General features: G+C 74.5%; 45 protein-coding genes and 2 pseudogenes (1 of these 47 running past the window's edge). 30 read left to right on the plus strand and 17 right to left on the minus strand.

From position 1 onward, the window contains the following. The 4 genes from ACIP5O_RS17600 to ACIP5O_RS17615 all read right to left on the minus strand — a co-directional run. Positions 1-929, minus strand: a 929-nt coding sequence (locus ACIP5O_RS17600; RefSeq protein ID WP_401294202.1) for a nicotinate phosphoribosyltransferase, incomplete at its 3' end; no start/stop codon positions are given. Positions 930-997: 68 nt separating this feature from the next. Beyond that, positions 998-1,573 (minus strand): rhodanese-like domain-containing protein, encoded by a 576-nt coding sequence (locus ACIP5O_RS17605; RefSeq protein WP_401294695.1) that lies wholly within the window; start codon positions 1,571-1,573, stop codon positions 998-1,000. Between the two features lie 772 nt (positions 1,574-2,345). After that, positions 2,346-4,757, minus strand: a complete 2,412-nt coding sequence (locus ACIP5O_RS17610) for a phosphoketolase (RefSeq protein ID WP_401294205.1) — start codon at positions 4,755-4,757, stop codon at positions 2,346-2,348. 311 nt (positions 4,758-5,068) lie between these two features. Beyond that, positions 5,069-6,337: an MFS transporter gene (locus tag ACIP5O_RS17615; protein WP_401294208.1), complete on the minus strand. Its 1,269-nt coding sequence runs from the start codon at positions 6,335-6,337 to the stop codon at positions 5,069-5,071. 122 nt (positions 6,338-6,459) lie between these two features. On the opposite strand from ACIP5O_RS17615, the gene ACIP5O_RS17620 reads away from it, so the two are divergent. From ACIP5O_RS17620 to ACIP5O_RS17650, 7 genes are all read left to right on the plus strand, one after another. Next, a complete protein-coding gene (locus ACIP5O_RS17620) occupies positions 6,460-6,999 on the plus strand; it encodes a CGNR zinc finger domain-containing protein (RefSeq protein ID WP_401294210.1) in 540 nt (179 codons plus the stop codon). Between the two features lie 147 nt (positions 7,000-7,146). Next, complete coding sequence (locus tag ACIP5O_RS17625) at positions 7,147-8,061, plus strand: oxygenase MpaB family protein (protein WP_401294211.1); 915 nt, start codon at positions 7,147-7,149, stop codon at positions 8,059-8,061. Next, positions 8,043-10,337: a tetratricopeptide repeat protein gene (locus ACIP5O_RS17630; RefSeq protein ID WP_401294213.1), complete on the plus strand. Its 2,295-nt coding sequence runs from the start codon at positions 8,043-8,045 to the stop codon at positions 10,335-10,337. The genes ACIP5O_RS17625 and ACIP5O_RS17630 overlap by 19 nt, the downstream gene beginning before the upstream one ends. Positions 10,338-10,444: 107 nt before the next feature. After that, positions 10,445-12,028, plus strand: a complete 1,584-nt coding sequence (locus tag ACIP5O_RS17635) for a phytoene desaturase family protein (protein WP_401294215.1) — start codon at positions 10,445-10,447, stop codon at positions 12,026-12,028. A 204-nt stretch (positions 12,029-12,232) separates the two neighbouring features. Then, entirely contained in the window at positions 12,233-13,267 is a 1,035-nt protein-coding gene (gene tdh, locus ACIP5O_RS17640) for an L-threonine 3-dehydrogenase (protein WP_356548938.1), read from the plus strand. A 3-nt stretch (positions 13,268-13,270) separates the two neighbouring features. Continuing rightward, the gene (locus tag ACIP5O_RS17645; RefSeq protein WP_401294217.1) at positions 13,271-14,470 is read left to right on the plus strand and encodes a glycine C-acetyltransferase; all 1,200 of its coding nucleotides are present in this window, start codon (positions 13,271-13,273) and stop codon (positions 14,468-14,470) included. A gap of 86 nt (positions 14,471-14,556) precedes the next feature. Further along, entirely contained in the window at positions 14,557-15,459 is a 903-nt protein-coding gene (locus ACIP5O_RS17650) for a LysR family transcriptional regulator (protein WP_356548940.1), read from the plus strand. A 21-nt stretch (positions 15,460-15,480) separates the two neighbouring features. Here the strand turns inward: ACIP5O_RS17650 and ACIP5O_RS17655 are convergent, their stop codons facing one another. Beyond that, on the minus strand, positions 15,481-17,313 hold the full coding sequence (locus ACIP5O_RS17655) for a serine hydrolase (RefSeq protein WP_401294220.1): 1,833 nt from the start codon (positions 17,311-17,313) through the stop codon (positions 15,481-15,483). Positions 17,314-17,456: 143 nt separating this feature from the next. Between ACIP5O_RS17655 and ACIP5O_RS17660 the strand changes: the two genes are divergently transcribed. The 3 genes from ACIP5O_RS17660 (at position 17,457) to ACIP5O_RS17670 (ending at position 20,780) form a co-directional block, all read left to right on the plus strand. Beyond that, the gene (locus ACIP5O_RS17660; protein ID WP_401294222.1) at positions 17,457-17,933 is read left to right on the plus strand and encodes a MarR family winged helix-turn-helix transcriptional regulator; all 477 of its coding nucleotides are present in this window, start codon (positions 17,457-17,459) and stop codon (positions 17,931-17,933) included. Positions 17,934-17,978: 45 nt separating this feature from the next. Next, positions 17,979-19,076, plus strand: a complete 1,098-nt coding sequence (locus ACIP5O_RS17665) for a calcium:proton antiporter (protein WP_401294224.1) — start codon at positions 17,979-17,981, stop codon at positions 19,074-19,076. 171 nt (positions 19,077-19,247) lie between these two features. Continuing rightward, positions 19,248-20,780 carry a fatty acyl-CoA synthetase gene (locus ACIP5O_RS17670; protein WP_401294226.1) on the plus strand — a complete coding sequence of 511 codons (1,533 nt, stop codon included), beginning with the start codon at positions 19,248-19,250 and terminating at the stop codon, positions 20,778-20,780. On the opposite strand, the gene ACIP5O_RS17675 is transcribed toward ACIP5O_RS17670, so the two are convergent. After that, entirely contained in the window at positions 20,777-21,211 is a 435-nt protein-coding gene (locus tag ACIP5O_RS17675; RefSeq protein WP_401294696.1) for a MarR family winged helix-turn-helix transcriptional regulator, read from the minus strand. The genes ACIP5O_RS17670 and ACIP5O_RS17675 overlap by 4 nt on opposite strands. A 96-nt stretch (positions 21,212-21,307) precedes the next feature. On the opposite strand from ACIP5O_RS17675, the gene ACIP5O_RS17680 reads away from it, so the two are divergent. Beyond that, the gene (locus ACIP5O_RS17680; RefSeq protein ID WP_401294228.1) at positions 21,308-22,147 is read left to right on the plus strand and encodes an alpha/beta fold hydrolase; all 840 of its coding nucleotides are present in this window, start codon (positions 21,308-21,310) and stop codon (positions 22,145-22,147) included. A gap of 40 nt (positions 22,148-22,187) precedes the next feature. Here ACIP5O_RS17680 and paaK read toward each other — a convergent pair whose 3' ends face one another. After that, complete coding sequence (gene paaK, locus ACIP5O_RS17685) at positions 22,188-23,480, minus strand: phenylacetate--CoA ligase PaaK (RefSeq protein WP_401294230.1); 1,293 nt, start codon at positions 23,478-23,480, stop codon at positions 22,188-22,190. A gap of 272 nt (positions 23,481-23,752) precedes the next feature. Between paaK and ACIP5O_RS17690 the strand changes: the two genes are divergently transcribed. Continuing rightward, positions 23,753-24,556, plus strand: a complete 804-nt coding sequence (locus ACIP5O_RS17690) for a GNAT family N-acetyltransferase (RefSeq protein WP_401294232.1) — start codon at positions 23,753-23,755, stop codon at positions 24,554-24,556. 15 nt (positions 24,557-24,571) lie between these two features. Here the strand turns inward: ACIP5O_RS17690 and ACIP5O_RS17695 are convergent, their stop codons facing one another. Next, a complete protein-coding gene (locus ACIP5O_RS17695; RefSeq protein ID WP_401294234.1) occupies positions 24,572-25,387 on the minus strand; it encodes a pentapeptide repeat-containing protein in 816 nt (271 codons plus the stop codon). Between the two features lie 128 nt (positions 25,388-25,515). Between ACIP5O_RS17695 and ACIP5O_RS17700 the strand changes: the two genes are divergently transcribed. Further along, positions 25,516-27,039 carry an alpha/beta fold hydrolase gene (locus tag ACIP5O_RS17700; RefSeq protein ID WP_401294236.1) on the plus strand — a complete coding sequence of 508 codons (1,524 nt, stop codon included), beginning with the start codon at positions 25,516-25,518 and terminating at the stop codon, positions 27,037-27,039. Between the two features lie 15 nt (positions 27,040-27,054). On the opposite strand, the gene ACIP5O_RS17705 is transcribed toward ACIP5O_RS17700, so the two are convergent. Further along, a complete protein-coding gene (locus tag ACIP5O_RS17705; protein ID WP_401294238.1) occupies positions 27,055-27,405 on the minus strand; it encodes a winged helix-turn-helix transcriptional regulator in 351 nt (116 codons plus the stop codon). Between the two features lie 108 nt (positions 27,406-27,513). Here ACIP5O_RS17705 and ACIP5O_RS17710 point away from each other — a divergent pair. The 3 genes and pseudogenes from ACIP5O_RS17710 to ACIP5O_RS17720 all read left to right on the plus strand — a co-directional run. Then, positions 27,514-28,142: pseudogene (locus ACIP5O_RS17710) on the plus strand (NADPH-dependent F420 reductase); the annotation flags it as partial. Positions 28,143-28,237: 95 nt separating this feature from the next. Continuing rightward, a complete protein-coding gene (locus ACIP5O_RS17715) occupies positions 28,238-28,738 on the plus strand; it encodes a hypothetical protein (RefSeq protein WP_024757478.1) in 501 nt (166 codons plus the stop codon). 17 nt (positions 28,739-28,755) lie between these two features. After that, positions 28,756-29,121: an RNA-binding S4 domain-containing protein gene (locus tag ACIP5O_RS17720; protein WP_030208147.1), complete on the plus strand. Its 366-nt coding sequence runs from the start codon at positions 28,756-28,758 to the stop codon at positions 29,119-29,121. A 44-nt stretch (positions 29,122-29,165) separates the two neighbouring features. Here ACIP5O_RS17720 and ACIP5O_RS17725 read toward each other — a convergent pair whose 3' ends face one another. From ACIP5O_RS17725 to ACIP5O_RS17735, 3 genes are all read right to left on the minus strand, one after another. Further along, entirely contained in the window at positions 29,166-31,361 is a 2,196-nt protein-coding gene (locus ACIP5O_RS17725; RefSeq protein WP_401294240.1) for a germacradienol/geosmin synthase, read from the minus strand. 162 nt (positions 31,362-31,523) lie between these two features. Further along, entirely contained in the window at positions 31,524-33,476 is a 1,953-nt protein-coding gene (locus ACIP5O_RS17730; protein ID WP_401294242.1) for an N-acetylmuramoyl-L-alanine amidase, read from the minus strand. Between the two features lie 307 nt (positions 33,477-33,783). Then, on the minus strand, positions 33,784-34,911 hold the full coding sequence (locus ACIP5O_RS17735; protein ID WP_401294244.1) for an aminoglycoside phosphotransferase family protein: 1,128 nt from the start codon (positions 34,909-34,911) through the stop codon (positions 33,784-33,786). A 233-nt stretch (positions 34,912-35,144) separates the two neighbouring features. Between ACIP5O_RS17735 and ACIP5O_RS17740 the strand changes: the two genes are divergently transcribed. After that, positions 35,145-36,638, plus strand: coding sequence for a hypothetical protein (locus ACIP5O_RS17740; RefSeq protein WP_401294246.1), 1,494 nt, complete (start codon positions 35,145-35,147; stop codon positions 36,636-36,638). 80 nt (positions 36,639-36,718) lie between these two features. Here ACIP5O_RS17740 and ACIP5O_RS17745 read toward each other — a convergent pair whose 3' ends face one another. Then, positions 36,719-38,194 carry a PP2C family protein-serine/threonine phosphatase gene (locus tag ACIP5O_RS17745; protein ID WP_401294248.1) on the minus strand — a complete coding sequence of 492 codons (1,476 nt, stop codon included), beginning with the start codon at positions 38,192-38,194 and terminating at the stop codon, positions 36,719-36,721. 297 nt (positions 38,195-38,491) lie between these two features. Here ACIP5O_RS17745 and ACIP5O_RS17750 point away from each other — a divergent pair, with 297 nt between their 5' ends. Together ACIP5O_RS17750 and ACIP5O_RS17755 are read left to right on the plus strand one after the other, a co-directional pair. Next, on the plus strand, positions 38,492-39,028 hold the full coding sequence (locus tag ACIP5O_RS17750; RefSeq protein ID WP_401294250.1) for a GNAT family N-acetyltransferase: 537 nt from the start codon (positions 38,492-38,494) through the stop codon (positions 39,026-39,028). A gap of 126 nt (positions 39,029-39,154) precedes the next feature. Then, complete coding sequence (locus ACIP5O_RS17755; protein ID WP_401294252.1) at positions 39,155-40,069, plus strand: carbohydrate kinase; 915 nt, start codon at positions 39,155-39,157, stop codon at positions 40,067-40,069. Between the two features lie 69 nt (positions 40,070-40,138). Here ACIP5O_RS17755 and ACIP5O_RS17760 read toward each other — a convergent pair whose 3' ends face one another. Beyond that, positions 40,139-40,495, minus strand: a complete 357-nt coding sequence (locus ACIP5O_RS17760; RefSeq protein ID WP_401294254.1) for a DUF805 domain-containing protein — start codon at positions 40,493-40,495, stop codon at positions 40,139-40,141. A 345-nt stretch (positions 40,496-40,840) separates the two neighbouring features. Between ACIP5O_RS17760 and ACIP5O_RS17765 the strand changes: the two are divergent. Further along, positions 40,841-41,002 (plus strand): annotated as a pseudogene (locus ACIP5O_RS17765) (cupin); the annotation flags it as partial. Here ACIP5O_RS17765 and ACIP5O_RS17770 read toward each other — a convergent pair. Then, a complete protein-coding gene (locus tag ACIP5O_RS17770) occupies positions 40,984-42,453 on the minus strand; it encodes a sulfatase-like hydrolase/transferase (protein ID WP_401294256.1) in 1,470 nt (489 codons plus the stop codon). The pseudogene ACIP5O_RS17765 and the gene ACIP5O_RS17770 overlap by 19 nt on opposite strands. After that, complete coding sequence (locus ACIP5O_RS17775; protein WP_401294258.1) at positions 42,450-43,454, minus strand: TauD/TfdA dioxygenase family protein; 1,005 nt, start codon at positions 43,452-43,454, stop codon at positions 42,450-42,452. The genes ACIP5O_RS17770 and ACIP5O_RS17775 overlap by 4 nt, the downstream gene beginning before the upstream one ends. Before the next feature lie 566 nt (positions 43,455-44,020). Here ACIP5O_RS17775 and ACIP5O_RS17780 point away from each other — a divergent pair. The 9 genes from ACIP5O_RS17780 (at position 44,021) to ACIP5O_RS17820 (ending at position 54,917) form a co-directional block, all read left to right on the plus strand. Continuing rightward, positions 44,021-45,253, plus strand: a complete 1,233-nt coding sequence (locus ACIP5O_RS17780; protein ID WP_401294260.1) for an ROK family protein — start codon at positions 44,021-44,023, stop codon at positions 45,251-45,253. Positions 45,254-45,329: 76 nt separating this feature from the next. Beyond that, complete coding sequence (locus ACIP5O_RS17785; protein WP_401294698.1) at positions 45,330-45,401, plus strand: putative leader peptide; 72 nt, start codon at positions 45,330-45,332, stop codon at positions 45,399-45,401. Positions 45,402-45,753: 352 nt separating this feature from the next. Further along, entirely contained in the window at positions 45,754-47,352 is a 1,599-nt protein-coding gene (locus ACIP5O_RS17790) for an ABC transporter substrate-binding protein (RefSeq protein ID WP_401294262.1), read from the plus strand. Position 47,353: 1 nt separating this feature from the next. Next, entirely contained in the window at positions 47,354-48,298 is a 945-nt protein-coding gene (locus tag ACIP5O_RS17795) for an ABC transporter permease (protein WP_401294264.1), read from the plus strand. Between the two features lie 5 nt (positions 48,299-48,303). Further along, positions 48,304-49,161 carry an ABC transporter permease gene (locus ACIP5O_RS17800; protein ID WP_401294266.1) on the plus strand — a complete coding sequence of 286 codons (858 nt, stop codon included), beginning with the start codon at positions 48,304-48,306 and terminating at the stop codon, positions 49,159-49,161. Then, positions 49,158-51,131 (plus strand): dipeptide ABC transporter ATP-binding protein, encoded by a 1,974-nt coding sequence (locus ACIP5O_RS17805; protein ID WP_401294268.1) that lies wholly within the window; start codon positions 49,158-49,160, stop codon positions 51,129-51,131. The genes ACIP5O_RS17800 and ACIP5O_RS17805 overlap by 4 nt, the downstream gene beginning before the upstream one ends. 107 nt (positions 51,132-51,238) lie before the next feature. Then, on the plus strand, positions 51,239-52,093 hold the full coding sequence (locus ACIP5O_RS17810) for a formylglycine-generating enzyme family protein (protein WP_401294700.1): 855 nt from the start codon (positions 51,239-51,241) through the stop codon (positions 52,091-52,093). Then, the gene (locus ACIP5O_RS17815) at positions 52,090-54,426 is read left to right on the plus strand and encodes an arylsulfatase (RefSeq protein WP_401294270.1); all 2,337 of its coding nucleotides are present in this window, start codon (positions 52,090-52,092) and stop codon (positions 54,424-54,426) included. Before ACIP5O_RS17810 ends, ACIP5O_RS17815 begins: the two co-directional genes overlap by 4 nt. A 62-nt stretch (positions 54,427-54,488) precedes the next feature. Next, positions 54,489-54,917: a DUF4440 domain-containing protein gene (locus ACIP5O_RS17820; RefSeq protein WP_401294272.1), complete on the plus strand. Its 429-nt coding sequence runs from the start codon at positions 54,489-54,491 to the stop codon at positions 54,915-54,917. Here ACIP5O_RS17820 and ACIP5O_RS17825 read toward each other — a convergent pair. Further along, positions 54,908-55,273 (minus strand): hypothetical protein, encoded by a 366-nt coding sequence (locus ACIP5O_RS17825; protein ID WP_401294274.1) that lies wholly within the window; start codon positions 55,271-55,273, stop codon positions 54,908-54,910. The genes ACIP5O_RS17820 and ACIP5O_RS17825 overlap by 10 nt on opposite strands. A gap of 203 nt (positions 55,274-55,476) precedes the next feature. Between ACIP5O_RS17825 and ACIP5O_RS17830 the strand changes: the two genes are divergently transcribed. Further along, on the plus strand, positions 55,477-57,671 hold the 5' portion of the coding sequence (locus ACIP5O_RS17830) for a sulfatase-like hydrolase/transferase (protein WP_401294276.1). It continues 40 nt past the right edge of the window; the window shows 2,195 of its 2,235 coding nt (coding positions 1-2,195); its start codon is at positions 55,477-55,479; its stop codon lies beyond the right edge, outside the window.

A 57,671-nucleotide genomic window follows, 5' to 3' on the forward strand; every position in this document is an offset into this window, starting at 1 on the left:
ACCTTCGTGCCCACGGCGTACGCGTCGATCGGCGCCCCCTCCCGTACGAGCCGGTCGACGCCGTACTCGTCCAGGCCGCCGCTCGCGATGATCCGCACGTCCGCCAGGCCCGCCGCGTCGAGCGCGGTGCGGGCCCGGCGGGCCAGCGCGCCCAGGTCACCGCTGTCGAGGCGGATCCCGCAGCCGGGACCGAGCCGGAGGTCCCGGAGCACGCGCGCGGCCGTCGCGACGCCGCGGTCGGTGTCGTAGGTGTCGACGAGGAGGGTCACCGGGCCGGGGTGGGTGCGGGCGAAGGCCCGGAAAGCCTCCTCCTCGGAGCCGAAGGCCTCGATGTAGGAGTGGGCCATCGTGCCCGCGGCCGCGATGCCGTAGCGGCGGGCGGCGGCGACGTTGCTGGTGCCGGCGAAGCCGACCAGGGCGCACAGCCGGGCCGCCCGCACGCCCGCCTCGGGGCCGTGGCTCCGGCGCAGCGAGAAGTCCACCAGGGGACGCCCGGCGGCGGCGAGCACGCACCGCGCCGCCTTGGAGGCGACGGCCGTCTGGTGGCAGAGGAGGGACAGCAGGTACGTCTCCACGAGCTGGGCCTGCGGCAGCGGCGCCGTGACTTCGAGCAGGGGCTCGCCCGCGAGGACGATCCGTCCCTCGGGCACGGCGCGGACCTCCCCGTCGAAGGACAGGCCGTGGAGCGGTTCGAGGTCCCCGACGGGCCGCCGCAGCGTCTCGGCGAAGTCCTGCACGTCGGAGCGGCCCACCCGGAACCGGGAGAGGTAGTCCAGGGCCGGTTCGAGCCCGGCCGCCACGAGGAACCCGCGGCCCGGCGGCAGGTCGCGCACGAAGAGGCTGAAGGTGGCCCGGCCCCGCATGTCCTCCCGCAGGTAGGAGAGGGCCGTCGTGACCTCGTACAGGTCGGTGGTCGTCACCTGGGACATGCTTCGAGCATGCGCGGCCGGCCGGCGGCGCGCACGGGGAGGCCGTGCCCCGGTCCCGGTCCGTGGTGTCAGCGGCCGCGCAGCGCGGCGAGGGTCGCTTCGAGGTCGGCGGGGCGGGGCCGGTTGTGGGGCAGCCTGCCGAGCACGGCGGCCATGCCGCAGGTGTCGGTCACGGCCGAGAAGACGAGACCGGCGGCGATGCCCGCGGAGAGCAACGGGAAGGCCGGGTGGACGAGCAGGCCGAGGAGCAGCCCGAGGAGGACGACGGCGCCGGCGGTGAGGCGGACCTGCCGCTCCATGGCCCAGGAGGCGCGCGGGCCGCCCTCGGGGCGCTGCAGGTCGTGTCCGCCGGTGGCCCAGGCGCCGGTGCCGCCGGTGAGGGTGGCGGCGGTGACGCCGTGCCCGGCGAGGGTCCGGCAGGCGTTCTCCGAGCGGACGCCGGACGCGCAGACCACCAGGACCTCCCCGCGGTCGGCGGCCCCGCGGATCTCGGGCAGGGCGCTTTCGAGCCGGTCCAGGGGGACGTTGAGCGCGCCGGGCAGGTGGCCGCCCGCGAACTCGCCCGGGGTGCGCACGTCGATCACGGTCAGCTCGTGCAGGCGGGCGCGTGCCTCGTCGGTGCCGAGGGCGGTGGGCGTGGTCATGACGGATGTGGTCCTTGTCTGTCGAGGGGCCGCGCGGGGCAGGAAAATTTTACCCCCGGGGGTATTGCGGGAGTGTTGCCGCAATGTGTGGGGGTGGCTGGTTGTGACGGTCGGCCGTGGCGGGCCGGGGGAGGGCCCCGGGGCGTACGCCGTCCTGGGCGACGGGCGGCGACGCCCCGCCGGACGCGCGCCTCGGCGGACGACGTCGACGGGCATGAAGGCCGCCACCGCCAGGAGCGCGCACGCGAAGGCCTTCCGCAGCGCGTCTCCGGTGACCCGGGCGGCGAGCCGCCTGCCGTCCCGCGCGCCGAGGGCGGCGGCCGCGAAGGGGCCGGTCAGCTCCCGGCGCGGGTCTCCGCGGGCCGGCTCCTCGGTGAGGCGCGGATCGACGAGATCGGGACGGCCGACGGTGCCGATGAGGAGGGAGCCGCCGGTGAACGCGGCCACGGGCCGGTCGGCCTCGCTCAGGACGTACGCGGTGTGGTGCGGCGTGTGGCCCGGGGTCGCGACGGCCGTCAGGGTCGGGCCCCGGTCGACATCGCGGGGCGGATCCACCGCCGCCGCCGTCCGCTCGCCCCGGTCGGACGGCCGCGGTTGCCGAGGCCCTCCACGTCGATGGTGTCGACAAAGGACACGAGCCGTTCCCTTCGCTGGAAAATTACCCCCCGGGGTATATGGCTCACCTTAACAGGCTTACCCCAGGGGGTATGTTCCGGGCTGCGTCAGGGCGGTCCGCACCGAGGACACGGACCCGCCCCCACGGGAGCGTCCGTCACGGGGCGCTCTCGTCCCGGTCGTCGGCCGTGGTCCAGGTCCAGTCGGCGACCTCCGGCATGTCGGTGCCGTGCTCCCGGATCCAGGAGTGGTGGCGGGTGCGGGCGTCCGCCATGGCCTGCCGCACCCCCACGGCCCGTACGCCCAGGCCGGGCACGCGGTCGATCACGTCCATCACCAGGCGGTAGCGGTCCAGGTCGTTGCGCACGACCATGTCGAAGGGGGTCGTGGTGGTGCCCATCTCCTTGTAGCCCCGCACGTGCAGGTTCGCGTGCCCGGCCCGGCGGTAGGCCAGCCGGTGCACCAGCCAGGGGTAGCCGTGGTAGCCGAAGATCACCGGCCGGTCCGTGGTGAACAGGGCGTCGTACTCCCCGTCGGTCATGCCGTGCGGGTGCTCCTCGTGGGGCATGAGCCGGGTCATGTCGACCACGTTCACCACCCGGACCGCCAGGTCGGGCAGGTGGCGCCGCAGCAGGCTCGCCGCCGCGAGGACCTCCTGGGTCGGCACGTCGCCCGCGCAGGCGAGGACCACGTCCGGCTCGCGCGTGCCGTCCTCGGTGCCCGCCCACTCCCACACCCCGGCGCCCCGGGCGCAGTGGGCGCGGGCCTCGTCCAGGGAGAGCCAGTCGAAGCAGGGCTGCTTGCCGGCGACGATCACGTTGACGTAGTCCCGGCTGCGCAGCGCGTGGTCGGCGACGGACAGCAGGGTGTTGGCGTCCGGCGGCAGGTAGACCCGGACGACCTCGGGGCTCTTGTTGAGCACGTGGTCCACGAAGCCCGGGTCCTGGTGCGAGAAGCCGTTGTGGTCCTGCCGCCACACGTGCGAGGTCAGCAGGTAGTTGAGGGAGGCGATCGGGGCCCGCCACGGCAGCCTGCGCGAGGTCCGCAGCCACTTGATGTGCTGGTTGACCATGGAGTCGACGATGTGGACGAACGCCTCGTAGCAGGAGAACAGCCCGTGGCGGCCGGTGAGCAGGTACCCCTCCAGCCAGCCCTGGCAGGTGTGCTCGGAGAGGATCTCCATGACGCGCCCGTGCCGGTCGAGGTGCTCGTCCGTCTTCAGGAGCGGTTCCTGCCAGGCCTTGCCGCTGGCCCCGTACACCGCCTGGAGCCGGTTCGACGCGGTCTCGTCGGGACCGACGAGCCGGAAGTCGCGCCGGTCGGCGGTGGCGGCCATGACGGCTTCGAGCAGGTCCCCGAGGACGCCGGTCGGCTCGTGCCGGGTGGCGCCCGGCTCCTCCACCGGCACGGCGAAGCGCTCCAGGGGCGGCACGGGCAGGTCCCGCCGCAGCAGGCCGCCGTTGGCGTGCGGGGTGGCGCCGAGCCGGCGCTCGCCGTCCGGCACGCAGGCGAGCACCTGCTCGGACGGCGTGCCGTCGTCGCCGAACAGCTCCTCGGGACGGTACGAGCGCAGCCAGGCCTCCAGCTGCTCGCGGTGCGCCGCGTTCTCCCGTACGCCCGGCAGGGGCACCTGGTGGGAGCGCCAGGTGCCCTCGACGGGCAGCCCGTCGACCTCCGCCGGGCCGGTCCAGCCCTTCGGGGTGCGCAGGACGATCACCGGCCACCTCGGCCGCTCGGCCGACTCGCCGTCGCGGGCCTTCCGCTGGATGTCCCGGATGCGGTCGAGCGCCGTGTCCATCGCGGCCGCCATCGCCCGGTGGACCCGGCGCGGGTCGTCGCCGCTCACGTGCAGCGGGTCGTGGCCGTAGCCCCGCAGCAGCTCGTCGAGCTCCGCCTCGGGGAGCCGGGCGAGCACGGTGGGGTTCGCGATCTTGTAGCCGTTGAGGTGCAGGACCGGCAGGACGGCCCCGTCGTGGACGGGGTCGAGGAACTTGTTCGCGTGCCAGGACGCGGCGAGCGGCCCCGTCTCCGCCTCGCCGTCCCCGATGACACAGGCCACCAGGAGGTCCGGGTTGTCGAGGGCGGCGCCGTACGCGTGCGACAGGGAGTAGCCCAGCTCGCCGCCCTCGTGGATCGAGCCGGGGGTCTCGGGCGCCACGTGGCTCGGCACCCCGCCGGGGAAGGAGAACTGCCGGAACAGCCGGGCCATGCCCTCCGCGTCCCGGCTCACGTCCGGGTAGACCTCGCTGTAGCTGCCCTCCAGCCAGGAGTTCGCGACCACGGCCGGGCCGCCGTGGCCGGGCCCCCACACGCACAGGGCGTCGAGGCCGCGGTTCCGGATCACCCGGTTGAGGTGGGTGTGCACGAGGTTCAGCCCCGGGGACGTGCCCCAGTGTCCGAGCAGCCGGGGCTTGATGTGCTCGGGTTCCAGGGGTTTGCGCAGCAGCGGGTTGTCCATCAGGTAGATCTGTCCGACGGCGAGGTAGTTGGCCGCCCGCCAGTGGGCGTCGAGCGCGTCGATCTCCTCGTCGGTCGGGGACGCGCCGTTCGAGCGCCTGTCCTTGCGCATGTCTCCTCCGTCGTCTGCCTCGTGTGAACCGTGGGCCCGGTACGGCCCGTACGGCCCCGTACAGCCCGGTACAGACCCGTGCGGTCCCGTACGGCCTCGTGTGCACGGACGCGGTCGTCCGGCCGACCGGCCCCGGTGGTGTTCCCGGGGCGTCTGCCCCGCGTGCCGCCCCGGACACGCTCCGGCCCGGGCGCGCACGTCCCATGGTGGTGCGCGATCCGCCCGGAGGGGGCGTGACACAGGGCGGTGCGCCCGCAAGAGGGGCCGGACGGGTGCAGGGGGAACCGGACGGGCCGGGGCTCCCGGGCCTCTCAACGGGCGCGGAAGGCCCGCAGGGCGGAAGGGGTGACGTTCCTGAGGAACGGCACCGGGGTCACCGCGACGGCCAGCGCGAAGACGCCGAAGGCGAGCCGCGTGCCGCCCCACTCGGCCAGGAGCCCGACCAGGGCCGCGCCGAGCGGCATGGCGCCGAAGCTGAAGAGCCGGGCCGCCGCGCTGTAGCGGCCGAGCATCTCGTCGGGGACGACGCGCTGGGTGAGGGTGCGGGCGTTGACCGTCCAGAGCGTGCCGCCCATGCCGCCGAGAAAGGCCCCGGCCGCCACCGCCCGGACGTCGGTGGTCAGGGCGGGCAGGGCCACCATCAGGGCGGTGCCGACCAGATCGGCGAACATCGCCCAGCGCGCGCCGAGCAGCCGGTTCACCCGGGTGACGACCGCCGCGCCCGCGAGCCCGCCGACGCCGAGGGCGCTGAGCACGATGCCGTACTCCCGGGGGCCGAGCGCCATGTCCTGCTGGGCGTAGAGCGGCATGAGCGCCAGCCAGGCTCCCCAGACGGCGGCGAGCACGGCGACGATCAGCGACAGCGTGCGCAGCACCCGGTCCCGCCACAGGAAGCGCATCCCCTCGGCGATCCGGGCGTTGACCGGGACGGCCGCCGCGTCCGGGGCGGGCGCGGGAGCCCGGAAGCGGCCCACCAGGAGGAACAGGGAGAGGGCGGCGAGGGCGTACGCGACGCTCGTCGCCCCCAGGGCGAACCCCGTCCCGGCGGCCAGCAGCAGCCCGCCGACGAAGGGCCCGGCGAACTCCTGGCCGACGGTCTCGGCCCCCACCATCCAGGCGTTGGCGCCCTCGCGCCGCTCCGCCGGCACCGCGGCCGGGACCAGGGCGGAGGCGGAGGTCGAGGCGAGGACGTCGGCGACGCCGAGGACCGCCCCGGCGCCCAGGAGCACCCCGAGGGTGAGGCCGTCGCCCGTGGCGGAGGCGGTGAGCAGGACCGTCGCCGCCAGCCGCGCCCCGTTCGCGCCCCAGAGCAGCAGCCGCCGGTCGAAGCGGTCGACGAGCACGCCGACGTGCAGGGCGACGAGCAGCCAGGGCAGCGTGAGGGTCAGCGAGACGGCGGTGACCTCGGCGGGGGACCCGGTGAGCCGGGCGGCGAGCACCGGGAGGGCCATCTTCACCACCCCGTCGGCGAGGTTGGTGACGGCGGTGAAGCCGACCAGGACCGGGGTGTTGCGGCGTCGGGGGTCGGCCCGGCCGGGACTCCCGGCGGTCTTCGTCGCTCCGGGCGGCGCTGTGAGCATGATTCTCCCCTAACCCTCTAACGCTTTAGCCGGTGAGGCCACTCTGGCGCACGACCGGCCGCCCCGCAACCGTCTAAACGGTTAGCCGGTAGGATGGTGGGAGGTCCGCGGAAGGAGTCGTCATGCTGGAGCCGCCCGCCCCGGCCGTCCTCGTGGAGGCCTTCGCCAACACGGTCGACGTGGAGGAGGGGAGCGACGAGATCGCCACCCCGGCCGGGCTCGCCGGCTGGCTGGAAGGGCGCGGCCTGCTCGACGCGCCCGGCACGGTCCCCGACGGGATCCACCGCGACTACCTGGTCCTGCGCGCCGGCATCCGCGAGGAGCTGGGGGCCCACGTCGGCGACGTCCCCGACCCCGCGCTGCTCGCCGGGGCGGACCGGGTCCTCGCCGGGCACCCGGTGCGGATCACGGCCCACGGCGTCCTGACCCCCTCGGCCGGGCTGCCCCCGCAGCGCGCACCGCTGGCACGGATCGCCATCGCCTGGAGCGAACTGGTCGCGACCGGGGACGCCGCCCGCCTCAAGCGCTGCGCCGAGCACACCTGCGGATGGGCCTTCTGGGACGTGTCGAAGAACCGGAGCCGCCGCTGGTGCTCCATGCGGGTGTGCGGGAACCGCAACAAGTCCCGCGCCTACGCCTCCCGTCAGCGGCGGGCGACCTGAGACGCGGCTCCTCCGGGGAACGGCCCCGAAGCCCGGTCGTACGGGAACGGCCCGACGCCCGGTCATGCGGAAACGGCCCGAGACCCTGTCATACGGGAACCGCACCTACCGGCTCTCCCGCCCCCGTTCCGGCGTAGCCTGAACGCCATGAGGCAGGACGCCGACCCCGGGCTCTTCGGGCCCCGCTCCGTGACCTGGCAGCTCCACAGCGACCCGGTGATGTGGATCGCCGGCGTCCGGGCCCTCTGGCTCCAGGCGCTGCACCCCGTCGCCGTCCGCGGCGTCATGATCAACAGCAGCTTCCGGCAGGACCCCTGGGGCCGCCTGATGCGGACCGCGAACTTCGTCGGGACCCTCAGCTACGGCACCACCGCCGCGGCGGAGGAGGCCGGCGTCCGCGTCCGCCGGATCCACCGGCGGCTCGGCGTGGACGACCCCGAACTGCTGCTCTGGGTCCACTGCGCCGAGACCGACTCGTACCTCTCCGTCGCCCGCCGCTCCGGGATCCCGCTCACCGACGCCGCGGCCGACCGCTACGTCGACGAACACCGCGCCTCGGCCCGGCTCGTGGGCCTCGACCCGGACGCCGTCCCGGCGTCCACCGCCGAACTCGCCGCCTACTTCGAGACGGTGCGCCCCCGCCTCGCCGCCGGGCCCGACGCCCGGACCGTCGAGGACTTCCTGCGCCGCCCGCCCGTCGAACCCGCCCTGGTCCCGGTGCGCGAGGTGATCTGGCGGCGCGTCACGGCACTCGCGTACGACACCCTGCCCCCGTACGCCCACGCCCTCTACGGACGGCCCGCCCCGCCGCCCGGGACCGTCACCCGCCGGCTCGTCGCCACCGCCAACCTCCTGCGCTGCGTCCCCTCCGGCCTGCGCTGGAGGCTGCCGCCCCGGCACGTCCTGCGGGCCGTGGCACGGCTCGGCCCGGAGACGCGACCCGACCCTTACGCGTACCCCACCCCGTACCCGTCGTCCGACCCGGCGGCCATACTGGACACACCGGAAAGGGCGCACGGAATCGACGGGGGCGGCGGCACGCGATGGGGGACTCCAGACTGATCCAGGACCGGTACCGCCTGCACGAGGTCATCGGCCGCGGGGGCATGGGCGAGGTGTGGCGCGCCACCGACGAGGCGCTCGGCCGCCGCGTCGCCGTGAAGTGCCTCAAACCCCTCGGCCCGCAGCAGGACCCCCACGTCCGCGACGTGGTGCGCGAGCGCTTCCGGCGCGAGGCCCGGGTGGCCGCCGCGCTCCAGCACCGGGGCATCACCGTCGTGCACGACTTCGGTGAGTACGAGGGCGTGCTCTTCCTCGTCATGGAGCTCCTGGAGGGCCGCAACCTCAGCCAGCTCCTCACGGCCAACGCCCAGAACCCGCTGCCCGTCCAGGACCTCGTCGAGATCACCGACCAGGTCGCCGACGCCCTCGCGTACACGCACCGCCAGGGCATCGTGCACCGCGACCTGAAGCCCGCGAACATCATGCGGCTGCGGGACGGCACGGTGAAGATCTGCGACTTCGGGATAGCGCGACTCGGCGCCGACATGGGCTTCACCTCCAAGCTCACCGGGACCGGCATCGCCATGGGGACGCCCCACTACATGTCCCCGGAGCAGATCGGCGGCGGCGAGGTCGACCACCGCAGCGACCTCTACTCGCTGGGGTGCGTGCTGTACGAACTCGCCACCGGCGCCCCGCCCTTCGACCTCGGCGACTCCTGGGCGATCCTCATCGGGCACCGGGACACGGTGCCGCGCCCGCCGCGCGCCCACCGGGCCGAGCTGCCCGACTACTTCGACCGCCTCGTCGTCGACCTGCTGGCCAAGGTCCCCGAGGAGCGGCCGGCCGACGCGGGCGACCTGCGCCGCCGGATCGTCTCGGGCCGCGCGGGGCCGTCCCCGTTCGGACCGCTGCCCGGCGTGCCCGCGCAGCCGCCCCTGCCGCCGACCCGGCCCGTGCCGGTCGGCACCGAACCCGACTCCGGCCCCGGCCCCGTCACGCCCGCGTCCGCGCCCGCGTGGGCACGTGGGATGGCCGGCGGACACCGCCCGGCCGCCGCCGCTGCCGCCGGCGGCCCGCGTCCGGCCGCCCACGACCCCGCCGCGGCCGTCCTCACCACCGAGTGGACCACCGCCGCACCAGCACCCACTGCTTCCGCCCCCGCCACCGCCGCGTTCGCCCCGGCCGCGCCCCCCGCCGAACTGGTCGCGGTGCTCGCCGGCCGGTACCGGGCCGGGATGGGCCTCGGCAGGCTCGGCCGCTGGGACGAGGCCGAGGCGGTGCACCGCTCCGTCGCCGAGGACCGCTCGCGGGTCCTCGGCCCCGACCACCCCGACACCCTCGCCAGCCACTACGAGGTCGGCTTCGCCCTCGCCCGCCTCGACCGCCCCGCCGACGCCCTGCACGCCTTCGACCGGGTCGCCCGCGCACGCGCCCGCGTCCTCGGCGAGGACCACCCCGACACGCTCGCGGCGCGGCAGGAACGGGCGTACGCGCTCGGCCGCCTCGGACGGCACCCCGAGGCGTACGAGCTCTACGCCGAGGTGCTCGCCGCCCGCGAGCGCACCGCCGGCCCCGACCACCCCGACACCCTGCGCTGCCGCCACAACCTGGCGTTCACCCTCGGCCGCCTCGGCCGCCTGGAGGAGGCGTACCGCACGGCGCACGAGGTCGCGGAGGCGCGGGCCCGGCTGCTCGGCCCCGCCCACCCCGACACCCTGGCGACCCGCCAGGAGGTCGCCCACGTCCTCGGGCGTCTGGGGCGCGGCGAGGAGGCGCTCGCCCAGTACCGCGCGGTCGCCGAGGCGCGCGCCTCGGCCCTCGGCGCCGACCACCCGGAGACCCTCGCCGCCCGCTACGAGACCGGCGTCTTCCTCGGGCGGCTCGGGCAGGCCGCGGACGCCCTGGACGTCTGCCGCGACCTCGTCGCCGACCGCACCCGCGCCCAGGGCGCCGACGGGCCCGAGACCCTGCGCGCCCGCCACGCCCTCGCCGTCAACCTCGGCCGGCTCGGGCGCTGGGAGGAGGCGCTCGCGGAGTCCCGGGCCGTCCACGCCGTCCGGGAGCGCGTTTTGGGCGCCGACCATCCGGACACCCTCCTCAGCCGCCGCGAGACCGCCGTCGCCCTCGGCCGGCTCGACCGCTGGGAGGAGGCCCTGGAGACCCACCGCACCGTCGCCGCCGCCCGCACCCGGCTCCTCGGCCCCGCCCACCCCGACACCGTCGCCGCCCTGGAGGACGGGGCCCACTGCCTCGAACGCCTCGGCCGGCCCACCGAAGCCGCCGCCCTCCTCCTCGGAGCGGCCACACCGCCCGGGGGAGCGGCCCCGGCCTGACCACCCCACGGGAAGCCCCACGGGAAGCCCCACGGGCCCCCCACGGGAGGAGCCGGCCCCCGGCCCCGCCCCCTTCCCCGCCCCCCGCCCGCGTGTGAGCATGAGCCATGACCGCCCCCACCCCGCTCCCCGGAGTCCCCGCACCCGTCCCCTCGTACGACGCCGTCGTCGTCGGGGGCGGGCACAACGGGCTCGTCGCCGCCGCCTACCTGGCCCGCGCCGGGCGGACCGTCCTCGTCCTGGAACGGCTCGGTGCCACGGGCGGGGCGGCCGTCTCCACCCGCCCGTTCGCCGGGGTGGACGCCCGCCTCTCCCGGTACTCGTACCTCGTCTCGCTCCTCCCGGAGAAGATCGTCCGGGACCTCGGCCTGACGTTCGAGGTGCGGAAGCGGTCCGTCTCCTCGTACACCCCGAAGGGCGACGGCGGTCTCCTCGTCGGCGGCGGCCCCGAGCGCACCCGCGCCTCCTTCGCCGCCCTGACCGGCTCCGACCGCGAGTACGAGGCCTGGCGGGCGTTCTACGCCCGCACCGGCCGGGCCGCCCGCCGGATCTTCCCCACCCTCACCGAGCCGCTCCCCACCCGCGCCGAGCTGCGCGCCCGCGTCGACGACGCCGACACCTGGCGGATGCTCTTCGAGGAGCCCCTCGGCATCGCGGTGGAGAAGGACTTCACCGACGACCTGGTCCGCGGCGTCGTCCTCACCGACGCCCTCATCGGCACCTTCGCCGACGCCCACGATCCGACCCTCCTCCAGAACCGCTGCTTCCTCTACCACGTCATCGGCGGCGGCACCGGCGACTGGGACGTGCCCGTGGGCGGCATGGGCGCGCTCACCGACGCCCTCGCGGACGCGGCCCGCGCCGCCGGGGCCCACCTGCGCACCGGCCACGAGGTCACCCGGATCGAGACCGACGGACGGCGCGCCGAGGTCACGTACCGCACGGCCGACGGCGAGGGGACCGTCGAGGCCGGCCACGTCCTCGTCAACGCCTCCCCGCGGGAACTCGCCGCCCTCCTCGGCGACCCGCCCCCGCCCGCCCCCGAGGGCGCCCAGCTCAAGGTCAACATGCTGCTCACCCGACTGCCCAGGCTCCGGGACCGCTCCGTCGACCCCCGCGAGGCCTTCGCCGGCACCTTCCACATCGCCGAGGGGTACGGGCAGTTGGCCACCGCCCACGCCGAGGCGGCCGCCGGACGCCTGCCCACCGCCCCGCCCTCCGAGATCTACTGCCACTCCCTCACCGACCCGACGATCCTCGGCCCGGACCTCGCCGCCCGGGGGCACCAGACCCTCACCCTCTTCGGACTGCACACCCCCGCCCGGCTGTTCGCCGCCGACAACGACGGCGCCCGCGCCGCACTCCTCGCCGCCACCCTCGCCCAGCTCGACGCCCACCTGGACGAGCCGATCACCGACTGCCTCGCCCTGGACGCCGACGGGCGGCCCTGCATCGAGGCGAAGACCCCGCTCGACCTCGAACGCGACCTGCGGCTGCCCGGCGGCCACATCTTCCACCGCGACCTCTCCTTCCCGTACGCGGACGAGCCGGTCCACGGAGAGGACAGCGGCCGCTGGGGCGTCGGGACCCGCCACGCCAACCTGCTCCTCTGCGGCGCGGGCGCGGTCCGGGGCGGGGGAGTGAGCGGCATCCCCGGCCACAACGCGGCGATGAGCGTCCTGGGGCGGTGACGCCCCGCCGGGGGGCGAGCGCCGTGCCCGCGTGTTGACGCCGGGCCGTCCCCGCCCGGGGTGTGAAGCTGATCTGCGAGCGCGCTTAAGAAATCCTCGATGGACCGGGGCCGCGCGTACGGGAGATTCTCTTGCAGGGATCTTGGGCGCACAGCCCTGCCCTCACCCCCACATCACAGGACACGCACGTCGGGAGCCGTTGCATTGAAGGCACTGGTCAAGCTGAAGGCGGAGCCGGGACTCTGGCTCACGGACGTGCCCGAGCCGGAGACCGGCCCCGGAGACGTCCTCATCAAGGTCAAGCGGACCGGCATCTGCGGCACCGACCTGCACATCCGCTCCTGGGACGGCTGGGCGCAGAAGACGATCGGCACCCCGCTGACGATCGGCCACGAGTTCGTCGGCGAGGTCGTCCACACCGGCCGTGACGTCGCCGACATCGCCGTCGGCGACCTGGTCAGCGGCGAGGGCCACCTCGTCTGCGGCAAGTGCCGCAACTGCCTGGCCGGCCGCCGCCACCTCTGCCGCGCCACCATCGGCCTCGGCGTCGGCCGCGACGGCGCCTTCGCGGAGTACGTCGTGCTGCCCGCCTCCAACGTGTGGGTGCACCGCGTCCCCGTCGACCTCGACGTCGCCGCGATCTTCGACCCCTTCGGCAACGCCGTCCACACCGCGCTCTCCTTCCCGCTCGTCGGCGAGGACGTCCTGGTCACCGGCGCCGGCCCGATCGGCATCATGGCCGCCGCCGTCGCCAAGCACGCCGGCGCCCGCAACGTCGTCATCACCGACGTCAGCGAGGAGCGCCTCGAACTCGCCCGCAAGACGGGCGTCACCCTCGCCCTGAACGTCGCCGAGCGGACCATCGCGGACGGCCAGCGCACCCTCGGGCTCAAGGAGGGCTTCGACGTCGGCCTGGAGATGTCCGGCAACCCGCACGCGATGCGCGACATGGTCGCCAACATGACCCACGGCGGCAAGATCGCCATGCTGGGCCTGCCCAGCGAGGACTTCGCCGTCGACTGGGCCAAGATCGTCACCTCCATGATCACGGTCAAGGGCATCTACGGCCGTGAGATGTTCGAGACCTGGTACGCGATGTCGGTGCTCCTGGAGGGCGGCCTCGACCTCGCCCCCGTGATCACCGCCCGGTACGCGTACACCGACTTCGAGGCCGCCTTCGACGACGCGGCCTCCGGCAAGAGCGGCAAGATCATCCTCGACTGGACTGCGGGAGCCTGACCCATGTTCGATTCCGTTCGCGACGACATCCGTGCCACCCTCGAAGAGATCGAGCAGGCCGGACTCCACAAGCCCGAGCGCGTCATCGGCACCCCCCAGTCGGCCACCGTCGAGGTGACCGCCGGCGGCCGCCCCGGCGAGGTGCTCAACTTCTGCGCCAACAACTACCTGGGCCTCGCCGACCACCCCGAGGTGGTCGCCGCCGCCCACGAGGCCCTGGACCGCTGGGGCTACGGCATGGCGTCCGTCCGCTTCATCTGCGGCACGCAGGAGGTGCACAAGGAGCTGGAGGCGCGCCTGTCCTCCTTCCTCGGCCAGGAGGACACGATCCTCTACTCCTCCTGCTTCGACGCCAACGGCGGCGTCTTCGAGACGATCCTCGGCCCCGAGGACGCCGTCATCTCCGACGCCCTCAACCACGCCTCGATCATCGACGGCATCCGCCTCTCCAAGGCCCGCCGCTTCCGCTACGCCAACCGCGACATGGCCGACCTGGAGCAGCGGCTCAAGGAGGCGACCGAGGGCGGCGCCCGGCGCAAGCTGATCGTCACCGACGGCGTCTTCTCGATGGACGGCTACGTCGCCCCCCTCGACGAGATCTGCGACCTGGCCGAGCGTTACGACGCCATGGTCATGGTCGACGACTCGCACGCCGTCGGCTTCGTCGGCCCCGGCGGGCGCGGCACCCCCGAGCTGCACGGCGTCATGGACCGCGTCGACATCATCACCGGCACCCTCGGCAAGGCCCTCGGCGGCGCCTCCGGCGGCTACGTCGCCGCCCGCGCCGAGATCGTCGCCCTGCTGCGCCAGCGCTCCCGCCCGTACCTCTTCTCCAACACCCTCGCCCCCGTCATCGCCGCCGCCTCCCTCAAGGTCCTCGACCTCCTGGAGTCCGCCGGCGACCTGCGCGACCGCCTGAGGGCCAACACGGCGCTCTTCCGCTCCCGCATGACCGAGGAGGGCTTCGACGTCCTCCCCGGCGACCACGCCATCGCCCCCGTCATGATCGGGGACGCCGCCGTCGCCGGCCGGACGGCCGAGCTGCTCCTGGAGCGCGGCGTGTACGTGATCGGCTTCTCGTACCCGGTCGTGCCGCAGGGCCGGGCCCGCATCCGCGTCCAGCTCTCGGCCGCCCACTCCACGGAGGACGTGAACCGGGCCGTGGACGCGTTCGTCGCGGCCCGCGCCGCCCTGGCCGGCTGAGACCGGAGCCGGACCCCGGTCCACGGGCCGGGCGGACCCCCGGCTCGTGGTCCGGAGCAGGCGCTCCGGCCTGCGAGACTGGGGACATGATCGAAGCGCGGCGGTTGCACATCCTCCGTGCGGTGGCCGACCACCGCACGGTCACGGCGGCGGCCGCCGCGCTCTACCTCACCCCCTCCGCCGTCTCCCAGCAGCTCGCCGCCCTGGAGCAGGAGACCGGCCACCGCCTGGTCGAGCGCAGCGCCCGGGGCGCCCGCCTCACCCCGGCCGGCGAGATCCTGCTCCAGCACGCCAACGCCGTCCTGGCCCAGCTGGAGCGCGCCGAGGCCGAGCTCGCCGCCTACGGCTCCGGCGAGGCAGGCACGGTCACGGTCGCCGCCTTCGCCACCGGCATCGGCCTCGTGGTCGCCCCCGCCCTCACGGCGCTCGCCCGCACCGCGCCCGGCATCCGGGTCCGGGTGCGGGACGCCGAGGGCGACGAGAGCCTGCTCATGGTCCTGGACCGGCAGGTGGACGTGGCCGTCGCCGTCGAGTACCGGGGCGCGCCGGGCGAGGACGACGACCGGCTCACCCGCGTCCCGCTCTACGCCGAGCCCTTCGACGCGGTCCTGCCGGCCGGTCACCCGCTGGCGGCCGGCGAGCGGGTCGCGCTCGCCGCCCTCGCCAAGGACGACTGGATCGGGCAGTCCACCGGCAACCCCTGCCACGACGTCACCGTCCTGGCCTGCGAGTACGCCGGTTTCGCCCCCCGTTTCGCGCACGTCTCCGACGACTTCCGCGCCGTCGTCGCCCTCGCCTCCGCCTCCGCCGGAGTCGCCCTCGTGCCCCGCTCGGCGCTGCGCGGGACGGACCTCACGGGCGTCGAGATCCGCCCCGTGGACGGGGTCGCCCCCACCCGCCGGGTCTTCGCGGCGGTGCGGCGCGGAGCCGAGGAACACCCGCTGATCAGCCCGCTCCTGACGGAGCTGCGCACGGCGGCGGCCGACTGAGGCCCCCGGGGTCCGGGCCGGTCAGTCCCGGGCCGCCACCCACCCCACCGCCTCGATCCGCGCGCCGTCCGCCGGCCGGGACTCGTCGAACAGCGGCCGTCCGGCGGCGTCGAGGACCCGCAGCCCGTCCACGTACACCCCGCGTCCGACGTACCGCGCGTCCGTCGCGTACCGCCACCGCAGCCGTACGGGGGCGCCGCCCCGGGCCGCCCCCGGCACCTCGGCCGCGAGCCGGTGCCAGACCCGCCCGGACCAGCCGCCCACCGCCCCCGCCGGGTGCGGCGACGGCTCCTCTCCCGGGCGCGCGGTGACGAACGGCACCGGCTCCCAGGTCGCCCCGCCGTCGAGGGAGGCCTCCAGGAAGGCGGCGTCCGCGTCCGGTTCGGTGTCCCACCACAGCGCGCACTCCAGGCGCGCGGCGCCGGGCACCGGGGGCAGGGCGAGGGTGGCGGTGGCGCCGCTCTCCATCCCCGAGAACCAGGCCGTACGCCCCCGGGCGGGCCGTACGGGCACGGCCCTGGCCAGCCGGTTCGCGGTGGCGACGCGCGGCGCGGAGCCGGAGCGCCAGGAGCGCACCGGGTGCACGGAGTTGCCGAGGACGATCAGGAACGAGTCGGTCGTCGGGTCCAGGACGAGGCTGGTGCCGGTGAAACCGGTGTGCCCGGCCGTGCGGGGCGTGGCCATCGCGCCCATGTACCAGTGCTGGTGGAGCTCGAAGCCGAGCCCGTGCGCGTCGCCGGGGAAGGCGGTGTTGAAGTCGGTGAACATCAGCTCCACGGAGGCGGGGGAGAGGATGCGGGCCCGACCGTACGCCCCGCCGTTGAGCAGGGCGCGGGCGAGGACCGCCAGGTCCCAGGCGCGCGAGAAGATCCCGGCGTGCCCGGCGACCCCGCCGAGCGCGTACGCGTTCTCGTCGTGGACCTCGCCCCACACCATGCCCCGGTCCAGGCCCGACCAGGGCGGCCGGGCGTCCTCGGTGGCGGCGATGTCCGGCCGCCAGGACGGCGGGGGGTTGAAGCGCGTGCGGTGCATCCCGAGCGGAGCGGTGATCTCGTCGTGGAGCAGGACGTCCAGACCGCGACCGGTGATCTCCTCCAGGACCAGTTGCAGCGAGATCAGGTTGAGGTCGGAGTAGAGGTACGCGGACCCCGGCGGGCTCGCGAGCCGCTCCTCCCAGAGCAGCCGCAGCTTCCCCTCCCGCGTCGGCTCCCGGTAGAGCGGGATCCAGGACCGGAACCCCGAGGTGTGGGTGAGGAGCTGGCGCACCGTCACGTCCCGCTTCCCGCCGCCGCCGAACTCCGGCAGGTACGCCGTGACCCTCGCCTCCAGGTCGAGGGCCCCGCGCTCGATCTGCTGCACCGCCAGGATCGAGGTGAACAGCTTGGAGACCGAGGCCAGGTCGAAGACGGTGTCCTCGGTCGTCGGCCGCTGCCGCTCCGGCGGCAGTTCGACGCCGGTGTCGGTCTTCTCGTCGTACGCCGCGTAGCGCACGGCCGAGCCGATCGCCCGGTGCAGGGCCACGGTCCCGCCGCGCCCGGCGAGCAGGACGGCGCCCGCGTACCAGGGGTGCGCGGGGGAGGGGGAGAGGAACGCCTCGGCCTCCGTCACCAGCCGGTCGAGGTGCGGCGCGAGCAGCCCGGCCCGCGCGGCCGGACCGCGCCGCAGGGTGGTCCGCCTCGCGGCGGCTCCCGCCCTGGTTCCGGTCCCGGGCTCGCCTCCCGACCCGCCCTCGGCCCCCGCCGCGAGGCCGGCGCCAGGCGCCGCACCGATCACCACCGCTCCTCCGAGGGCCAGCAGCCCGCCGCCGAACGCGCGCCGGGTCGAACGTCCTTGTCTCGCCGCATCCTCCGTCATGCCCACTGTCATCCCACCGGCACCCGCCGCCAAACGGATCTTCCTGGATCGAACGCCCCTTCAAGTAGTATCGACCGTAAAGATCTCTTTGCTTTCAAAGCAAAATGAAGAGTTTGAAACCGGAACGAAAGGGGGAGTGCGCGATGCAGAACGCCCACGAGGAGGACGAGGACCCCGGACCGGATCTGGACGAGGCCGTACGCACGCTGCTGCTGCTGATGCCCCGGACGGTCGCACGGGTCAAGCGCGTCAGGATCCCCGAGGACCTGCGGTCGCTCACCCTCGCGCCCCGCCACCTCTCCCTCCTCGCCCACCTCCTCTTCGACGGACCGCTGAGCGTCAACGAGCTCGCCGCCGAACTGGGGGTCGCCCCCACCACCGTCAGCCTGATGGCGGGGGACCTGGTGAAGAAGGGCGTCCTGGAGCGGGTCGAGGACCCGGCCGACCGCAGGCGCAAGATCGTGTCCGTCTCCGAGCGGTACCGGGCCGCCGTCGACGGCTGGCTCGGACGCAGCGCCGACGCCTGGCGTGCGGCCCTGGCTCCGCTCGACGCGAGGGAGCGGCGGATGTTCGTCGAGACGCTCACCGCGTACGAGCGCGGCCTCACCGAACCCCTGTAATGACCGAAATCGGGCTAAAGCCCCCTTTGTGGCAGGATGCGGATCATGAGTTCGAGCACGGCGGCAATGACACGTCAGTGGACCACCTGGGGACCAGTGGTGGCGGCGCTCGCCCTGGGCGCGGCCTGGGGGCGTGACCTCCCCGGCTTCGTCGTGGGGCTCATCGCGCTCTGCCTCCTCATGGCGGTCCTCGCGGCGGTCCACCACGCCGAGGTGATCGCCCACCGCGTCGGCGAGCCCTTCGGCTCGCTCGTCCTCGCCGTGGCCGTCACCGTCATCGAAGTCGGGCTCATCGTCACCCTGATGGCCGGAGGCGGCGAGAAGACCTCGACCTACGCCCGCGACACCGTCTTCGCCGCCGTCATGATCACCTGCAACGGCATCGTCGGCCTCTCCCTCCTCGTCGGCGCGCTCCGCAACCGCGTCGCCGTCTTCAACGCCGAGGGCTCCGGCGGCGCGCTCGCCATCGTCTGCACCCTCGCCACGATGACGCTGGTCCTGCCGACCTTCACCACGAGCCACCCCGGCCCCGAGTTCTCCGGCGCCCAGCTCATCTTCGCCGCCGTCGCCTCCCTCTGCCTGTACGGCGTGTTCGTCGGCGTCCAGACGGTCCGGCACCGCGACTACTTCCTCCCGGTGCCGCGCCCCGGCCACGACTCCGAGGACGAGCACGCCGCCCCGCCGGACAGCCGCGAGGCCTGGACCAGCCTCGGCCTGCTCCTCCTCGCCCTCGTCGCCGTCGTCGGCAACGCCAAGCTGGTCTCGCCCACCATCGAGGACGGCGTCCAGTCGGCCGGTCTGCCCAAGGCGGTCGTCGGCGTCGTCATCGCCCTGATGGTGCTGCTCCCCGAGACCCTCGCCGCCGTCCGCGCGGCCCGCCGGGACAGGATGCAGACCAGCCTCAACCTCGCCTACGGCTCCGCGATCGCCAGCATCGGCCTGACCGTCCCCGCGATCGCGCTCGCCTCGATCTGGCTGTCCGGGCCCCTGGTGCTCGGCCTGGGCCCCCTCCACCTGGTCCTGCTCGCCCTCACCGGCGTGGTGAGCGCCCTGACCGTGGTGCCCGGACGGGCCACGCTCCTCCAGGGCGGCGTCCACCTCTCGATCTTCGCCGCCTTCGTGTTCATGTCGTTCAGTCCCTGACGGCCCCTCGGACCGGTCCGGCCGCCCGGTCCCAGACGACCACCACCCGCAGCGCCGGCGAGCGCGGGACGTCCTCCTCGTCGGCATACCGTGGGGTGCCCGGCATCCGGGCACCTCCGGAGCACCGCACGGCACTTGACCTCCCGCGAGGCGGGCGCGGAGGATCGCGCCATGAGCCGACTCCCCAGCCGCACCGTCGACGGCGTCCTGCGCGCGAGCGCCCGGCGCGTCCCCGACCGGACCGCCCTGCGGTACGCCGACCGGAGCTGGACGTACGCGGAGCTGGACGCGGCCGTCTCCACCGCCGCCGCCGTCCTGCGGGAGCCCCGCCACGGCATCGGGCTGCCGGAGTACGCCCGGGTCGCCACCTACGGCCACAACTCGGACGCCTACCTCATCGCGTTCCTGGCCTGCGCCCGGGCCGGTCTGGTCCACGTGCCGGTCAACCACCACCTGACCGGCGACGACCTCGCGTACGTCCTGGAGCAGTCGGACAGCTCGCTCGTCCTCGCCGACCCCGCCCTCGCGGACCGGATCCCGGGCGGCTTCCCCGTCAAGGCGCTGCGCGACGCGCCCGGTTCGCTGCTCGACGCGCTCGCCGAACCGGAGGCGTACGACACCGACCGCGACGCCCGCGACCTCGCCCAGCTGCTCTACACCTCGGGCACCACCGCCCTGCCCAAGGGCGCGATGATGACCCACCTCGCCCTGGCCCACGAGTACGCCAGCGCCGTCGAGGCCCTCGACCTGCGCGAGGACGACCGGCCCGTGCACGCGCTGCCGCTCTACCACTCGGCGCAGACGCACGTCTTCCTGCTGCCCTACCTCGCCGTCGGCGCCGAGAACACCCTCGTCGACGGCCCCGACCCGGCCGTCCTGTTCGACCTGGTCGAGGCGGGCCGCGCCGACAGCCTGTTCGCCCCGCCGACGGTCTGGATCGGCCTCGCCAACCACCCGGAGTTCGCCACCCGCGACCTCTCCGCGCTCCGCAAGGCCTACTACGGGGCCTCGATCATGCCCGTGCCCGTCCTGGAACGCCTGCGCGCCCGGCTGCCGGAGCTGCGGTTCTACAACTGCTTCGGCCAGTCCGAGATCGGCCCGCTCGCCACCGTCCTCGGCCCCGACGAGCACGAGGGCCGCATGGACTCCTGCGGCCGGCCCGTCCGCCACGTCGAGGCCCGGGTCGTCGACGAGAACGGCGACGACGTCCCCGACGGCACCCCCGGCGAGATCGTCTACCGCTCGCCCCAGCTGTGCGAGGGCTACTGGAACAAGCCCGAGGAGACCAGGGCGGCCTTCAGGAACGGCTGGTTCCACTCGGGTGACCTCGCGGTCCGCGACGCCGAGGGCTACTACACGATCGTCGACCGCGTGAAGGACGTCATCAACTCCGGCGGCGTCCTGGTCGCCTCCCGCCAGGTCGAGGACGCCCTCTACGCCCACCCCGGCGTCGCCGAGGCGGCCGTGATCGGCCTCCCCGACGAGCGCTGGATCGAGGCGGTCACCGCCGTGGTCGTCCCGCGCGGCGAGGTCACCGAGACCGAACTCCTCGCCCACGCCCGCGAGAAGCTCCCCCACTTCAAGGCCCCCAAGCGCGTCCACTTCCTCCCCGAACTGCCCCGCAACGCGAGCGGCAAGATCCTCAAGCGCGAACTGAGGGACCGGTTCGCGAAGGTCCGACGACCCGAAGGTCCCAAGGTCTAGGGGGCGTCCGTCCGCCCGGTGGAGCCGAGGACCGCGGTCAGGAAGCGGCGCACGGTCTCCAGTTCGTCCGGCTCGAACCCCTCCGCGACCGTCACCACCCCGCCGATGACCGGCCCGAAGAAGGACCACCCCAGCTCCACGGCCTTCTCCTCCACCCGGAGGAGGACGCGCCGCCGGTCCTCCGTGTCCCGCTCCCGCCGGACGAGCCCCAGCCGTTCGAGCCGGTCCACCAGGGCGGTGGTGCCGGCGGAGTTCAGCCGCAGCCGCTCGCCGAGCCGTCCGGGCGTGACCCGGGTGCCGTCCCGCGCCGCGTCCAGCAGGTGGATCAGCGCCCGCACGTCGGTGGGGTGCAGCCCCTCGCGCGCGGCGAACCCGGCGCCGAGCAGGTCGAATTCGACGGTGACCGCCCGCAGCAGGTGCGCCAGCCGCATCGCCGGACTTCGGTCGTCCACCCGTACTCCTCCGTGCCTCGAACCCTTGCGTACCATCTCGCTGAACGAGATTATCGCTCAGCGAGAGGAATGGGTATGACTCCGTCCGCCCACGAACGCGCCTTCGGCCTCGCCTACGACGCACTCCGCGCCCGCTGGCCCGGATCCACCGAGGAACGGGACGTCGACACCCCGTACGGGCCGACCCGCGTCCACGTCCACGGCCCGGTGGACGGCCCTCCGCTGGTGCTGCTGCCCGGCGGCTCCGCCACCGGCCTGGTCTGGTTCGCCAACGCGCCGGCCCTCGGCGCGCGGTACCGGGTCCACGCGGTCGACCTCCTCGGCGACGCCGGCCGCACCGAACGCCGGGGCAGGTCCCTGAAGGGCGCCGACGACCTGACGGCCTGGCTGGACGCCCTCCTGGACGGCCTCGGCCTCACCCGCGCGCACCTGTGCGGCCACTCGTACGGCGCCTGGCTGGCCGCCCGGTACGCGCTGCACGCGCCGGAGCGGGTCGACCGCCTCGCCCTCGTCGATCCCACCCGGGTCTTCACCGGCTTCCGCCCCGGCTACCTGTTGCGCGCGCTGCCCGTCCTGATCCGCCCGACCGAGGCCCGGGCCCGCGCCTTCCTGGCCTGGGAGACGGCGGGCACCCACCCGGACGAGGCCTGGCAGCGCCTCTACGCCCTCGCCTCCACCACCCCCGGACGCAAGCTCGTCGCCGGCGGCCGGCCCCGGATCGCCGACCTGCGTCCACCGCTCCTGGTGCTGCTCGCGGAGCGCAGCCGCACCCATCGCGCCGCCGAGGTCGCCGACCGGGTCCGGCGCACGCTCCCGGAGGCCGAGGCGGTCCTGCTCCCGGGTGCCACCCACCACTCCCTGCCGCTCACCGCACCGGAGCGGCTCGACGAGCGGCTGCTCGCCTTCCTGGGCTGACGGCACCGGCCGCCACGAGACCCGGCCCCGCCGGACGGACCTACGCGGACTCCCGCAGGTCCACGATCCGCCGGATCTTGCCCACCGAGCGCTCCAGCGTCTCGGGGTCGACCACCTCGACCCCGACCGAGACCCCGATCCCGTCCTTGACCGCCGCCGCGATCGTCCGGGCCGCCTCCTCCCGCTGCCCGGCCGTCGCGTCCGCGCGGGCCTCGGCCCGTACGGTCAGGGCGTCGAGCCTGCCCTCCCGGGTCAGGCGCAGCTGGAAGTGCGGCGCCACGGCCGGGACGCGCAGGACGATCTCCTCGATCTGGGTGGGGAAGAGGTTCACCCCGCGCAGGATGATCATGTCGTCGCTGCGCCCGGTGACCTTCTCCATCCGGCGGAAGACCCGCGCCGTCCCCGGCAGCAGCCGGGTCAGGTCCCGGGTCCGGTAGCGGATCACCGGCATGGCCTCCTTGGTGAGCGAGGTGAAGACCAGCTCCCCCTCCTCCCCGTCCGGCAGCACCTCGCCCGTGAAGGGGTCCACGACCTCCGGATAGAAGTGGTCCTCCCAGACGTGCAGGCCGTCCTTGGTCTCCACGCACTCCTGCGCCACGCCCGGCCCCATGACCTCCGACAGGCCGTAGATGTCGACCGCGTCGATCGCGAACCGCTCCTCGATCTCCTTGCGCATCTCCTCCGTCCACGGCTCGGCCCCGAAGACGCCCACCTCCAGGGAGGTCGACCGCGGGTCCACGCCCTGCCGCTCGAACTCGTCGAGCAGGGTCAGCATGTACGAGGGGGTCACCATGATCACCTCGGGCCGGAAGTCCTGGATCAGCCGCACCTGCCGGGCCGTCATGCCGCCCGAGGCGGGGATCACCGTGCAGCCGAGGCGCTCCGCCCCGTAGTGGGCGCCGAGCCCGCCGGTGAACAGGCCGTAGCCGTACGCCACGTGCACCTTGTGCCCGGGGCGCACACCGGCGGCGCGCAGGGAGCGCGCCACCACGTCCGCCCAGACCTCCAGGTCGCCGTCGGTGTAGCCGACGACGGTGGGCCGGCCGGTGGTGCCGCTGGAGGCGTGGATCCGCCGGATCCGCGACGGATCGACGGCGAACATCCCGAACGGGTAGTGGTCGCGCAGGTCCGACTTGGCGGTGAAGGGGAAGCGGGCCAGGTCCGCGAGCGTACGGCAGTCCTCCGGGCCCACCCCGGCCGCGTCGAAGGAGCGGCGGTAGAAGTCCACGTTCTCGTACGCGTGCCGCAGGGTCGCGCGCAGCCGCTCCAACTGGAGCGCCGCCAGCTCCTCCCGCCCGAGCCGCTCGCCGTCGTCCAGCAGTTCTTCCGTCATGCGTCGCTCCTCCGCGCTCCGCGCCACACCCTCGAAGCGACCTACCGATCATTCGGTAGATCCGCTCGGGTCAGTAAAACCGGAGGTACGGGGGGCTTGGCAAGGGGTCTGGCGCGAGGAGATACGAGGAGACACGAGGAGATACGAGGAAGGGGAGCGGGACGCCCGGCCGTCCACGGGAGCGCCGCGCTCCGGAAGGCCGGCGGGGCCGTCCCGTTCCCGCGCGCCAAAACCCGTTGCCGGTCCCCGGCCCGGGTGCTGGAGTGACCGCCATGGAACCCCCGCACCCGCGCGCACCGCGCGACCCCCGTGAACTGCTCGCCCTGTACGACCGCCAGGTGCGCCGCGGGGCCCGTCCCGACGGCCCCGGCTGCCGCGTCGAGCACGTCGGGGGCGTCGTCCGCGCCACCGGCCCCGCGCACGCGTGGAACGGCGTCCTCTGGTCGGGACTCGGCGGCCCCGACGCCGACGCCGCCGTCACCGCGCAGATCGACCACTACCGGGCCGCGGGCCTGTCCTTCGAATGGAAGCTGTACGGGCACGACACCCCCGCCGACCTCGGCGACCGGCTCCGCGCGGCGGGCTTCACCGCGGGGGAGCCCGAGACCCTGATGGCCACCGAGGCCGCCGCCCTGCCCCGGGACGTCCCGCTCCCCGAGGGCGTCGAACTCCGCGCCGTCACCGACGGGGCGGGCGTACGCCAGGTGGTCGAGGTCCACGAACGCGCCTTCGGCACCGACAGCACCGCCCTCGGCCGCCAGCTCCTCGACCGGCTCGCGGCCGACCCCGACGGGGTCGCCGCCGTGGTCGCCCTCGCCCACGGCGAACCCGTCAGCGCGGCCCGCCTCGAACTCCACCCCGGCACCGACTTCGCCGGCCTCTGGGGCGGCGGCACCGTCGAGGGCTGGCGCGGCCGGGGGCTCTACCGCGCCCTCGTCTCCCACCGCGCCCGCATCGCCGCCGACCGGGGCCACCGCTACGTCCAGGTCGACGCGGCGCCCACGAGCCGCCCGATCCTCCGCCGCCTCGGCTTCCTCGAACTGACGACCACGACCCCGTACGCGTACGCGGTCTGATCAGGGCACCGCTCCTCAAGCGGTCCAGTGCGCGGGACGCTCGAAGCCCTCCGGGAGACGGGTGGCGGCGTTCCCCCGGGCCGCGTTCACCTGGGGCTGCGTGAGGAAGAGGGCGCCCGTCAGGTCCGCGCCCGACAGGTCGGCGTCCCGCAGGTCGGCACCGATCAGATCGGCGAGCGACAGGTCCGCCCCCGTCAGGTCGGCGGCGATGAGCAGCGCCCCGCGCAGGTCCGCGCCCCGCAGCTTCGCCCCGCGCAGCCGCCTGCCGATCAGGTCCGCCCCGCGCCGGCTCTTCGGCCGGCCGCCGGCCGTGGCGCGGACCAGTTCGCTCGTCCGGAGCAGCAGCGGATTCACCTCGGCCCGTACGGCGTTCACGTCCAGCTCCTCCAGCGCGTCCGGCGCACCCGACGCGAGCGCCTCGACCCGGGCGAGCGCCGCCCGCACCTCGGCGTGTACGGGACGGGCGGCGGGCAGCGCCAGGGCCTCGGCGAGATAACGCAGCAGCTCGTGCAGCCCGCGCACCACCGGGAACACCTCGTACATCTGCCGGGCCGTCTCCGGGGCCTCGCGCCAGGACACCCCGCCGAAGGTCACCAGGGACACCCGCTGGCCGGCGCCGAAGCAGTCGTACACCGTGCAGCCCTGGAAACCGCTCGGCCGCAGCCGCGTGTGGATGCCGCAGCGGAAGTCCTCCCGCAGGTTGCGGCAGGGCTCGCCGGAGGGCTTGTCCACGGCGAAGTCCGCCGACCTGGCGAAGGGCAGCGCCACGCAGCACAGGCCGAAGCAGTTCGCGCAGTCGCCGCGCAGCGCGGATTCCCGGGTGTCGGGCACGATGAAACGATTCCTTAAGGAGTGGGGCGGGGCGCCGGGGGCGGCGGCCCGTCCACCGTATCGCGCCCGGCCTCGCGCTCTCGGCGAAATGCGTTGCCAAGATCATCGGGGGCGGTGAGGATCGGCGCATGCCGACGTTCACGACGTATGACGGAACCGAACTCGCCTACCGCACGCAGGGGGAGGGCGAGCCGCTGGTGTGCCTGGCGGGCGGGCCGATGCGCGACGCCGCCTGTCTCGGGGACCTCGGCGGACTCACCGCCCACCGCACGCTCGTCCTCCTCGACGCCCGGGGCACCGGGGCGAGCGCCGAGCCCACCGACCCCGGCACGTACCGCTGCGACCGGCAGGTCGGCGACGTCGAGGCGCTCCGCGCCCACCTCGGCCTGGAGCGGATCGACCTCCTCGGCCACTCGGCGGGCGGCAACCTCGCGACCCTGTACGCCGCCGCCCACCCCGAGCGGATCCGCTCCCTCGTCCTCGTCACCTCCGCGGGCCGCGCGCTCGGCGTCACCACCACCGACGAGGAGTGGGACGCTGCCGCCGAGGTCTTCGCCGACCGGCCCTGGTACCCGGAGGCCAGGGCCGCGCTCGACGCGCTCGGCCCCGACGCCCCGCTGTCCCGCGTGTACGCCGCCGCCGCGCCCTTCTCCTACGGCCGCTGGGACGCGGCCGCCCGGGAGCACGCGGCCGCCGCCGACCGGCAGACCCGCTGGGAGGCCGCCGGCGCCTACCACGGCGAGGGCGCCTACGACCCCGCGGCCACCCGCCGCGCCCTCGCCGCGCTCACCGCACCGGTCCTGCTCCTGGCGGGGGAGTACGACGCGGGACCGACCCCCGCCCGCGCCGCCGAGGCGGCCGCCCTCTTCCCGGTCGCCGAACTCGTCGTCCAGGCGGGCGCCGGGCACCACCCCTGGGTGGACGACCCGGACGCCTTCGTCCGCGCGGTCGCCGCCTTCCTCGATCCTGCCGTCCGCACGGTCACCGTGGACGGCGTGCGCCTCGCCCACCGGGTCGCGGGACCCGAGGACGCCCCGCCCGTCGTCCTGGTCCACGGACGCGGCGAGAACGGCACCACCTGGGCGCGGGTGACGGCCGACCTCGCCGCCGACCACCGGGTGTACGCGCTCGACCTGCGCGGCCACGGGCTCAGCGACCGGCGCCCCGGCGGCTACGGCTTCGACGCCTTCCGCGACGAGCTCGGCGGCTTCCTCAAGGCCCTCGGCCTCACCGGCGCCACCGTCGTCGCCCACTCGATGGGCGCCGCCGCCGCGTACCTCCTCGCCCGTGACGAGCCTGGCCTCGTCGGCCGCCTGGTCCTGGAGGAGCCCCCGGTCTTCTTCCCGCTCGACCCGCCGCGCCCCGTCGCCGAACGCCCCGAGGGGCCCCTCGGCTTCGACTGGGAGATCGTCCCGGCCACCGACGCCCAGCTCAACGACCCCGACCCCGACTGGCGCGACCGGTTCGCGTCGATCACCGCCCCCACCCTGGTCCTGGCCGGCGGCCCGACCAGCCACGTGCCCCAGGAGCGGCTGGCCTGGCTGGCCGACCGGATCCCCGGGGCCCGCCTCGTCACCCTCGACGCCGGACACCTCGTCCACGCCGAACGCCCGGCCGAATTCCTGTCTTTGATCAGGGAGTTCGGTGTGTAGGGAGGGGGCCGTCCCTCATCCGCCGTGACGTTCCTGGGCGGCCATCACCTCGTCGCCGTGCTCGAAGGCCCACGCCCCGAACGCGTCGATCGGGCCGAGCAGGGTCCGCCCCGGCGGGGTGAGTCCGTACGTGACCCGGGCCGCCGCCCCCGCATGGACGCGCCGCTCCACCAGGCCGTTGAACTCCGGCCGCCGCAGCGTCTCGGTGAGGACCTTGGAGCTGATGCCGCCGACGCGCCCGCGCAGCTCGGCGTGGCGGCTCGGGCCGTCGCGCAGGGCCCAGAGCACCACCGAGTTCCAGGTGTTGGCGAGCAGGTCGAAGGCCAGCCGGGCACGGCAGTCGGCGAGGTATCCGTCGGAAGTCACGTACCAGATGGTGCCCGACCGGCTCCCTAATGTCGTTCCCGGAGTTCCGAAGTGCCGGACGTCGGCGCCGGAGGACCGGAAGACCGGAAGACCGGAAGGATGGGAACGATGAGGATCGGTGTACTGGGCACGGGCAACATGGCGGACGCCCTCGCCACCCACTGGGTACGGGCGGGTCACGAGGTGCTCGTCGGCGGCTGTGACGCGCGTGCGGCGGAGCGTCCCGCCGCCCGGCTGGGCGGCGGGACGCGGCACGGGAGCTTGGAGGAGGCGGCCGGGTTCGGGGCCGTCGTCCTCGCCGCACTGCCGTACGGCGCGGGGACGGAGGTCGTCGCGGGCGTACGGGCCTCCCTGGCCGGGCGGGTCCTGCTGGACTGCTCCAATCCGGTGGGTCCCGGCTTCCGGCTGCTCACGGACGGCGGCCCCTCCGCCGCCCGCCGACTGGCCGACGCGGCGCCCGGGTCGTCAAGGCCTTCAACCTCTGCCACGAGGACGTGTGGCGGATGACCCCGCCGGTCTTCGACGGCCGGCCCCTCGCCGTCCCGGTCTGCGGGGACGGCGGGGAGGCGCTCGCGCTGGTCGCGGAGCTGGTGCGGGACACGGGCTGCACCCCGCTGGCCGGGGGCGGCCTCGACCGTGCGGGACTGCTCGAAGCGACCGCCATGCTCTTCATCGGCCTGTGGGTCGGGGAGGGCCGCCGGGCGTCCGTCCGGGCCTCGCCGAGGGCCCCCGGAGCGTGGAACGGGCGCCGCGGCACCCCGGTGCGGTCGGGACGGCCGTACGGAGCCGCCCGGCGCGTCGCGTCCCGCTCCGGGGCACGTACCATGGCCGTATGTCCTTCCTCCGCCGCCGCAGCGCCGCCACACCCGCGGGCCCGGACTTCGACGTCCTGGCCATGGACCCGGGGGACTGGCCCGGCAATCTCGGCGCCGGCCTGCTGCCCGCGCCCGACGGTTCCTGCCAGGGAGTGTTCCTCCGGTACGACCTGTTCGGCGGCCGCGGCCCCGCGATGATAATCGGCAACCTGCCGGAGGGCTCCCCGGCCCGCGAGCTCGCGGACGGCCAGATCCCCTTCGAGGTGGCGCAGCTCCTCGCCGCCCTGGAGAACGACGAGCCGGTCGAGGTGCTCGACACCGAGGACGTCCCCGTGATGCAGGGCGACAACCTCCTCATCGTCCGCCGCCTCAAGCTCTCCGAGAGCCGCATCTCCTGCGTCCAGTTCGACCGCAGCGACAACGTCCTCGTGACGATCGCCAGTTGGGACCGGCCGATCACCGACGATCTGTACGCGCTGCTCAAGCCGCTGCCCGCCGAGCTGTTCCAGCAGGGCTGACGGGGGAGCGGGGCAGCGTGAGCGCGCGCGTCGACAGCTGGATCTGGGCGGTCCGCCTGACCAAGACCCGCTCCCAGGCCGCGGCGGCCTGCCGGGCCGGACACGTCAAGGTCAACGGCGAGCGGGTCAAGCCCGCCCAGCCGGTGAAGCCCGGCGACGAGGTCCGGGTCTTCCACGGCGGCCGGGAGCGGATCGTCGAGGTCAAGGTGCTGCACACCAAGCGGATCGGCCCGCCGGTCGCCGCCGAGGCCTACGTGGACAACAGCCCGCCCCCGCCGCCGCGCGAGCACGTCGCGGTCGCCGCCGTCCGCGACCGGGGGGCAGGGCGTCCCACCAAGCGCGAGCGCCGGGAGATCGACGAACTGCGCGGCCGCCGCCCCTGAGCCCTGAAAGCCCCCCGGAACCCTCCGGGGGGCTTTCGCGCGCGTCAGCGCGACGCGGACCCGAGCAGTTCCACCACCCGCGCCGCCGAGGTGCCGAGCCCCTTCGGACCGTGCCGCAGCAGCGGCGTCCCGGCGCCCGAGCGCACGTCCTCGGCCCGGTAACGCCGTACGTTCCGGTGCCAGTTGAGGATCCCGGCGAGCCAGTCCTCCAGCTCCCGCAGGTACGCCCCGAAGGCCGCCCTGCCCTCCTCGTCGAGCCCGAAGTCCTCGAAGAGCAAGGGCACTTCGTGCTCCTTCACGTGCTCGTACTGGCGCAGCCGCCCCCGCATCAGGTCGTCGACCATCGCGACCGCCGTCGGATAGTCGCAGTCGAAGAACTTCTGCAGCACGAGGACGCCGTTGTGCACCTCGCCCTCGACCTCGACCTCCTTCTGGTACGAGAAGAGGTCGTTGAGGAGCGTCGCGTAGTCCATGACCGACCGCTCCAGGGCGCGCACCGTGCCCGTGCGGTAGAGCGCGGCCGGCAGCGCGTCGGCGTGCCGCAGCCGGCACAGCAGGGTGGTCAGCTCCGAGCCGAAGGTGGAGCGGCGCATCTCGATGTAGTCGACCGGGTCGGGCACCCGGTGCTGCGCCTGGTTGTGCAGCTCCCACAGCCAGCTCTCCAGCATGGCGTCGAGCGCGTACCGCAACTGCCCGCGCGCCTCCGGCGACATCGGGCCCGCCGTCCGCGCCCAGAGGTCGGCGAGCGAGCGCTCCATCGGGTTCACGGCGCAGGCCGCCCCCAGGGCCGGGTCCTCCAGCGGCATGCAGGCCTTGAACCGCTCGGTCTGCTCCTTCGCGCCGGCCAGGTCGCGCGACCGGCCGAAGACCAGCGGGTAGTGGTCGTCCCCGTACGTGCCCCAGGTCAGCCACTCGGAGCTGAGCTCCAGCTCCTCCAGGGTAGCGTCCGGGTCGAGCCCCGCCGCGCACAGCGCCAGGTCGAAGCCCTCCATCATCGGCCGGTCCCAGATGTCGTCCAGGAGCCCCATCCGCTCGGCCCAGTCCTCCGAGCGCCGCTTCGCCTCCGCGTGGTGCGGGCTGAGCGCCAGCGGGTACGGCAGGTCGAACTCCGGAAGCAGAGAAGGCCCCACGTGCTGGTGCGGCACGTGGGTGAGCGCCCGCAGCCGCGAGGCCGCCGGACGCCCGAAGAGGTTGCGCACGTCCAGGGCCGAGGTGCCGATGATCCCGTCCAGGTGCGAAGGGCCGCCGACCATCCCCTCGTTCATGTACCGGCTGGAGCGCATGTGCCACTCGTGACCGCCGGACTGCCAGTCCTGGAGCCCCTTCACGTACGCCGCGACGGCCGCGCACTCCTCCGGCGAGAGGCCCTTCTCGGCGGCGAGCGGCGGCACCTCGGTCAGGGCCGTGTTCTCGAACTGGTGGAGCCGCGAGGTCAGCAGGTCGTTGACGGCGTTCGCCGCCTCCTGAGTCGTGCAGCCGAGGAACCGCTCCAGGACGAGCACGCCGTTGCTGTTCTCGCCCTCCTCCTCCACCTCGCGCTGGTACGAGAAGAGGTCGTTGCGCAGGTGCACCGCGTCCGAGAAGGTGTCCCGCAGCACGCACAGCGGCCGGGAGCGTGCCACCCGGTCCGGCACCTCCGCCCCCGCCGCGTACTCGACGAGCCCCGCCGACCAAGGCGCCCCGCCCACCTTGCGGCGCATCTCGATGTACTCGACGGGGTTGGCGACGCGCCCCTCGTTGATGTTGTCGAGCTCCCAGAGCGACTCGTAAAGGAGGTGCTCCGTGGCCTCCGCGAACCGCTTGCGCCAGCCCTCGGACATCGAGGGCACGGTCCGCAGCCAGAGGTCCGCGAGGCCCGCCTCGACCGGGTTGGACGGCTCCGGCATGTCCGCCGGGTCCGCCGGCATGAACATCGGCAGCCGGTCCAGATAGGCCTTGCTCCCCGCCCGGTCCTGGGTGCGCTTGAAGACCTCCAGGAAGTGGTCGTCGAAGAAGAAGACCCAGGTGTACCAGTCGGTGACGAGGTTCAGGGCCTCCTCGCCGCAGTCGGGGTGGGTGTAGGCGCAGAGCAGCGCGTAGTCGTGGGAGTCGAGGTCGTGCTCCTCCCAGACCCCCGAGCCCTCCAGCATCCCCCTCTCCCGCGCCCACGCGCGCGTGTGCGTGCGGGCGGCCTCCACGTGGGGGTTGAGGCGTGCCGGATGCGGGACGTAGAAATCCGGCATGACGAAGGGCTGTGGCATGTGCTGGGGGGCCTTCCGGTGAACGAGGATCGGGTGACCGGGCCAGCCTTACCCCTCGCCCGTACGGCGCACACGATCTCCCGAATAGTCGTATGAACGCCGACGGGGCGGTGCCGGACCGCGCGTCCGGCACCACCCCGCCCCCTTTCGGCCGCCTCCCCGCTAGATCCGGGAAACCCGCACGTCGGCGGCCTTCACGAAGGCCACCCGGTGACCGAACTGGATCTCGTAGTACTCCTCCTGGCCCCGGACGACCGTGTGCCCCGCCGTGTCGAACGTCGGTGCGAAGAGGTACTCGCCCGGGGTGCGGTCGCCCACCACGTACCGCTGACCGGCGAGCAGCCTGTACGGCAGCGGCGACACCGCCTGCACCGGTACGCCCGCCGGATAGGCCGAGGCCTCCGGGTAGGCCCGCCCGTACACCGGCACCTCCGCGAGGCCCGGCCTCGGCGTCAGGACGAGACCCCGCCCGTCCACCGCCGTCGGCTGCCGACGCGGGTTGGGGAACCACGCCTTCTGCCCCAGGTACCAGACCGCCGTCCAGTCGCCCCGGCGCTCCGCCACCGCGAAGCTCTGCCCCGTCGAGGCGCGCGCCCCCGTGTCGTTGACGCCGGTGGTGGAGTCCTGCCCGCCCGGCCGCAGCCCGACGTCCTTGACCAGGGGCGCGTCCTCGTCCGGGGCGGTGTGCAGGCGCACCGCCCCGCTGCCGTGCGGCGCGCACGCCGTCCCCGCCGCCGCGCAGTCCGTGTAGACCGGCCGGTGGGCGTCGTAGTCCGGCCGGATCGTCACCACGCCCGCGTGCGGACCGGCGCTCGGGACGATCGGACGGCCGAGCAGCCGGAAGTAGTGCGCCCAGTCCCAGTACGGGCCCGGGTCCGTGTGCATGCCCCGGATCGAGGACGTCACCGTGCCCGGCACGTTGTCGTGCCCCAGGACGTGCTGCCGGTCCAGCGGGATGTCGTACCGGGCGGCGAGGTACCGCACCAGGCGCGCCGACGACCGGTACATCGCCTCCGTGTACCAGGAGTCCGGCGAGGTCAGGAACCCCTCGTGCTCCAGGCCCACCGACTTGGCGTTCACGAACCAGTTGCCCGCGTGCCAGCCGACGTCCTTCAGCGCCAGGTGCTGCGCCACGTGCCCGTCGGAGGAACGCAGCGAGTACTGCCACGACACGTAGGTCGGGTCCTGCACCAGGCCCAGGGTCACGTCCCAGGTGGCCTCGGTGTCGTGGATCACGATGTAGTCGATCGACGAGGAGACGGGCCGGTCCGCCTTGTCGTGGTTGCCGTAGTCGGCGTCGCCGAACTCCTCGTACGGCGCGGGGACCCATTCGCAGGCCACCGTCCGCGGGCACTCCACGGGGCCGGCGGACGGCGCCCGCAGGCCGAGCGCCGCCACCTGCCCCGTGGCGGGCGCGATCGACGGGGCGGCCGGGAGCGTCACCACCTGCCCGCTGTCCGTCGTCCGCGTCTCCCCGGTCCGGATCACGTCGAACACGTCGTTCGCGTACGCGGCGGCCGTCGCCGCGTCATCGGCGCCGGAGTACCGCGCCACCGCCCCGTACCAGTCGGCCGGGTCCGCGCTCGCGGGCAGCCCGGCCTCCCGCTGCGCGGCGGCGAGCAGGGCCGCGCCGCCCTCGATGTTGGCGCCCGTCCGGGTCCGCAGCTCCTCGGCCGGGATCCCGGACAGCGCGGACGCCCGCTCCAGGGTCCGCAGCCGTCCGGGCAGCCGGCCGGCGGGCGGCACCGGCGCCTCCGTGCGCGCCGGGCGCGAGGAGTCGCCGCGCGCGTCCTCCTCGCCGTCCGAGTGGTGCGGGGCGGACCGCTTCAGGGCCGTCACCGCGTCCGTCAGGTGCATCGGCCCGTACCCGCCGGTCACGCTCGGCGCACCGCCGTGGCCGTCCCACCGCGACTGGAGGTACGAGACGGCGAGCAGCACGCTCTCCGGCACGCCGGTGCGCGCGGCCGCCCGGGCGAACTGCCCCTGGAGGGAGCCCGACTCGGGCGCGTCGGCGCCGGCCGGCGGCGCGCCGGACAGCAGGGGGAGCAGCAGGGCGGCGGACACCAGGGCGACCGCCGCCCTCGGCGTACGTCGGTGGGACCCGGAACGGAGCAAGGCGGCCTCCAAGGCGCGGGGGTGACACGGGGGGCGTGCGGGGCCGGACCCGTACAGGGGTATCGGCTCCCGGACGATCCGTCAATCACACCCGTACCGAGGGAAGTTCCCACGTCAGAGGGGAAATGGCGGCCGGACGGCGGAGTTTCGCGGCGACGGGCCCCGGGCCTGGGACGCGTCACTGGAGTGGACCACTGGAGGGGTGCACGCGGGGAGGGCGGGCCCGGAAAAGCCGGTGCGCCGCGTCCCGGTGTGTCGGCACCGGGCGCACGGCGCACCACCCCCGTGGTCGGCAGGACCCGCCCCTTCAGCGCGTCCCGACCGCCGCGCGCACGGCCCGCCGTGCCATGGCGCAGTCGTCGTGCAGCCGCCTGAGCAGCAGCCGCTGTTCCTCCCCGGGAGCGAGCGCCCCCGAGGGCACCGGCACGGAACCGGCCGGCGGAGCCTCCTTCATGGTGCGCTGCACCGCCGTCTCGTAGGTGCGGATCTCCCGCGTGAGCACGATCATCAGGTTCACCAGGAAGGCGTCCCGGGAGGCCGGGCCCGCCTGCTGGGCGAGCTGACTGATCTGCCGCCGGGCCAGCGGCGCGTCACCGAGCACCGCCCACAGGGTCGCCAGGTCGTAGCCGGGCAGGTACCAGCCCGCGTGCTCCCAGTCGACCAGGACCGGCCCGGTCGGGGAGAGCAGGACGTTGGAGAGCAGGGCGTCACCGTGGCAGAACTGGCCCATGCCCTGGCGACCGCCCGCGTGCGCCAGACCGTGCATCAGCTTCTGCAGGTCGTCCCGGTCCCGGTCGGTGAAGAGCCCGAGCTCGTGGAAGCGGGCGATCCGGGCGCCGTAGTCCAGCGGGGCGTCGAACGTCCCGGCCGGCGGCCGCCAGGCGTTGAGCCGGGCGATCGCGCCGAGCGCGGCCCGCACGTCGGCACGGGGCGGGGCCTCGACGGGGTGGCGCGAAAGGGCCGCCGCCCGTCCGGGCATCCGCTCGATCACCAGCGTGCAGTTCTCCGGGTCCGCCGCGATCAGCCGGGGCGCCCGCACCGGCGGGCGGTGCCGGACGAAGGCGCGGTAGGAAGCTATCTCGTGCCGGAACCGCTCGACCCAGGCCGGCGAGTGGTCCAGTAAACACTTCGCGACCGCCGTGGTCCGTCCGGTCGTCCCGACGATCAGTACGGAACGACCGCTGCGCCGCAGTACCTGCACCGGCTTGAACTCCGGGCAGATGCGGTGGACCGAGGCGATCGCCATCTTCAGCTGCGCGCCCTGGGGGCCGGACAGATCGATCCTTCCGCTGACCGGCTGGGTACCGGTGCCGCCCGCCCAGCGCCGCGGCCGGACGGCCTGGGGCGCGGGGGCGAGGTACGGTCCGGCGCCGGCGGGGACGATGCGGTGCTGCGGCCGGGGCGGGGCGGACACGGAGGACGATGCTGTGTACATGGAGGTGACAGATCCCTTCGTGTGCCGACGAGTTGCGTGCGTCGCCCCGCCCGCCCCCGGTCCGCACCCTGGGGAATGAGGGCCGGTCGACGGGGCGGGGTGGCGCGTTCCTACCTGACACCCGCGCGCGGGTGGCGGAACATCGGGCGCACCCTGGCGAACCCTGGCGAATAGTCGCCAGCCCCATGACAGGGGGTTACTGTCAACTCAGCCGAGAACCTGGGGGCTTAGACGTGACCGGAGAAACCAACACCCGTCTCGCGGACCTGTTCGGCCTGGCCGGCTGGTCCAAGGGCGAACTCGCGAGACTCGTCAACCGGCAGGCGGCGGCCATGGGCCACCCCCAGCTGGCGACCGACACCTCGCGGGTGCGGCGGTGGATCGACCGGGGCGAGACCCCGCGCGACCCCGTCCCCCGGGTGCTGGCAGCACTGTTCACCGAGCGACTCGGCCGTGTCGTGACCATCGAGGACCTCGGGTTCGTACGACACGGGCGTGCAGGGAAACGGCAGGACGTCAGCACGACGGAGAACCCTGACCAACTGCCCTGGCCACCCGATCGTACGGCGGCGGTCCTCACCGAATTCACGGGAATGGACCTCATGCTCAACCGACGCGGCCTGGTGGGCGCGGGTGCCGTGCTCGCCGCCGGCTCCGTACTCAGCAACGCCATGCACGACTGGCTGCAGACCGACCCCGCCCGCCCGGGCGCCGCTCCGCGTGCCACCGATCCCCTCCACGCCGACCCCGCCGGGTTCGACCGCTACGAGGCCGCCCCCATCGGGTCGGAGGAGATCGAGGCCCTGGAGCACTCGGTGCAGGTGTTCCGCGCCTGGGACGCCTCCCGGGGCGGCGGTCTCCAGCGCAAGGCCGTGGTGGGCCAGCTCAACGAGGTGGGCGGCATGCTCGCCTACCGCCACGCCGACCACCTCCAGCGGCGCCTGTGGGGCGTCGCCGCCAACCTGGCCGTCCTCGCGGGCTGGATGTCCCACGACGTCGGCCTCGAACCCACGGCGCAGAAGTACTTCGTCATCGCCGCCCACGCGGCCCGCGAGAGCGGCGACCGGCCCCGGGCCGGCGAGGCGCTGTCCCGCGCCGCGCGCCAGATGGTGCACCTGGGCCGGCCCGGCGACGCCCTCGACCTGATGAAGCTCGCCAAGACGGGTTCGGGCGACCGGCTGCTGCCCAGGACCCGGGCCATGTTCCACACCATCGAGGCCTGGGCGCAGGCGTCGATGGGCCGGGGGCAGGCCATGCGCCGCACCCTCGGCGAGGCCGAGGACCTGTTCGTGTCGGACCGGCGCGACGAGGCGACGCCGGACTGGATGCAGAACTTCGACGAGGCCGACATGCACGGCATGGAGGCCCTCGCCTACCGCACCCTCGCCGACCACGACCCGACCGCCGCGATCCCCGCGCAGCGCCACGCCAAGCTGGCGCTCGAACTGCGGAGCAAGGGGCACGAGCGGTCCAAGCTCTTCGACCACATCTCCCTGGCCTCGGCCTGCTTCATCGCCGACGACCCGGAGCAGGCCGACCGGTACGCCCGGCTCGCCCTCACGTCCATGGGGGACACCTCGTCCCACCGCACCTGGGACCGGCTGCGGGAGATGTACCGGCTCACCGGCCAGTACGCCGACTACGCCAGGACCGACGTCCTGAGGGAGGAGATCGAGCTGGCCCTGTCCCGGTCCCCGGTGAACCGCCCGAGGCCCGGACAGGCCTGATCCCCGGCCCCTTTGGGGGCCGGGGATCAGGAACCGCGGTCACCGACCGTCGGTCGCCGGTCGTTCGACCGCCGGTCGGCTCAGCGGCCGACCCGGACCACCATCACGCAGGCGTCGTCCTCGCGCGACTCCTCGCCGAACTCCTCGACCACCGTCCGTACGCCTTCCCGCGCGTCCCGCGCGCCGGCGAGCCGGGGGCCGAGGGCGAGCAGGCGTGCCGCGCCCGTGTCGTCGTCCGCACCGCCGCCCCGGGTCAGCCCGTCGGTGTGCAGGACGAGCAGGTCGCCCGGGAGCAGCCGCGTCTCGGTCTCGTCGTACACGGCGCCGGCCGTCGCCCCGAGGAGGACGCCCTCGGGACGCCGGAGGGCCCGCCCCGTCCCGTCCCGGAAGAGCAGCGGGGCGGGGTGGCCGGCCTGCGCCCAGGTCAGGGTCTGGGCGACGGGGTCGTACCGGCAGCACATGGCGCTGCCGAGCGCGGGCTGTACGGAGGTCTCCAGGAGCTGGTTGAGGTGGCCCATCAGGGCGGCGGGACGGATCCCGGCGACCGCCATGCCCCGCAGCGCGCCGAGGAGCATCGCCATGGAGGAGGTCGCGGCGACTCCGTGGCCGGTCAGGTCGCCGACGGTCAGCAGGGCGTCCCCGTCCGGCAGCGCGAGCGCGTCGTACCAGTCGCCGCCGATCAGCCCGGTGCTGGCGGCCGGGAGGTAGTGCGCGGCCACGTCGAGCGGGGCCGGCCCGTCGTGGGCGAAGTGCAGCGAGCCGCGCCAGGGCGGCAGGACCGCCTCCTGGAGCTCGACGGCGACCCGGCGCTCGGTGCGCTCGATCTCCCGGCTGCGCTCCAGACCCGCCCGGCTCTCCCTGACCGCCCGCTGGCTGCGCCGCAGCTCGCTGACGTCACGGAGGACGGCCCACATGGAGGCGGTGCAGCCGTCGGCGTCGAGGACGGGCTCGCCCGTCATGTGGACGGTGCGCACCCGACCGTCGGTCCGTACGATCCGGAACTCGCCGTCGATCGGCTTCCCGTCGATCAGACAGTCCGTCACCATCCCCTGGAGGAGGGGCTGGTCCTCGGCGAAGACCATCGTGGGCATCTCGTCGAGCGACATCGGACCGCTCTCGCGGGTGCGGCCGAAGATCTGGTACAGCTCCTCGGACCAGCTCACCTCGTCGGTGAGCAGGTTCCACTCGGCGCTGCCGACCCGGGAGAGCAGCGCGCCGGTGCGCGCCGGCGCGGCCGCGCCGTACGCGGTGCCGGGACCGGTCGTGAACCCCGCGTCGTGGAGGCCCTGCCCGCCGCTCTCCGTCCCCGGCGGGACCTCCACCGGAACGCCCGCCCGCAGCTGCCCCAACTGGGCCCCGAGGTCGTCGAGTTGATGCACGGCGAGGTCGCACAGGGCGCGCTGCCACCGCTGCTGCGGATCGTCCTCGTCCGCCACGGCGTCCCGGCGGACGGCGTCGACCTCGCCGCGCAGGCGGCGGGTCTGCGAGATCAGCGCGTCCACCGCGCCCGGCTCCGGCGGCTGGGCGGGACGGTCCGCGAACAGAGGGGACGGCATGTCGTACTCCGATACAGGCGCGGCGCGGCCACGTGTGAAGAGGGGGCCCGCATACGACTGTTGCACAGCCCGGGACGGCTCGTAAGAGGTTTGGCAACACTCGATCCGGTGGTGCTCCTGGCATATGTCAAAGGCCCGGTGGAGGGTGGGAGGGCTGCGAACACAGCTTCGGTAAGGGCGGGAACTGTACGAAGGCGGCCGTGCCCGGAGCGGTGTTCCACCACCACCTCCGCGGACACGGCGGCCCCGGACCCGGGCCGGGCGTCCGGGGCGTGGCGGCTGCGAGAGGATGGGGCGGTGTCCACCTCACCGAGCCCGGCCCAGGACCCCGCGCCACCGGCGGCGCGGCGACCGCTCCGCACCGAGCGGCTGCTGCTGCGGCCCGTCCGCGCCGGTGACGTCCCGGCCGTGACGCGGCTGTGGACCGATCCCGACGTACGGCGCCACCTCGGCGGCCCCGTCACCGAACCCGTCATCCGCATCCGGCAGCGGCGGATCGTCGGGGCGCCCGGCTTCCACGCCGTGATCCGCGCCGAGGACGGCGTCCTCCTCGGGCTCGTCACCGTGGAGGACGGCGGGCGGAACGGGGAGACGGAGGTCTCCTACCAGTTCCTGCCCGAGCACTGGGGGCACGGGTACGCGCGCGAGGCGGTCGGCGCGGCCGTCGCGCGGGCCCTGGAGCGCACGCCCAGCGTGGTCGCGGTCACCCAGGAGGCCAACCACCGCTCCCGGCGCCTCCTGGAGGCCGTCGGCCTGGAGCACGCCGAGTCCTTCGTGGAGTGGGACGCGCACCAGGTGCTGTACCGGCGGCGCCGGGACGGCCGGGCCGCCTGAGGCCCTTCCGCTCACCGAGCCCGCCCGCCCGCGCCGCCCGTACCTCCCCCGCACCAGGACGTGGACGGTGACCACGATACGGTCGGCGGCCGGGACGTCCGCTCCCACTCAGAGGAGATTCGACCCATGTCCTTCCTGGTGATCGGCGAGTGCGTCGCCGACGTCGTCCGCGCGCCCGGTGCCGCCGACCGCGTCCACCCCGGCGGCAGCCCGGCCAACGTCGCGTACGGCCTCGCCCGCCTCGGCCGGGACGTCACCCTGCTCACCCAGCTCGCCGACGACCCCGCCGGGCGCCTGATCGGCGACCATCTGAGGGGCGCGGGCGTACGGGTGGAGGTCGGCGGCCTCCCCGAGCGCACCCCGTCGGCCGTCGTGGGCCTCGACGCGGAGGGCCGGGCCGCGTACGCCTTCGACATCGCCTGGACGCTGGAGGCCGGGGCGCTGCCCGCTCGGGCGCCCGCCCATGTGCACATCGGCTCGATCGCGGCCGTCACCGCCCCCGGCGCGGCGGCCGTCCTGGCCCTGACCGAGCGGTTCCGCGACCGGGCCACGGTCAGCTACGACCCCAACGTGCGGCCCGACCTGATGGGGGAGCACGGCTCGGCCGTCGCCCGCGTCGAGCGCTGCGTCGCCCTCGCCGACCTGGTCAAGGCGAGCGACGAGGACCTGGCCTGGCTGTACCCGGGGGAGGAGCCGGAGGCCGTGGCCGCCCGCTGGCTGGCCCTCGGCCCGGCCGTCGTCCTGGTCACCCGGGGCGCGGTCGGCTCCTTCGCCGTCACCCGGCACCACGCGGTCGCCGCCGGGGCGCCCCGGGTCGACGTCGTCGACACCGTCGGCGCGGGCGACTCGTTCACGTCCGCGGTCCTGGACGCGCTGACCGCACGGGACCGGACGGCCCTCGGCGCGCTCTCCGCCGGGGAGTTGACCGGGCTGCTCGCCCGGGCCGGGGCGGCGGCGGCCGTGACCGTCTCCCGGGCCGGGGCCCGGCCGCCCGACCGGGCCGAACTGGACGCGGCCCGCCGGGCCCACGCCGGGGCGTGACACGGCCGTGGCCCCCGGAGGAATCCTCCGGGGGCCACGGACAAGTGGAGTGCTTCGGCGCGGGGACCGTCAGTAGGCCGGGGCCAGCTTCGGGTTCGGGCCGTACGCGTTCTGCTGCTGCTCACCCTCGGTGCAGTTGAAGACCAGCAGGATGATGCCGCCGACGAACGGGACCAGGGCTATGAGGAGCCACCAGCCGGAACGGCCGGTGTCGTGGAGGCGCCGGACGGACACGCCGAGGGAGGGCAGGAAGACGCCCAGGGCGTAGATGCCGTACAGCAGCGGGAAGGTGCCGATCAGCAGGTCGACGGTCGCGAGGACGGCGATCGCGATCAGGTTGAAGAGCGCGAACATCCAGAATTCCTTGCGGCGCGCTCGGCCGCTGAACACCGCGTACTTCTTGAGAACGTCGAGGTACCAGTTCACTTTGTCCCCCCAAGGACTGGGTATGCGAGCGGGAGAGCCTGTCCCTGTGGAGCAAGCTTTACGCAGAACTTATGTGGCCGAAAGCAGATGGGTCAATTCGTTACCTTCCAGATGCGGTTCACCCGCGGGCACAGGAAACGGCGGCACCTCCTGGGAGTTGGGGTGTCGGGCCGCGTCCGCGGCGAATCCGCGCCGCTGTTTCGTTGTGCTCTTATCTGGCCTTTATGTGCAGTTCTGGCCCTGAGGGATGTGCACAGAATTCGGACACCGGTCGTGCCGGGTTCCGCCGAAGGGAGCCGCTTGTTCGCCGGAGACCCGGCGTAGCCTGGAAGGGAACTCGGGGAATCCGGCCGGTTGAAGGTCGTCATGGACGACGGCGAGACCGAGGAGTTCGGCCCCGGCGACTTCATGCGGGTCGAGCCCGGTCATGACGCGTGGGTCCTCGACGACGAGGCGTGCGTGGTCCTCGACTGGGCGGGCTTCGGGGACTACGCCAAACCTGCCTGACCTGCCTGACCTGCCTGACCTGCCTGTGGCCGCGTGTCTCGGTGGTGGCCGAACCTCACCCCCTCCCACGGCACCCGGTCGTGCGGGAAGGACTCCGGACGCCGCTGGTCCAGCGAGCGCGGCGTGGCCGGTTCGATCACCGGGGTGGCCCCCTCCACCCGCAGCAGCCATCCGGCCAGCGCCTCCCGCAGCCCGTCGGCCGCCTCCCGGTGCGAGGCGAGCCCCACCAGGTTCTCTAGCTCGTACGGGTCGGAGGCCAGGTCGTACAGCTCCGTCTCCCGGTAGCGGTCGGCCGCCGGCTCGCGCCAGGCGTCGGTCCCGGGCGGCGCCGACACCACGTACTTCCACCGCTCGGTCCGCACCGCCCGGCCGACCTGGTCCTCGCTGATCTGGACGAAGACCGACCCGGGGCGGTCCGGGTCCGTCCCGCCGCCGACCAGCGGCAGCAGCGACCGGCCCTGCACCCCCTCGGGCACGTCGAGCCCCACGGCCTCGACCAGCGTCGGCATCAGGTCGACGGTGGAGACCGGCCGCCGGACCAGGCCGCCGCCCCGGAAGCCGGGGCCGGTCAGCGCCCACGGCACCCGCATCGAGGAGTCGTGCGCCGACCGCTTGTACTCGGAGTTCCGCGTACGGAAGTGGGAGCCGTGGTCGGCGGTCCAGGCGAGGACCGTGTCGTCCTCGACGCCCAGGGAGCGCAGCGCGTCCCGGAGCCGGCCCACCCCCTCGTCCACCCGCTTCACCTGCCCGAGGTAGCCGCCGAGGTGCCGGTGCGCGCCGCCGTGCGGGGCGCCGGGGCTCAGAGCGGCGAGGTCGGGCGGCAGCCAGCGGCCCTCGTACCGCTCCCGGTAGCCGGTGGGGGCCGGGTAGTCGTCCGTCGGGTTCTGGTGGTGCGGTTCGAGCAGCGAGAGGAAGAGCAGGAACGGCCGGTCGTGGTGGTCGGCGACGAACCGGATCGCCGCGTCGACGAGGGCGTCCGAGCGGTAGCCCGGCAGCCGGACCGGCTCGCCCTCCTCGTCGTGGACCACCGTGCGGTACGCGTCCGAGGTGAACTCCAGCCGGTCCGAGGCCAGCCAGTGCGCGTAGCCGCCCCGGCGCCCGGGCGGCACGGGGCCGTCCGGGTTTTCCTCGCCGGCCAGGTGCCACTTGCCGATGTACCCGGTCGCGTACCCCGCCGCGCCGAGGACCGAGGCGAGGGTGGGGACGTCCTCCGGCAGCGGGAGACCGTTGCGGAAGACTCCGGTGGAGGTCGGCCAGCGGCCGGTCTGCAGCGCCGAACGGGCGGGTGCGCAGACCGGGTTGGGGGTGATCGCCCGCTCGACCAGCGTGCCCTCGCGGGCCAGGCGGTCGAACTCGGGGGTCACCCCCGCCGGATTGCCGTGGACGCCCGTGGTGTCCCACCGCTGCTGGTCGGTGAGGACCACGATCACCCGGGGCGGGACGTCCGTCATACGGCGGCGGCCTCCGTCGCACCGGCCGCCGCACCGTCCGTCGTGCCCGCCGCCGCGTCCGCCGCCGTCGAGGCGCCGGAGGCGATGCCGAACGCCGGGTCCGGCACGGACCCGGGCGCGAGCAGCACCGAGGAGCGCCCGTCCACGCCGACCGGCACGTCGCCGTCGATGGTCACCCGGCGCAGCTTGCGGTCGTGGTCGTCGGAGTCGTCCACGCCGTAGTGCTGGGTGGCGCGGTTGTCCCAGATGGCGACGTCGCCGACCTGCCACTGCCAGCGGACCGTGTTCTCCGGGCGCTCGACGTGCCGCTGGAAGAGGGCGAACAGGTCCCGGGAGTCGGCGCCGGTCAGACCGCTGATCCGCTGGACGAAGTTGCCGAGCAGCAGGGTCCGCTCGCCGGTCTCCGGGTGGACCCGCACGACCGGGTGCTCGGTCAGGAACTTCGTCGAGGCGAAGACCTCGCGGAAGCGCACGAGCTGCTCGGGCAGGGCGCCGGGGCGCAGGGCCGCGTAGTCGTAGTCGTTGGAGTGCACCGCCCGCAGGCCGTCGGCCAGTTCCCGCAGCGACTCGGGGAGGTTCTCGTACGCGGTCGCCGTGTTCGCCCACAGGGTGTTGCCGCCGTACGGCGGGATGACGATCGCGCGGAGGATCGAGAAGGCGGGGTAGGCCGGGACGAAGGTCACGTCGCTGTGCCACTGGTTGGCCCGGCCGCCGTAGTCCGAGTCGATCGGGAATGAGTAACGGCCGTCGGCGGAGGGGACGGTGGGGTGGGCGACGGGCGTGCCGAGGAGCCGGCCGAACGCCTCCTGCGCCTTCTCGTCCAGGTGGCCCTGGTCCCGGAAGAAGACGACCTTGTGCGCCAGGAGCGCGGCGCGGATCTCGGCGACGGTCTCGGCGGGCAGGTCGCCGCCGAGGCGGACGCCGGAGATGACGGCGCCGAGGCGGCCGCCGACCTTCTGGACGGTGATCTTCCGGACGCCGGGGGAGGTGGTGGTCGACATGACGTGTCCTTTCGGGAAGTGCGGGAGTTCAGGGGCCCGGAGCGGGTCCGGAGCAATTAATCTCGGAGCGGAAGTAATGAGCCGACGGGTGGGCCGGCGTGGACGTTCGCGTCCGTCGGACCGTACGTGCCGTCCGGGCCCGTGGAGCGGGGTGAAGGGCCCGGAGCGGTGCGGATCGGGTGCGCAAGGACGCTGTTCGGGTGCGGCGGATCCGGAAGGGCCGGATCACGGGAGCGGGACCGGCGGGCCGGTCGCGCGAGGAGTCGCGAGGGTCAGGCGCCGGAGACGGCGGGACAGGAGGGGGTCGCGAACATGTCCCGGAGCCTCGCAGTGGCCGCCGCCGCGCGTCAAGCGCCCGTCCGCTCCCCGAACCACCGCCCCCGGTGGTTGAATCGGCGCCTGCCCGGCGCCGCCGATCAGGCCTCCCGTACCCCGCCGGACCTCCCTTGACCAGCGGTGATCCCCTTCCGGCCGGAGAGCGCGGCCGGTACCGGGCGGCGGAGGGCGACCGCGTCGGCGACCGCCCGGGATTTCACACCGCCGCAACAGTGACCAGAGAGGCACCCATGACCACGACCACCCCGCACGGCTCCCGGATGGCCGGTGACGGCAGGCGCGAGACGAACGCCGCCACCGTCCTGCGGACCGTCCTCGACCACGGGCCGGTCGCCCGCGGCGCCGTCGCCCGGCTCTCCGGCCTCAGCCCCGCCGCCGTCTCGCGCCAGGCCACCGACCTCACCCGGCTCGGCCTCCTGCGCGAGCTGCCCGAACTCGCCGGGGGCGGGGGAGTGGGGCGGCCCCAGATCCCCGTCGACCTGCACATCGGCGCCACCGGAGGACCCGTCGTCGGCGGCGTCCACCTCGGCGTCCCCGGTTCGACCTTCGCCCTCGTCGACCTGCGCGGCCGGGTCCTGGCCCGCCACACCCACGCGCACGAGGGCATCGCGCCGGACACCCTGCCCGGGGAACTCGCCCGCGAGCTGCGCGCCTTCCTCGACGCGCACACCAAGGGGCGCCCCCTCCTCGGCGTCGGTGCCGCGATCGGCGGCTGGGTGGACCCCGCCGAAGGGGTGGTGGTCCGCCACGACGCCCTCGGCTGGCGCCGCCGGCCGCTCGCCGCCGAACTCGCCCGCGGCCTCGGCGGACGGACCGTGCGCCTGGACAACCATGCCCGCTCCATCGCCCAGTCGGAGATCCTCTTCGGCCGGCCCGCCGCCCGCCGCAGCCTCGTGCACCTCTTCGTCGGCAACGTCGTCGACGCGGCCGTCGGACTCGCCGGGGTCGTGCACCAGGGGCCGGGGGCGGCGGCCGGCGACGTGGCGCACCTGCCCGTACCGGACTCCACGGCCCCCTGCCCCTGCGGGCGTTCGGGCTGTCTGGAGGCGACCGCGTCGAACACCGCCCTCGGGCGCACCGCCGTGCGCCGCGGCATCGTGCCCGAGCCCGACACCTCCCTCGTGGTGGACGCGGCGGCGGCCGGAGACCGGCGCGCCGACCGGCTGCTGCGCGAACGGGCCCGCGCGGTCGGCCGTGCGGTGGCGCTCCTGCTCGACGTCCTCAACCCCGACCTGGTCGTCGTGACCGAACAGGCCAGCGTCGTCGAACCGGACTACCTGGAGGAGATCCGGGGAGCCGCGATCGACCTCTCGCACGTCTGCGGAGACCCCGAACGCATCGTCAGTCCACATGCCGGACCGGCCACGCTGCCCGTCGCTGCGGGCACGGTTTTGTTGAATCCCCTGTTCAGGAGGCCTCTTGAGACCCTCGAAGGACTTCTGCCGACAGGGGCGGACGACTGATGTCGTCTCGGAATGCGGTCAACGCCGGTTGACCACGGCGCGAAGCCGCTGTCATATTGCTCCCGTGAATCCGGACATGCGCCTCACCTCCCGCAGGCACGTCGACCTCTGTCGACAGGCCAGCGCGGTCTGTGCCGTCCGCGCCTGACCCCGGCGCCGGTCGTCGCACCGGCCACGCCGCTCCCGTACCGGCCCCGCAGGGCCCGGGCCGCCCGCCGCACCCCCGTCACCGACGGCCGGCGAGCGCCCCGGCGTTCCGCCCGCCGGCCGGACGCGCCTCCACGGCTCCGTGACGCGAGGGGGCCGAAGCCCCCACCGGCTCGGTGACCCCGGCTCCCGCTGCCGTACCCCTTCACACCCCGCACCCGGTTCCGCGTACTCCCGCATCCCCGTACCCGGATCCGCGCACCCCTCTCCACCCTCTCGCGCTTCCTTCCTTCCGCAGCGGAAAGAAATCCGCGCGCCCTGCGGACCTCCACCCCTTTCACAGGCAGGCATCGATGACCGAGCTGTACCCCACCACGCCCACCGCCCTCTCCCGGCGCACCACCCTGCGCGCCGCGGGCGGCGGCACCCTGCTGCTCGGGCTCGGCCTGGCGGGCTGCCGCTCGGCGGTCTCCGAGGCCGGGTCCCCGGCGCCCGGCGCCGAGGCGACCGCGGAGCCCCGGCGCGGCGGCACCCTCACCGTCGCCGTCAACTCGGACTTCACACCCAGCCTGCTCTTCGCCCAGAGCGGCCAGTCGCTCCAGCAGCGCCTGGTCTACAACACCCTCATCCGCTACGACGACCGGCTGGAGCCGCAGCCGGAGCTCGCCACCTCCTGGGAGTACGCGAAGGACGGCCGGAGCATCACCCTCAAGCTGCGCACCGGCGTCACCTACCACGACGGCCGGCCCTTCACCGCCGACGACGTGATCTTCGCGGTGAAGAACCTCCAGAACCCGCTGCGCGCCGCCCAGTTGAGATCCACCGCGGCCGCGGTCACCGGCTTCGAGAAGCGCGGCGACCACGAACTCGTCCTCAAGCTCGCCCATCCGGTCAACAACCTGTTCGACCTCTTCGAGTTCATGATCATCACCGACCGGAACGGCGTCGAGGACGCCGTCGCCGGCAAGAAGCTCAACGGCACCGGACCCTTCAAGCTCACCAAGTGGAGCCCCGGCACCGGCCTGAGCTTCACCCGCAACGAGAAGTACTGGCAGCCCGACCGCCCCTACCTGGACGCCGTCGAGTTCCGCGTCATCGCCCAGGCCGACGCCCTCCTCTCCTCCCTGCGCACCGGCCAGACCCAGCTCTCCTACGGCGTCCCCGGCAGGAACCTCGCCGTCCTCGCCGCCGACCCCGAGCTCGCCATCAGCGAGTACGCCACCGGCGGCGGCGCCCACTACCTCGGCGTCAACACCACCGTCGCCCCGCTGAACGACAAGACCGTCCGCCAGGCCCTCGCCCGGGGCATCGACCGCGAGCGGATCCTCGAGCAGGTCCTCGGCGGCTACGGACTCGCCTCCGCCACTCCCTGGCCCAAGTCCTCGCCCGCCTTCAGCGAGGCCGGCCGCACCCACTACACCTACGACCCGGGCAAGGCCCGCGAACTCCTCAAGTCCGCCGGCCACACCAAGCTCGACCTGCCGCTCCTCCACATCAACCTGCCCGGCGACACCGCGGTGGCCGAGGCCATCCAGTACGACCTCAAGCAGATCGGCGTCCGGGTCACCCTCGAACCGACCGACCCGGCCACCGCCCAGAAGAACCTCATCTCCCAGTCCATGCCCGGCCTCTGGACCATGAGCCACGGCTTCGCCCAGGTCCAGCCCTCCACCCTGGCCGTCAGCGCCTACCCCTTCAACGAGGCCAAGAACACGTCCAGGTTCCGCTCCGCCGCCTACACCAAGGTCGTCCGCGAGGCCTGGACCACCCCCGGGACCGGCGCCCGCGCCAACGCCCTGCGGCAGCAGATCACCGACACCCTCCTCGACGAGGCGTTCATCATCGACCTCGTCATCCGGGGCTCCGTCCAGGTCGCCGCCAAGAAGCTGCACGGCGTCACCCTCAACAAGTTCGCCTACCTCAACCTCGACGACGCCTACCTGGCGGGCTGAGATGCGCGGCTACCTGCTGCGGAGGCTCCCCTCCGCGCTCCTCGTCCTCCTCGTCGCCTCCTTCGTCGCCTTCGCCGTCCTCCGGCTCGTCCCCGGAGACCCGGCGGCCGTCCTCGCCGGACCCGACGCGAGCGCCGAGACCGAGGCCGCCATCCGGGCGCGCCTCGGCCTCGACGAACCCCTGCCCGCCCAGTACCTCCGCTGGCTCGGCGACCTCCTCACCGGCGACCTCGGACCGTCCTACGCGATCGGCGGACAGACCGCCGACCTCATCGGCGACGGCCTCGGCGCCACCGTCGAACTCACCCTCGGCGCCCTGCTGTTCGTCGTCGTCCTCGGCGGCGCCTTCGGCATCCTCGGCGCCACCTCCCGCAGCCGCTGGGTGCGCACCGCCGTACGGGTCGTCACCACCGGCGCCCTCGCCGTGCCGCCCTTCGTCACCGGCGTCCTCCTCGTCCTCCTCTTCTCCGTCCTCCTCGGCGTCCTGCCCCCGGGCGGCCGCGTCCCCCTCCTCACCGCACCCGACCTGGGCGTCCAGTACCTGCTGCTGCCCGCCCTCTGCCTCGCCCTGCCCAGCGCCGCCGTCCTCGGCCGCTACCTCAGGGACGGCATCGAACGCGCCCTGGGCGAGGACTACGTCCGCACCGCCACCGCCGCCGGCATCGCCCCCCGCCGGCTGCTGTGGCGCCACGCCCTGCCGAACGCGCTCCCGCCCGTCGTCACCCTCCTCGGCATGCAGACCGGCAACCTCCTCGGCGGCGCCGTCCTCGTCGAGGCGATCTTCGCCTGGCCCGGCCTCGGCCAGCTCGCCGAACAGGCCCTGGTCCGCCGGGACTACCCCGTCGTCCAGGACCTCCTGCTCCTCCTCGTCACCGTCTTCGTCCTCGTCCAGCTGCTCACCGACCTCGTCCACGCCCGGCTCGACCCCCGGATCAGGTGGGAGTGACCGCCATGACCACCCTCACGAAGGCCGCGCCGCCCCTCGCGCGCCGGCCCCGCCACCCCTACCGGGCCGCCCTCGCCACCGCCCGCGGCCGCACCGGACTCGCCCTCGTCGGCCTGGTCGTCCTCGCCGGACTCCTCGCCCCACTGCTCGCCGGCCACGGCCCCACCGACCAGAGCGGTCTGACGCTCGCCGGCCCCGGCACCCCGGGACATCCGCTCGGCACCGACGACCTCGGCCGCGACCTGCTCTCCCGGCTGCTCCACGGCATCCGCGCGGACCTCGGCATCATCGCGATCGCCGTGCCGCTCGGCGCGCTCCTCGGCTGCCTCTTCGCCCTGGCCGCCGCCGCGCACCCGATCGCCGACACCGTCGTCCAGCGCGCCTTCGACCTGATCCTGGCCTTCCCCGGACTGATCCTGGCGCTCGCCATCACGGCGATCCTCGGCCCCGGCCGACTGCCCGTGATCATCGTGATCGCCCTGGCCGAGATCCCCGTCTTCGGACGGCTGCTGCGCACCGGGATCCTCGTCCAGCGCGGCCGGGAGTACGTGACGGCCGCCCGCGTCGGCGGCACCTCCGGCGGCCGGATCCTCACCCGGCACATCCTGCCCAACGCCGCCGACCCGCTCGTCGTCCAGATCGCCGTCTCCCTCACCGTCGCCGTCTTCATCGAAGGCGCCATGAGCTTCCTCGGCGTCGGCGTCCGGCCGCCCGAGCCCACCCTCGGCGCCGTCCTCAGCCAGTCCATGCCCTATCTGGCCCAGGCCCCGCACTTCGCCGCCGGACCGCTCGTGACCGTGACCGCGCTCGTCCTCGGCCTCTCCCTGACCGCCGAGGCACTGAACCGGGAGATACGCCGATGACCACCCCTCCGCTCCTCGAAGTCCAGGGCCTGGACGTGGGGTTCACCACCCCCGACGGCCGCCCCCTGCACGCCGTGCGGGACGTCTCCTTCACCCTCCGCAGGGGCGAGACGCTCGCCGTCGTCGGCGAGTCCGGCTCCGGGAAGTCCACCAGCGCCCTGGCCCTGCTCCGGATGCTGCCCGGTACCGGCCGGATCACCGGCGGTTCCGTCCTCCTCGACGGGGAGGACCTCGCCACGGCCACGGAGGACCGGCTGCGGGAGGTGCGCGGCGCGCGGATCGGCATGATCTTCCAGGACCCGATGACGGCCCTGAACCCCGTCCTCAGCATCGGCCGCCACCTCGACGAGGTGCTCAGGGCGCACGGCGACCGGGACCGCACGATCGCGAACGGCACCGCCACCCGCACCAGTACCGACAAGACGGCCGGCCGCTCCGGGAACCCCGGCCGCTCCGAAGACCCCGGGCGCCCCCGCCGCCCCGGAAACACCCGTCGCGACAAGGCCGCCCGCCGCGCCCGCGCCGTCGAACTCCTGCGCCTCGTCGGCATCCCCGACCCCGAGCGCCGCCTCGACGACCACCCGCACCAGTTCTCCGGCGGCCAGCGCCAGCGCGTCCTCATCGCCATGGCCCTCGCCGGCGAACCCGACGTCCTCCTCGCCGACGAGCCCACCACCGCCCTCGACGCCACCGTCCAGGACCAGATCCTCACCCTCCTCGGCGACCTCACCCGTACCACCGGCACCGCCCTCGTCCTCATCACCCACAACATGGGCGTGGTCGCCCGCGCCTGCGAACGCGTCCTCGTCATGTACGGCGGCACCGTCGTCGAGGACGGCCCCACCGCCGAGGTCCTCACCCGCCCCCGGCACCCCTACACCGCCGGCCTCCTCGCCGCCGTGCCCCGGCTCTCCGCACCCTCCGGCACCCGCCTCACCGGCATCCCCGGCGCCCCGCCCGACCTCTCCCTGCCCCTCGCCGGCTGCGCGTTCGCCGCCCGCTGCGCCCTCGCCGAGGACCACTGCCACACGACCGCGCCCCCGCTCGTCGCCCTCACCGACACCGTCCGCGCGGCCTGCCTGCCCGCCGCCGAACGGGCCGAGCCGCTGCCGCCGCCCCCGCCGCCCGCCCGGATCGACCGGCCCGCGCCCGGCGCCGTCGTCCTGGCCGCCGAGGGGCTCCGCAAGACCTACCGGGGCCGGGGCCGCCGCACCTTCACCGCCCTCGACGACGTCTCCCTCACCCTCGCGGCGGGGGAGACCCTCGGCATCGTCGGCGAGTCCGGCTCCGGCAAGTCCACCCTCGCCCGGGTCCTCGCCCACGCCCACCCCTCCGACGGCGGCCGGATCCTCCTCGACGGCCGGGACGTCACCCGCCCCGGCCGCGCCAAACTGCACGCCGTGCGCCGCCGCGTCCAGATGGTCTTCCAGGACCCGTACGCCTCCCTCAACCCCCGCATGAGCGTCGGCGAGATCGTCGCCGAGCCGCTGCGGGCCTTCGGCATCGGCGCCCCGGCCGGGCGGGCCGGCCGCGTCGCGGAACTCCTCCGCCTCGTCGGCCTCGACCCGGCCGCCGCCGACCGGCACCCGCGCTCCTTCTCCGGCGGCCAGCGCCAGCGCATCGGGATCGCCCGCGCGCTCGCCCCGGAGCCGTCCGTCCTCATCTGCGACGAACCCGTCTCGGCGCTCGACGTCTCCGTGCAGGCGCAGATCGTCGGCCTCCTCACCGACCTCCAGCGCGACCTGGGCCTCGCCCTCGTCTTCATCGCCCACGACCTGGCCGTGGTCCGCCAGGTCAGCCACCGCATCGCCGTGATGCACGAGGGCCGGATCGTGGAGACCGGCGCCGCCGACGAGCTGTGCGAGCGGCCCCGCGACCCCTACACCCGCGCGCTGCTCGCCGCCGCGCCCGAACCCGTACCGGTCACGGCCGCGCCCGTGCCCGCGGCGGCGGAGGCGGTGTCCGCGTGAGCGCCTGCTGCACCCCCGGCCGCACCTGCGCGGGCGGGAGCGGCCACCCGGCCTCCGCCGAGCTGCTGCCCCTGCCGACCGTACGGACCGCCCCGCCGGACCAGGCCCTGCTCGAACTGGCCGGCGGCACCTTCCGCATGGGCGACGCCTTCGGCGAGGGCTACCCCGCCGACCACGAGGGACCCGTGCGGGAGGTGACCGTCGCACCCTTCGCGATCGGCGCCACCGCCGTCACCAACGAGCGGTACGCGCGGTTCGCCGAGGCCACCGGACACCGCACCGACGCCGAACGTTTCGGCTCCTCCTTCGTCTTCCACCTCCTGCTCCACCCCGCCGCCGGACGCCACGTCCTCGGCCGGGTCCCGCAGGCCCCCTGGTGGCTCGGCGTCGAAGGGGCCTCCTGGCACGCCCCGGAAGGGCCCGGCTCCGACCTCGAAGGCCGCGCCGACCACCCGGTCACGCACGTCTCGTACGACGACGCCCTCGCCTACTGCGCCTGGGCGGGCGTCCGGCTGCCCACCGAGGCCGAGTGGGAGTACGCGGCGCGCGGCGGCCTCGACGGCGCCCGCTACCCGTGGGGCGACGACCTCACCCCCGGCGGCCGGGAGAGGTGCAACACCTGGCTCGGGGACTTCCCGCACCGCTCCGACCGGCCCGGCGGCCGCATCGGGACCGTCCCCGTCACCGCGTACGAGCCCAACGGCCACGGCCTGTACAACACCTCCGGCAACGTCTGGGAGTGGTGCGCCGACGCCTTCGACCCCGCCGACGCCTTCGACCCGACCGGTCCCGCGCAGACGGCCGAGCGCGTCATCCGCGGCGGCTCGTACCTCTGCCACTCCTCCTACTGCAACCGCTACCGGGTCGCCGCCCGCTCCCGCAACACGCCCGACTCCTCGACCGGCCACGGCGGCTTCCGCGTCGCCCGCTCGCTCCCCCCGGAAGGACCCGCCCCCGCATGACCACCGGCACCCCGCACGACTCCGCCGCCCCCCGCCGCGACCCCTACGAGGGCTTCGCCGGACGCGTCGGCCGCACCTTCGCCGAGTCCGAACCCGCCTGGCCCGCCCGTACCGCACCGCCCGCCGAGGCCCCCAACATCGTCGTCGTCCTCGTCGACGACATGGGCTTCAGCGACATCGGCCCCTTCGGCTCCGAGATCCCCACCCCGGTCCTGGACGCCCTCGCCGACGACGGCGTGCGGCTCACCAACTACCACACCATGCCGCTCTGCTCGCCGGCCCGCGCCGCCCTGCTCACCGGCCTCAACCCGCACCGCGTCGGCTACGCCATGGTCGCCAACTCCGACCCCGGCTTCCCCGGCTACGGCATGGAGATCGCCGACGACGTCCCCACCCTCGCCGAACTCCTCCACGACGCCGGCTACGCCACCTACGCCGTCGGCAAGTGGCACCTGGTCCGCGACTCCGCCTCCAACGCCGCCGACCACCGGGGCAACTGGCCGCTGCAGAAGGGCTTCGACCAGTACTACGGCGTCCTGGAGGGCCTCACCAGCCTCTTCCACCCGCACCAGCTCGTCCGGGACAACAGCCCGCTCGACATCGACGAGTTCCCCGACGACTACTACTACACCGACGACATCACCGACCAGGCGATCTCCATGGTGAAGTCGCTGCGCGCCCACGACCCCGACAAGCCCTTCTTCCTCTACCTCGCGCACAACGCCGTCCACGGCCCCCTCCAGGCCAGGGCCGAGGACATCGCCCGCCACCGGGGCCGCTACGACGAGGGCTGGGACGTCCTGCGCGAGCGCCGCTTCGCCGCCCAGCTCGCCGCCGGACTCTTCCCGCCCGGCACCGAACTCCCCGCCCGCAACAGCGAGGCCGGACTCGACGTGCCCGCCTGGGACTCCCTCACCGAGGAGCAACAGAAGCTCTACGCCCGCTACATGGAGGTGTACGCCGCCCTCGTCGACAACGTCGACCAGAACCTCGGCCGGCTCACCGCCACCCTCGACGCGCTCGGCGAACTCGACAACACCATCGTCGTCTTCACCTCCGACAACGGCGGCACCGGCGAGGGCGGCGCGGAGGGCACCCGCTCCTACTTCAGCCGCTTCGTCCACCACCCCCGCCTCCCCGGCGACTGGGACCCCGACGTCGACCGCGACCCCGACCTGATCGGCGGCCCCCGCAGCCTGGTCCACTACCCGCGCGGCTGGGGCATGGCCTCCAACACCCCCTTCCGCCTCTACAAGGGCCACACCTACGCCGGCGGCGTCCGCGTCCCCTTCGTCCTGTCCTGGCCCGAGGGCGTCCGCGACGGCAGGCTCGCCGCCGGGCTCCGCCCCCAGTACCAGTACGTCACCGACATCGCCCCCACCCTCCTCGAACTCGCCGGCCTCGCCCGGCCCGAGAGCCGCCGGGGCGTGCCCCTCCAGGAACCGGACGGCGTCAGCTTCACCCCCGTCCTCGCCGACCCCGCCCACGACTCCACCCACCCCGAGCAGTACTGCGAGATGACCGGCAACCGCAGCCACTACCGCGACGGCCACAAGCTCGTCACCCTGCACCGCGCGGGCACCCCCTACGACGACTCCGAGTGGGCCCTCTACGACATCCGGACCGACCCCACCGAGATCCACGACCTCGCCGCCGAACGCCCCGAGCTCGTCAAGGAGCTGTCGGCCGCCTGGGAGGAGGCCGCCTGGCGCAACGGCGTCTTCCCGCTGCCCGACCACAGCGGCGCCCTCGCCCGCCGCAACCCCGCCGAGCAGCGCCTGACCCGCCCCCTCACCCTGCTGCCCGGCACCCCCGAGCTGGAGCGCTACCGCTCCTCCCGGCTCGTCGCCCTGCGCTCCTTCGAGATCGCCGTCGCCGTCGAGGAGACCGGCGACGGGGTCCTCGTCTCCCACGGCGACCAGGGCGGCGGCTACAGCCTGTACGTCGAGGACGGGCGCCTGGTCCTCGCGTACAACGAGTACGGCACCCTCCACGAGACCGACGCCGGACCCCTCGGCCCCGGCCCGCACGAGATCCTCGTCTCCGCCACCGCCGAGGAGGGCCTGCGCTGGCGGTTCGCCGTCACCGTCGACGGCGAGCACCGGGCCGCGCCCGACAGCGTCCACCAGTTGATCGGCATGGCCCCCTTCCAGGGCATCAGCGTCGGCGTCGACCGCAAGTCCCCGGTCTCCTGGCCGCTCTACGAACGCCACCGCTCCTTCCGCTTCACCGGCCGCCTCCGCTCCGTCACCTACCGGCCGGGCGCCCCCGGCCCCGACGCGCCCGAGGCCGTCGCCGCCGCGCTGAAGGAGGCGGCCGCGGCCTTCGAGTAGGAGCCCGGCCCCGCGCCGGACCCGGACCCGGGTCCGGCACGGCGGTCCGGCACCATGTCCGCATGGAACGAGAACCTCGGGCCCACGCCTCCGACACCTCCGGCCACCCCGACGTCGTCGAGGCCGTCGAGGGCGAACTGCGCCTGCTCGACCCGGCCGTGCGCTCCTCCCGCCCGCTCGCCACCGCACTCCTCGACCCCGAGTTCACCGAGGTCGGGGCCTCGGGCCGCCGCTGGACGTACGACGAGATGCTCGCCGCCCTCCCCGACATGGCCGGCGACACCGGGGACGGGACGCACTACCGGCCGTCCGCCGTCACCGGGACACCGCTCGCGCCCGGCGTCGTCCACCTCACGTTCGAGACGGTCCGCGACGGGCACCGGGCCCGGCGCAGCTCGCTCTGGCGCCGCGCCCCCGAAGCGGACGGCGGGCGCATGCGCATGTACTACCACCAGGCGACGCCCGTGCCCGGGGAGGACGGTCAGCCGTAGGCGTCCGTCACGCAGTCGGCGGCGCACCGCCCGTGCTCGTACCGGCGCCGCAGCGCCGCCGCCGCGTGCCGCCGCTCCACCCCGTCGTACCCGTAGCGCTCCTCCGCCGTCCGCACCACGGCCGCCACGGTGACGATCGCCGGTTCGCCCTCGCCGGCGGCCCGCCGCGCCGCCGCGATCACCAGGTCCGCCGACCGCCGCAGATCCCGGGCGTACTCCAGCTGGGCGAACGCACGCGCGCGCGAGGCGGCGAACGGCCGCACCGACCACCCCTCGCGGAGCACGCCCGTCGCGATGAGCCCCACGGCGATCAGGACGACGAGCACCCCCACCAGGGCGTCGACGCTCCACCTCATCACCGGCCCCCTTCCGCGCGGACCTCCCGATTTTAGGGGCCGCCGCCCCGGCGCACGAGCGCGCGTTCGGCCGGGGAGCCCGGCCCGGTGCCGCGTCACACGTTCTTCATGTCCCGTGCATGGTCCGCCGGGGCGGGCGCGTCCATGATCGGCAGTGGGCCGCACCCCCGCCTCCGCACCCCGCCCCCGCAAGGAGCTTCGCCATGTCCAGCCGCCGCCGTTTCCTCGCCGGGTCCGCCGCCACGCTCGGTCTCGGCGCCCTGCCGGCGACCGGCACCGCCGAGGCGCGCGAGACCGGGACGGCACAGGAGGCGGCCGGGACGGCCGCCGTCCGGCCGCCGAACCTGATCGTCGTCCTCGCCGACGACCTCGGGTACGGCGAACTCGGCGCGTACGGCCAGAAGCTCATCACCACCCCGCGCATCGACGCGCTCGCCGCCGACGGACTGCGGTTCACCGACGCCTACTCGACGGCCGCCGTCTGCGCCCCCTCCCGCTGCTCGCTCCTCACCGGCCTGCACACCGGACACGCGACCGTACGCGCCAACCCGTCCGGCGCCCAGGGCTCCCTCACGGCCGCCGACACCACCTTCGCCCAGGTGCTCCGGGCCCGCGGCTACCGCACCGGCCTCATCGGCAAGTGGGGCTTCGGACCGGAGAGCGCCGGCCAGGACAGCCACCCCAACGCCCGGGGCTTCGAGGAGTTCCACGGCTACATCGACCACGGCCACGCGCACCAGTACTACCCGCAGTACCTCTGGCACGACGGCGCCAAGGAGACGATCCCCGCCAACGCGAACGGCGCCGAGGGCGCCTACGCGCCGGACCTGCTGCGGCGGCGGGCCCTGGACTTCATCGACCGGCACGCGGCCGAACCGTTCCTCCTGTTCCTCACCCCGACCGTGCCGCACGCCCCCAGCGACGTTCCCGACACCGGCGCGTACGCCTCCCGGAGCTGGAGCGAGGCGAACAAGGGGCACGCCGCGCAGGTGAGCCTCTTCGACGCCCTCGTCGGCGACGTCGTCGACCGGCTGCGCGCCCTCGGCCTGGAGGACGACACCGTCCTCCTCGTCACCAGCGACAACGGCCCCCACGAGGAGGGCGGGGTCAACCCGGACCTGTTCGACGCCAACGGACCGCTGCGCGGCTACAAGCGCAACCTGTACGAGGGCGGGATCCGCGTCCCCCTCCTCGCCTGGGGCCCCGGCCGGATCCGGCCCGGCACCAGCGACCGCCCGACCCCGCTCACCGACCTCCTGCCCACCCTCGCGGAACTCGGCGGCGCGCCCGCCCCCACCGACGTGGACGGCCTGTCGGCCGCGCCCCTCCTCACCGGCGGCACGGACCCGGCCCGCCACGACCACCTCTACTGGTACCGCGACGAGAAGGGCGTCACCTCCCGCGCCAACACCCAGGACAAGCAGCGCGCCGGCTGGCTCGCCGAGGCGCTCCGCAAGGACCGCTGGAAGGCGGTCCGCTTCGCCCCCGTCCGCGACCGGGCGCTCCCCGACGACCAGTGGCAGACCGAGCTGTACGACCTGGCCACCGACCCCGGCGAGACCTCCGACCTGGCGTCCCGCCACCCGGCCCGGGTCACGGAACTGGTCGCCCTGATGCGCTCCTCCTGGCGCGACCAGTACCCCCGGGTCCCGTTCGGGGCGTCCCTGACGGTGCCGTCCCTCGCCGTCCCGGCGAGGCCCTTCACCGCCACCGCCGTGCTCGCCAACGGCTCGGCGCGCCCCTGGACCTCGGCCGCCCTCGCCCTGAAGGTCCCGGCCGGCTGGACCGTACGCGCCACCACGGCCACCACGGCGGCGCAGCTCGCCCCCGGCGCGCGGCTCACCGCCGCCTGGCAGGTCACCCCGCCCGCGGGCGCCCCGGCGGGCACCCCCTGGACGCTGACCGCCGAGGGCACCGCCACCGCCCCGGGCGGCCCGGTGCGGTACGCCGCCGCCGGCACCGCCACCACCCCGCCCCCGGCCCCCACCAAGGACGGCTACCTCTCCGACCTGCCCTGGATCGGCGCCGTCAACGGCTGGGGCCCGGTCGAACGCGACGCCTCCAACGGCAAGAATGCCGCGGGGGACGGCACCCCGATCTCCTTCGGCGGCACCACGTACCCCAAGGGCCTCGGCGTCCACGCGTACAGCGACGTCGCCTTCCACCTGGGCGGCGCCGCCGACCGCTTCACCGCCCTGGTCGGCATCGACGACTTCTCGGCCCGCCAGAGCTCCGTCGGCGCCACCCGCGCCACGGTGTACGGCGACGACCGCGTCCTGCACACCACCGGCGTCCTGACCGCCGCCACCGGCCCCGTCCCCCTCGACCTCGACGTCCGGGGCGTCCGGGTCCTCCGCCTGGAGGTCACCGACGCCAACGACAAGACCTCCTTCGACCA

This window comes from Streptomyces sp. NPDC088915 (assembly GCF_044749825.1).
GTDB lineage: Bacteria > Actinomycetota > Actinomycetes > Streptomycetales > Streptomycetaceae > Streptomyces.

Coding starts and splice junctions, on each gene's coding strand:
- paaK (WP_401294230.1), bottom strand. CDS start 23,480: ATGACGGAAGAACTGCTGGACGACGGCGAGCGGCTCGGGCGGGAGGAG.
- ACIP5O_RS17770 (WP_401294256.1), bottom strand. CDS start 42,453: ATGACGGACGTCCCGCCCCGGGTGATCGTGGTCCTCACCGACCAGCAG.
- ACIP5O_RS17805 (WP_401294268.1), top strand. CDS start 49,158: ATGACCACCCCTCCGCTCCTCGAAGTCCAGGGCCTGGACGTGGGGTTC.
- ACIP5O_RS17745 (WP_401294248.1), bottom strand. CDS start 38,194: ATGCCGTCCCCTCTGTTCGCGGACCGTCCCGCCCAGCCGCCGGAGCCG.
- ACIP5O_RS17680 (WP_401294228.1), top strand. CDS start 21,308: ATGACTCCGTCCGCCCACGAACGCGCCTTCGGCCTCGCCTACGACGCA.
- ACIP5O_RS17735 (WP_401294244.1), bottom strand. CDS start 34,911: ATGTACACAGCATCGTCCTCCGTGTCCGCCCCGCCCCGGCCGCAGCAC.
- ACIP5O_RS17775 (WP_401294258.1), bottom strand. CDS start 43,454: ATGTCGACCACCACCTCCCCCGGCGTCCGGAAGATCACCGTCCAGAAG.
- ACIP5O_RS17800 (WP_401294266.1), top strand. CDS start 48,304: ATGACCACCCTCACGAAGGCCGCGCCGCCCCTCGCGCGCCGGCCCCGC.
- ACIP5O_RS17825 (WP_401294274.1), bottom strand. CDS start 55,273: ATGAGGTGGAGCGTCGACGCCCTGGTGGGGGTGCTCGTCGTCCTGATC.
- ACIP5O_RS17675 (WP_401294696.1), bottom strand. CDS start 21,211: ATGCGGCTGGCGCACCTGCTGCGGGCGGTCACCGTCGAATTCGACCTG.
- ACIP5O_RS17645 (WP_401294217.1), top strand. CDS start 13,271: ATGTTCGATTCCGTTCGCGACGACATCCGTGCCACCCTCGAAGAGATC.
- ACIP5O_RS17630 (WP_401294213.1), top strand. CDS start 8,043: ATGGGGGACTCCAGACTGATCCAGGACCGGTACCGCCTGCACGAGGTC.
- ACIP5O_RS17795 (WP_401294264.1), top strand. CDS start 47,354: ATGCGCGGCTACCTGCTGCGGAGGCTCCCCTCCGCGCTCCTCGTCCTC.
- ACIP5O_RS17620 (WP_401294210.1), top strand. CDS start 6,460: ATGCTGGAGCCGCCCGCCCCGGCCGTCCTCGTGGAGGCCTTCGCCAAC.
- ACIP5O_RS17660 (WP_401294222.1), top strand. CDS start 17,457: ATGCAGAACGCCCACGAGGAGGACGAGGACCCCGGACCGGATCTGGAC.
- ACIP5O_RS17755 (WP_401294252.1), top strand. CDS start 39,155: ATGTCCTTCCTGGTGATCGGCGAGTGCGTCGCCGACGTCGTCCGCGCG.
- ACIP5O_RS17615 (WP_401294208.1), bottom strand. CDS start 6,337: ATGCTCACAGCGCCGCCCGGAGCGACGAAGACCGCCGGGAGTCCCGGC.
- ACIP5O_RS17605 (WP_401294695.1), bottom strand. CDS start 1,573: ATGACCACGCCCACCGCCCTCGGCACCGACGAGGCACGCGCCCGCCTG.
- ACIP5O_RS17780 (WP_401294260.1), top strand. CDS start 44,021: ATGACCACGACCACCCCGCACGGCTCCCGGATGGCCGGTGACGGCAGG.
- ACIP5O_RS17790 (WP_401294262.1), top strand. CDS start 45,754: ATGACCGAGCTGTACCCCACCACGCCCACCGCCCTCTCCCGGCGCACC.
- ACIP5O_RS17700 (WP_401294236.1), top strand. CDS start 25,516: ATGCCGACGTTCACGACGTATGACGGAACCGAACTCGCCTACCGCACG.
- ACIP5O_RS17635 (WP_401294215.1), top strand. CDS start 10,445: ATGACCGCCCCCACCCCGCTCCCCGGAGTCCCCGCACCCGTCCCCTCG.
- ACIP5O_RS17815 (WP_401294270.1), top strand. CDS start 52,090: ATGACCACCGGCACCCCGCACGACTCCGCCGCCCCCCGCCGCGACCCC.
- ACIP5O_RS17650 (WP_356548940.1), top strand. CDS start 14,557: ATGATCGAAGCGCGGCGGTTGCACATCCTCCGTGCGGTGGCCGACCAC.
- ACIP5O_RS17820 (WP_401294272.1), top strand. CDS start 54,489: ATGGAACGAGAACCTCGGGCCCACGCCTCCGACACCTCCGGCCACCCC.
- ACIP5O_RS17610 (WP_401294205.1), bottom strand. CDS start 4,757: ATGCGCAAGGACAGGCGCTCGAACGGCGCGTCCCCGACCGACGAGGAG.
- ACIP5O_RS17625 (WP_401294211.1), top strand. CDS start 7,147: ATGAGGCAGGACGCCGACCCCGGGCTCTTCGGGCCCCGCTCCGTGACC.
- ACIP5O_RS17725 (WP_401294240.1), bottom strand. CDS start 31,361: ATGCCACAGCCCTTCGTCATGCCGGATTTCTACGTCCCGCATCCGGCA.
- ACIP5O_RS17655 (WP_401294220.1), bottom strand. CDS start 17,313: ATGACGGAGGATGCGGCGAGACAAGGACGTTCGACCCGGCGCGCGTTC.
- ACIP5O_RS17715 (WP_024757478.1), top strand. CDS start 28,238: ATGTCCTTCCTCCGCCGCCGCAGCGCCGCCACACCCGCGGGCCCGGAC.
- ACIP5O_RS17690 (WP_401294232.1), top strand. CDS start 23,753: ATGGAACCCCCGCACCCGCGCGCACCGCGCGACCCCCGTGAACTGCTC.
- ACIP5O_RS17665 (WP_401294224.1), top strand. CDS start 17,979: ATGAGTTCGAGCACGGCGGCAATGACACGTCAGTGGACCACCTGGGGA.
- ACIP5O_RS17670 (WP_401294226.1), top strand. CDS start 19,248: ATGAGCCGACTCCCCAGCCGCACCGTCGACGGCGTCCTGCGCGCGAGC.